Annotated in this window: 54 protein-coding genes and 4 pseudogenes (1 of these 58 only partly in view); 26 read left to right on the top strand and 32 right to left on the bottom strand. The window is 62.6% G+C overall.

The genetic code is table 11. From position 1 onward, the window contains the following. Positions 1-321 precede the first annotated feature (321 nt). From F1640_RS24710 to F1640_RS24700, 3 genes are all read right to left on the bottom strand, one after another. Positions 322-810: a hypothetical protein gene (locus F1640_RS24710; protein ID WP_194922070.1), complete on the bottom strand. Its 489-nt coding sequence runs from the start codon at positions 808-810 to the stop codon at positions 322-324. A gap of 263 nt (positions 811-1,073) precedes the next feature. Next, the gene (locus tag F1640_RS24705; protein ID WP_206694953.1) at positions 1,074-1,319 is read right to left on the bottom strand and encodes an SEC-C metal-binding domain-containing protein; all 246 of its coding nucleotides are present in this window, start codon (positions 1,317-1,319) and stop codon (positions 1,074-1,076) included. Between the two features lie 13 nt (positions 1,320-1,332). Continuing rightward, the gene (locus F1640_RS24700; RefSeq protein WP_309229359.1) at positions 1,333-2,028 is read right to left on the bottom strand and encodes a phytanoyl-CoA dioxygenase family protein; all 696 of its coding nucleotides are present in this window, start codon (positions 2,026-2,028) and stop codon (positions 1,333-1,335) included. A 179-nt stretch (positions 2,029-2,207) separates the two neighbouring features. On the opposite strand from F1640_RS24700, the gene F1640_RS24695 reads away from it, so the two are divergent. From F1640_RS24695 to speD, 13 genes are all read left to right on the top strand, one after another. Next, positions 2,208-2,807: a hypothetical protein gene (locus tag F1640_RS24695; protein ID WP_194922068.1), complete on the top strand. Its 600-nt coding sequence runs from the start codon at positions 2,208-2,210 to the stop codon at positions 2,805-2,807. Then, a complete protein-coding gene (locus tag F1640_RS24690; RefSeq protein WP_194922066.1) occupies positions 2,794-3,153 on the top strand; it encodes a transcriptional regulator in 360 nt (119 codons plus the stop codon). Before F1640_RS24695 ends, F1640_RS24690 begins: the two co-directional genes overlap by 14 nt. Positions 3,154-3,386: 233 nt before the next feature. Next, complete coding sequence (locus F1640_RS24685) at positions 3,387-5,063, top strand: hypothetical protein (protein ID WP_194922064.1); 1,677 nt, start codon at positions 3,387-3,389, stop codon at positions 5,061-5,063. A gap of 8 nt (positions 5,064-5,071) precedes the next feature. Then, on the top strand, positions 5,072-5,608 hold the full coding sequence (locus F1640_RS24680; protein WP_255530716.1) for a diacylglycerol kinase family protein: 537 nt from the start codon (positions 5,072-5,074) through the stop codon (positions 5,606-5,608). A 411-nt stretch (positions 5,609-6,019) separates the two neighbouring features. Further along, on the top strand, positions 6,020-7,087 hold the full coding sequence (locus F1640_RS24675) for a hypothetical protein (RefSeq protein WP_194922062.1): 1,068 nt from the start codon (positions 6,020-6,022) through the stop codon (positions 7,085-7,087). Between the two features lie 440 nt (positions 7,088-7,527). Then, positions 7,528-8,517 (top strand): SPFH domain-containing protein, encoded by a 990-nt coding sequence (locus F1640_RS24670; protein WP_194922060.1) that lies wholly within the window; start codon positions 7,528-7,530, stop codon positions 8,515-8,517. 57 nt (positions 8,518-8,574) lie between these two features. Continuing rightward, positions 8,575-9,204 carry a DUF4178 domain-containing protein gene (locus F1640_RS24665; protein WP_206694952.1) on the top strand — a complete coding sequence of 210 codons (630 nt, stop codon included), beginning with the start codon at positions 8,575-8,577 and terminating at the stop codon, positions 9,202-9,204. Continuing rightward, positions 9,201-10,484: a DUF4178 domain-containing protein gene (locus tag F1640_RS24660; protein WP_194922056.1), complete on the top strand. Its 1,284-nt coding sequence runs from the start codon at positions 9,201-9,203 to the stop codon at positions 10,482-10,484. The genes F1640_RS24665 and F1640_RS24660 overlap by 4 nt, the downstream gene beginning before the upstream one ends. After that, positions 10,481-10,624 carry a hypothetical protein gene (locus F1640_RS24655; protein ID WP_194922054.1) on the top strand — a complete coding sequence of 48 codons (144 nt, stop codon included), beginning with the start codon at positions 10,481-10,483 and terminating at the stop codon, positions 10,622-10,624. The genes F1640_RS24660 and F1640_RS24655 overlap by 4 nt, the downstream gene beginning before the upstream one ends. Before the next feature lie 23 nt (positions 10,625-10,647). Next, positions 10,648-10,857, top strand: coding sequence for a DUF350 domain-containing protein (locus tag F1640_RS24650; RefSeq protein WP_194922052.1), 210 nt, complete (start codon positions 10,648-10,650; stop codon positions 10,855-10,857). Then, positions 10,850-12,394 (top strand): polyamine aminopropyltransferase, encoded by a 1,545-nt coding sequence (locus F1640_RS24645; RefSeq protein WP_194922049.1) that lies wholly within the window; start codon positions 10,850-10,852, stop codon positions 12,392-12,394. The genes F1640_RS24650 and F1640_RS24645 overlap by 8 nt, the downstream gene beginning before the upstream one ends. Before the next feature lie 5 nt (positions 12,395-12,399). Further along, positions 12,400-14,022: an NAD(P)-binding protein gene (locus F1640_RS24640; RefSeq protein ID WP_194922047.1), complete on the top strand. Its 1,623-nt coding sequence runs from the start codon at positions 12,400-12,402 to the stop codon at positions 14,020-14,022. A 1-nt stretch (position 14,023) separates the two neighbouring features. Then, entirely contained in the window at positions 14,024-14,386 is a 363-nt protein-coding gene (gene speD / locus F1640_RS24635) for an adenosylmethionine decarboxylase (protein WP_194922045.1), read from the top strand. On the opposite strand, the gene F1640_RS24630 is transcribed toward speD, so the two are convergent. Together F1640_RS24630 and F1640_RS24625 are read right to left on the bottom strand one after the other, a co-directional pair. Continuing rightward, the gene (locus tag F1640_RS24630; protein WP_194922043.1) at positions 14,378-14,767 is read right to left on the bottom strand and encodes a type II toxin-antitoxin system death-on-curing family toxin; all 390 of its coding nucleotides are present in this window, start codon (positions 14,765-14,767) and stop codon (positions 14,378-14,380) included. The two genes, speD and F1640_RS24630, sit on opposite strands and share 9 nt — an antisense overlap. Position 14,768: 1 nt before the next feature. Next, the gene (locus F1640_RS24625) at positions 14,769-14,996 is read right to left on the bottom strand and encodes an AbrB/MazE/SpoVT family DNA-binding domain-containing protein (RefSeq protein ID WP_110760987.1); all 228 of its coding nucleotides are present in this window, start codon (positions 14,994-14,996) and stop codon (positions 14,769-14,771) included. A 79-nt stretch (positions 14,997-15,075) separates the two neighbouring features. Between F1640_RS24625 and F1640_RS24620 the strand changes: the two genes are divergently transcribed. Next, complete coding sequence (locus F1640_RS24620) at positions 15,076-15,708, top strand: tyrosine-type recombinase/integrase (protein ID WP_194922041.1); 633 nt, start codon at positions 15,076-15,078, stop codon at positions 15,706-15,708. Between the two features lie 169 nt (positions 15,709-15,877). Here the strand turns inward: F1640_RS24620 and F1640_RS24615 are convergent, their stop codons facing one another. After that, positions 15,878-16,657: a hypothetical protein gene (locus F1640_RS24615; RefSeq protein WP_194922039.1), complete on the bottom strand. Its 780-nt coding sequence runs from the start codon at positions 16,655-16,657 to the stop codon at positions 15,878-15,880. Positions 16,658-16,815: 158 nt separating this feature from the next. On the opposite strand from F1640_RS24615, the gene F1640_RS24610 reads away from it, so the two are divergent. Beyond that, a complete protein-coding gene (locus F1640_RS24610) occupies positions 16,816-18,315 on the top strand; it encodes a serine protease (RefSeq protein ID WP_194922038.1) in 1,500 nt (499 codons plus the stop codon). Between the two features lie 33 nt (positions 18,316-18,348). Here F1640_RS24610 and F1640_RS24605 read toward each other — a convergent pair whose 3' ends face one another. Beyond that, on the bottom strand, positions 18,349-18,846 hold the full coding sequence (locus tag F1640_RS24605) for a hypothetical protein (RefSeq protein WP_194922036.1): 498 nt from the start codon (positions 18,844-18,846) through the stop codon (positions 18,349-18,351). A gap of 124 nt (positions 18,847-18,970) precedes the next feature. Here F1640_RS24605 and F1640_RS24600 point away from each other — a divergent pair, with 124 nt between their 5' ends. Continuing rightward, a complete protein-coding gene (locus F1640_RS24600) occupies positions 18,971-20,203 on the top strand; it encodes a hypothetical protein (protein ID WP_194922034.1) in 1,233 nt (410 codons plus the stop codon). 52 nt (positions 20,204-20,255) lie between these two features. Next, positions 20,256-20,678, top strand: a complete 423-nt coding sequence (locus F1640_RS24595; RefSeq protein WP_194922032.1) for a hypothetical protein — start codon at positions 20,256-20,258, stop codon at positions 20,676-20,678. Between the two features lie 9 nt (positions 20,679-20,687). Here F1640_RS24595 and F1640_RS24590 read toward each other — a convergent pair whose 3' ends face one another. The 8 genes and pseudogenes from F1640_RS24590 to F1640_RS24555 form a co-directional block, all read right to left on the bottom strand. Further along, on the bottom strand, positions 20,688-21,047 hold the full coding sequence (locus F1640_RS24590) for a hypothetical protein (RefSeq protein WP_194922031.1): 360 nt from the start codon (positions 21,045-21,047) through the stop codon (positions 20,688-20,690). Positions 21,048-21,214: 167 nt separating this feature from the next. After that, complete coding sequence (locus F1640_RS24585; protein WP_194922029.1) at positions 21,215-22,642, bottom strand: VIT domain-containing protein; 1,428 nt, start codon at positions 22,640-22,642, stop codon at positions 21,215-21,217. Between the two features lie 35 nt (positions 22,643-22,677). After that, positions 22,678-23,049, bottom strand: a complete 372-nt coding sequence (locus tag F1640_RS24580; RefSeq protein ID WP_194922028.1) for a helix-turn-helix domain-containing protein — start codon at positions 23,047-23,049, stop codon at positions 22,678-22,680. A 318-nt stretch (positions 23,050-23,367) separates the two neighbouring features. Further along, a complete protein-coding gene (locus tag F1640_RS24575; protein ID WP_194922026.1) occupies positions 23,368-23,730 on the bottom strand; it encodes a hypothetical protein in 363 nt (120 codons plus the stop codon). 58 nt (positions 23,731-23,788) lie between these two features. Further along, a pseudogene (locus F1640_RS24570) lies at positions 23,789-23,913 on the bottom strand (IS3 family transposase); the annotation flags it as partial. Positions 23,914-24,190: 277 nt separating this feature from the next. Then, on the bottom strand, positions 24,191-24,607 hold the full coding sequence (locus F1640_RS24565) for an SRPBCC family protein (RefSeq protein WP_194922024.1): 417 nt from the start codon (positions 24,605-24,607) through the stop codon (positions 24,191-24,193). Positions 24,608-24,649: 42 nt separating this feature from the next. Continuing rightward, positions 24,650-25,909, bottom strand: coding sequence for an MFS transporter (locus tag F1640_RS24560; protein ID WP_194922023.1), 1,260 nt, complete (start codon positions 25,907-25,909; stop codon positions 24,650-24,652). A 27-nt stretch (positions 25,910-25,936) separates the two neighbouring features. Continuing rightward, the gene (locus F1640_RS24555; protein WP_194922133.1) at positions 25,937-27,034 is read right to left on the bottom strand and encodes an alkene reductase; all 1,098 of its coding nucleotides are present in this window, start codon (positions 27,032-27,034) and stop codon (positions 25,937-25,939) included. Positions 27,035-27,363: 329 nt separating this feature from the next. Between F1640_RS24555 and istA (F1640_RS24550) the strand changes: the two genes are divergently transcribed. From istA (F1640_RS24550) to F1640_RS24540, 3 genes are all read left to right on the top strand, one after another. Beyond that, complete coding sequence (gene istA / locus F1640_RS24550) at positions 27,364-28,890, top strand: IS21 family transposase (RefSeq protein WP_194917528.1); 1,527 nt, start codon at positions 27,364-27,366, stop codon at positions 28,888-28,890. An 11-nt stretch (positions 28,891-28,901) separates the two neighbouring features. Next, positions 28,902-29,642: an IS21-like element helper ATPase IstB gene (gene istB, locus F1640_RS24545; protein ID WP_194921074.1), complete on the top strand. Its 741-nt coding sequence runs from the start codon at positions 28,902-28,904 to the stop codon at positions 29,640-29,642. A gap of 189 nt (positions 29,643-29,831) precedes the next feature. Then, entirely contained in the window at positions 29,832-30,737 is a 906-nt protein-coding gene (locus F1640_RS24540; protein WP_194922021.1) for a LysR family transcriptional regulator, read from the top strand. A gap of 51 nt (positions 30,738-30,788) precedes the next feature. Here the strand turns inward: F1640_RS24540 and F1640_RS24535 are convergent, their stop codons facing one another. The 8 genes from F1640_RS24535 to F1640_RS24500 form a co-directional block, all read right to left on the bottom strand. Next, positions 30,789-31,274: a putative quinol monooxygenase gene (locus F1640_RS24535; RefSeq protein ID WP_309229358.1), complete on the bottom strand. Its 486-nt coding sequence runs from the start codon at positions 31,272-31,274 to the stop codon at positions 30,789-30,791. Next, a complete protein-coding gene (locus F1640_RS24530) occupies positions 31,271-32,125 on the bottom strand; it encodes a VOC family protein (RefSeq protein ID WP_194922019.1) in 855 nt (284 codons plus the stop codon). The genes F1640_RS24535 and F1640_RS24530 overlap by 4 nt, the downstream gene beginning before the upstream one ends. 121 nt (positions 32,126-32,246) lie before the next feature. After that, entirely contained in the window at positions 32,247-33,041 is a 795-nt protein-coding gene (locus F1640_RS24525; RefSeq protein WP_309229365.1) for an aldo/keto reductase, read from the bottom strand. Between the two features lie 171 nt (positions 33,042-33,212). Next, positions 33,213-34,562: an IS1380 family transposase gene (locus F1640_RS24520; protein WP_194917264.1), complete on the bottom strand. Its 1,350-nt coding sequence runs from the start codon at positions 34,560-34,562 to the stop codon at positions 33,213-33,215. A 77-nt stretch (positions 34,563-34,639) separates the two neighbouring features. Next, a complete protein-coding gene (locus tag F1640_RS24515) occupies positions 34,640-34,909 on the bottom strand; it encodes an aldo/keto reductase (RefSeq protein WP_309229357.1) in 270 nt (89 codons plus the stop codon). Positions 34,910-35,545: 636 nt separating this feature from the next. Continuing rightward, complete coding sequence (locus F1640_RS24510) at positions 35,546-36,745, bottom strand: IS91 family transposase (RefSeq protein ID WP_194919169.1); 1,200 nt, start codon at positions 36,743-36,745, stop codon at positions 35,546-35,548. A 4-nt stretch (positions 36,746-36,749) separates the two neighbouring features. Beyond that, a complete protein-coding gene (locus F1640_RS24505) occupies positions 36,750-37,658 on the bottom strand; it encodes a tyrosine-type recombinase/integrase (RefSeq protein ID WP_194919170.1) in 909 nt (302 codons plus the stop codon). A gap of 481 nt (positions 37,659-38,139) precedes the next feature. Then, the gene (locus F1640_RS24500) at positions 38,140-39,165 is read right to left on the bottom strand and encodes an IS110 family transposase (protein ID WP_194922017.1); all 1,026 of its coding nucleotides are present in this window, start codon (positions 39,163-39,165) and stop codon (positions 38,140-38,142) included. Positions 39,166-39,912: 747 nt separating this feature from the next. Between F1640_RS24500 and F1640_RS24495 the strand changes: the two are divergent. After that, positions 39,913-40,452, top strand: a pseudogene (locus F1640_RS24495) (transposase family protein); the annotation flags it as partial. 120 nt (positions 40,453-40,572) lie between these two features. Here the strand turns inward: F1640_RS24495 and istB (F1640_RS24490) are convergent. The 3 genes and pseudogenes from istB (F1640_RS24490) to F1640_RS24480 all read right to left on the bottom strand — a co-directional run bounded on the left by istB (F1640_RS24490) (position 40,573) and on the right by F1640_RS24480 (position 43,488). Further along, positions 40,573-41,413: pseudogene (istB, locus tag F1640_RS24490) on the bottom strand (IS21-like element helper ATPase IstB). Beyond that, a complete protein-coding gene (gene istA / locus F1640_RS24485) occupies positions 41,410-42,921 on the bottom strand; it encodes an IS21 family transposase (RefSeq protein WP_066770782.1) in 1,512 nt (503 codons plus the stop codon). The pseudogene istB (F1640_RS24490) and the gene istA (F1640_RS24485) overlap by 4 nt, the downstream one beginning before the upstream one ends. Before the next feature lie 42 nt (positions 42,922-42,963). Continuing rightward, positions 42,964-43,488, bottom strand: coding sequence for a MucR family transcriptional regulator (locus tag F1640_RS24480; RefSeq protein ID WP_206694950.1), 525 nt, complete (start codon positions 43,486-43,488; stop codon positions 42,964-42,966). A gap of 166 nt (positions 43,489-43,654) precedes the next feature. Here F1640_RS24480 and F1640_RS24475 point away from each other — a divergent pair, with 166 nt between their 5' ends. The 5 genes from F1640_RS24475 (at position 43,655) to F1640_RS25640 (ending at position 47,110) form a co-directional block, all read left to right on the top strand. After that, a complete protein-coding gene (locus tag F1640_RS24475; protein ID WP_194922015.1) occupies positions 43,655-44,359 on the top strand; it encodes a hypothetical protein in 705 nt (234 codons plus the stop codon). Between the two features lie 101 nt (positions 44,360-44,460). Next, entirely contained in the window at positions 44,461-45,657 is a 1,197-nt protein-coding gene (locus tag F1640_RS24470; RefSeq protein ID WP_194922130.1) for a DUF932 domain-containing protein, read from the top strand. A 152-nt stretch (positions 45,658-45,809) separates the two neighbouring features. Continuing rightward, a complete protein-coding gene (locus F1640_RS24465) occupies positions 45,810-46,016 on the top strand; it encodes a hypothetical protein (RefSeq protein WP_194922013.1) in 207 nt (68 codons plus the stop codon). Between the two features lie 173 nt (positions 46,017-46,189). Beyond that, entirely contained in the window at positions 46,190-46,684 is a 495-nt protein-coding gene (locus F1640_RS24460) for a sigma factor-like helix-turn-helix DNA-binding protein (protein WP_194922011.1), read from the top strand. A 291-nt stretch (positions 46,685-46,975) separates the two neighbouring features. After that, a complete protein-coding gene (locus F1640_RS25640; protein ID WP_255530712.1) occupies positions 46,976-47,110 on the top strand; it encodes a hypothetical protein in 135 nt (44 codons plus the stop codon). A 125-nt stretch (positions 47,111-47,235) separates the two neighbouring features. Here the strand turns inward: F1640_RS25640 and F1640_RS24455 are convergent, their stop codons facing one another. From F1640_RS24455 to F1640_RS24430, 6 genes and pseudogenes are all read right to left on the bottom strand, one after another. After that, positions 47,236-49,683: a DEAD/DEAH box helicase family protein gene (locus tag F1640_RS24455; protein WP_194917675.1), complete on the bottom strand. Its 2,448-nt coding sequence runs from the start codon at positions 49,681-49,683 to the stop codon at positions 47,236-47,238. Further along, the gene (locus tag F1640_RS24450) at positions 49,680-51,587 is read right to left on the bottom strand and encodes a TniQ family protein (RefSeq protein ID WP_194917677.1); all 1,908 of its coding nucleotides are present in this window, start codon (positions 51,585-51,587) and stop codon (positions 49,680-49,682) included. The genes F1640_RS24455 and F1640_RS24450 overlap by 4 nt, the downstream gene beginning before the upstream one ends. Beyond that, on the bottom strand, positions 51,584-52,714 hold the full coding sequence (locus tag F1640_RS24445) for a TniB family NTP-binding protein (RefSeq protein WP_194917679.1): 1,131 nt from the start codon (positions 52,712-52,714) through the stop codon (positions 51,584-51,586). Before F1640_RS24445 ends, F1640_RS24450 begins: the two co-directional genes overlap by 4 nt. After that, on the bottom strand, positions 52,711-54,828 hold the full coding sequence (locus F1640_RS24440) for a DDE-type integrase/transposase/recombinase (RefSeq protein WP_194917681.1): 2,118 nt from the start codon (positions 54,826-54,828) through the stop codon (positions 52,711-52,713). The genes F1640_RS24445 and F1640_RS24440 overlap by 4 nt, the downstream gene beginning before the upstream one ends. Beyond that, positions 54,825-55,517 carry a hypothetical protein gene (locus tag F1640_RS24435; RefSeq protein WP_194917748.1) on the bottom strand — a complete coding sequence of 231 codons (693 nt, stop codon included), beginning with the start codon at positions 55,515-55,517 and terminating at the stop codon, positions 54,825-54,827. Before F1640_RS24435 ends, F1640_RS24440 begins: the two co-directional genes overlap by 4 nt. Positions 55,518-56,069: 552 nt before the next feature. After that, positions 56,070-56,517: pseudogene (locus tag F1640_RS24430) on the bottom strand (IS3 family transposase) (its annotated part continues 720 nt past the right edge of the window); the annotation flags it as partial.

The raw sequence follows: 56,517 nt of genomic DNA, 5'->3' as shown, positions 1-56,517 counted from the left end.
TCCTGCACCATCACCGTCGTAGCCTGCCATTCGTCGAGAAATTCGCTGACGTGCTGTGCTGTGGACTTCGTTGACATGTGGCACGGGCTAGCACGCTTCGACATTAGCGGCGGGCAAAATATGCGAGCAACTGTGTCTTCGGTAAATCGCGGCCGAGATCAGTCAATCAGGCGCACCCATTAATCGATGAACGTAAGACAAGTTTTGAAGGCCTCAGTTTCAGCCTTGAACGGCGGCTATGGCGGCGATCGCGGCGCAATGCCCAAATGGGCGGCTCGCGGCCAAATTGTGGACATGGAGCTAACCCGCAAATCGGTCGTCCTAGCGAGCGACCTCAAGGCGTAAAATTTCCCCGTCCCTATGGCAAATGCGGACTGGCAACCCCTCGCGAATCGGGCCGCCATGTGAAGACGTAGTATTGAATCCGGCGGTCACGATGTAGTCAGAATAGCTGAATGCTATGCCTTGCACATCGAAGTGCTCGGTGTCGTGCCCGGCTGCTGGCATCGGGTGGAAATTCTGTACCGGCCCTTCAACTGTCTGACAGTTGCGACTTCGCAATGCAGCTTTCGCGCCGATTGCATCACTCAGAACCGCCCAGCCTGCGGCAACCGTCCAGAAAATTGCGAATAGGAAATAAAACCACGCAAATGGTCGAAACCAGCGCTTTGCCGGTGATGGGCGAAATCGAAGGCGATCTAACCAACTGGGACGAAAAACCAGAACACCACCGACGAGGACCAACGCCAGCCCCGGCAACACAAATGTTAGATTCCGAAAGGGTGAATCCGCCGCATCGAAGACCGTCACATAGTGCATAACGTATGGTGATCGATGCGAGCTTAAAAAGCTAGCGTGCAAGGCGCTGCCGCTAGTGTCCGCTAACCACCAACCCAGGCCACTCATCGGGCCAGCGACATCGATAAACAAACGACCGTTTCCGGCGGACGAGCTCAGGCGCCTGAACGTCAGCAATTGCGGCGGAGCTGGATGTGGGGCTGGCTTTCACCAGCCCCGGCTAGATCAGTCTCGCCAATAATCATGGCGTTCGGCGCCATCGAAAGCAGCCCGTCTCAAGACAGCACCGCTTGAAATCTGAGGCCCGAGCCGCACGGGCAAGGATCGTTGCGTCCGAGCTTCTCGATCAGCTCCTTGTCACCATGCACAATCCGCAAGCCACGCTTCACGCGCGTTTCGGACGGATAGCCCTTGCGGCGCTTAGAAGTGCGCTCGAAAGCAGGGCAGGTCGAATGGGTCGCGATTGTTTGCCATCGTGGCCTCCTGTCATTGTCGGCAGTGGCGGATAGCATGATCGCCATCGCCGATCGAGTGTCATGTAACCCCTAGCCAGGCAAGGCCTTCCGGCAGCTCTTGAGTGCTGAAATCGATCTGCAGCACACGCCGCCGCCTTGGCCTGGCGGCAGCCTCAGAGGCATGGAGGATCGGCGTGGAATAGACCCAGATATCGCCAGCCAAAGCGGTGCAGGCGATCGTGCCACAGCGATGGGCCGCTCTCTCGACTTGATTCGCCGGTACACGTCCGAATTTATGGGAACCGGGAGCGATCAGCAATGGTGCATTCGTTGAAGGCACGTCGTCGAGATGAACGCGCAGCGTGACCATCTCCGCCAAGAGGTCGAATGGCGGTGCCACGTGATGCAGGCCAGCCTTGATCGACCATGGGCCATACCCCTCCACATCCGCCTGGTGCCGAACGCAAATCGTCCGATCTTGATGCCATGCGAGGGACCAATTCGTGCCCTCCGTCTTGTCGAACAGGATAGCACGGACCGCCTTGCCCATGCCGCCTAAAGCTTGCCGTGCCACAAGCCCAATCGGCCCATGTGGCGCAACGTAGGTTTCCAGAGCCGAAAATCCACTGATCCGCACACCTGCCTGCTCTACCGGGAGAGAATCTAGGATGGCCTCCAAGTCATTCAGATGGGGGAGAGCCGCGCCCCTGAACAACTCGGCACCATGTTCGTTGAGGGTGAGACGATCGAGATCGGTATCCATCAGCATGGTCATGGCTAGGCTGGCCGAGGCTGCTTTTGCAATGGGAGAAGCTCCGATTTCGCGAATGAATGAGCGGATGCTTTCGACGAACCGCAGGATGCTCGGAAAGTCCGATATTGCGGCGGGGCCTGGCAGAATCGCCGCACCGCAGATAACTTTACAATACAGAGTAATCTGCTATGCAATTGCGTATGAACGATTTCGATTCTGCTTTGGATGACATCGCCCGCTTGCGCGAACAGCTTGCCGCCAGCAGCCGCTTTCAGGGGCTCGCGCCAGGTGTGGTGGCACTGACCGGCGCTTTGGCAGTTACGCTTGCTGCGTGGCAAGCCGCCACGAACGAGAGCAATTTGTTCATCTGGGTTCTCCTCGCCGCGATTTGCGCCTTCATGATCGGAACGGAAGCCATCATTCGCGCTCGTACCCTGCACAGGTCGATGGCCGACCGGATGCTGAGCACCACGCTCAACCGCTTCATGCCGGTGGCGGTAGCCGGGGCGATCGTGGGGATCGTAGTGCTGCTGCGCGCGCCCGAACATGCCCGCCTCTTGCCGGGCATGTGGCAATTGCTGATGGGCGTGGGCATCTTCGCCGTACTGCCGAACCTGCCACGGCAGATGAGTTGGGCGGCGGCATTCTATTTCGTGGCGGCAGCGGGATCATTGTCCCTGAGCGGTCAAGATGGTCCGCCTACTGCCTGGCTCATGGGCGTACCGTTCGGTGTGGGGCAGTGGCTTGTTGCCGCCATCTTGCATCATGCTTCCAAAGGAACTTCCCATGGCCAAGGGTGACAAAGCGCCTTTCTCCTTCGAAGGGCTGGACCGCGTTCTTCATGAGAAGGCCCGGCTCAGCATCATGACCTCGCTTGCCGACCATCCCAAGGGCCTGAGCTTCACCGAGCTGCGCGAACTGTGTGCGCTGACGGACGGCAATCTCAGCCGCCACGTTCAGATTCTGGAGGAGGCCGGCATGCTATCCATCACCAAGGGCTTCGAAGGCCGGCGGCCGCTCACGACCTGCCAGTTGACCGACGAGGGGCGCACGCGCTTCTCGGACTATCTCGGTGTTCTCGAACAGGTGCTGCGAAGTGCGAGGCGCGGTGTCCGCGCCGGTGATCTGCGGGAGAAAACGGCATGACCGGCACGCCTGCTCGCCGTGCCATCCCGGCGGACGATTCCAGCAAGCGTGACGCAGCCCCCTTTTTGCGCCAATACTCTGCATTGCAAAGTTATTATCAATACAGGATGAAGGCGCGGTATCGACAGCGGCAGGCAAGCGCACTTCTTGTCTACGCCTTTCTCCTGGCCGTCACCGGTGCATTGGCCATGGGCAGCATAATCAGTCCTGCTGTCCGCCCGATGCTGCTCGGAATGACTTTTCCGGGTGCCGGTTTCCTCCACTGGGCGACGGCCAATCAGGTGATGCTGGCTGCCGTCCTGTGCGGTGTCAGCCTGGGCGCCTTTCTTGGGGCTTTGCTGCTTTGGTTCGCAACCGGCAATGTCATTGCGCCCGTGCTTGCCTGGGCAGGCGCGGCGTTCCTTGCAAGCGCTCCAGCAAGGTTCGGCCTTGCCGATACGCCGGGTGACACTGCCTTGCCCTGGCTTATCGGGCCCGCCGTTTTGATGGCATGTCTGCTTGCCTGGCTGATGCCGGGCAAACAGGCCGGATGCGCGAAGCCTTCGACCGCGCGCTGTCCAGCGATCACCCGCGAGCCGATCGCGATTCCTGACGAACTCTCACCGGACATGATGCGGCGGATGCGCCTCCTGCTCGATCGGGCGCTGCAGCCGGCGAGACGGTTCGATGGGTTCGAATGGCGGGACCAGTTCCAGACGGCGGCCGTGCGCTATCAGGTCAATTTCATGGCCTACGCGCTGGCATTGGCGCAGCGCCGCTACGCGCCTGCCGCGTCGTGCCACTTTGCCGAAGCGCAGCAATATCTCCTGACGAAGATCGGCGATCGACGGATGTGGGGCTATTGGAGGCTGGAAAACACCTGGGGCAATCTGCGCTTCGATGGCGATCCGGTGCGGCACCAGAACATCATGTATTCCGGTTTCACCGCGCTGCAGATGGCGGTGGGCGGCGCCAGCAGGCTGGAATTGCATCATCGTGGCAAGGTGCAGTTGTCCTATGGGCTGGACCAGATCATGGCGTTGCTCGATCGGCAGTACCGCGCATCGCCTTATGGGTTGCTGGCGTGTGAGCCCAACTGGATCTATCCGCTATGCAACCTCATCACGATGGCCGGGATCAGGGCCGCCGACGGACGTCTCGGCACCGATCGCTGGCGGCAACGCGCCGAACCGTTTCTCGCCAGCCTGGACCGCGAGGCCACGCGGCGCGATGGGAGTTTCATTGCCTTCCGCTCCGCGCTTACCGGCATCGCGCCCCCGGCACCCGGCGGCATCGTCATGCAGGCCTTCCCCTGCCTGTTCCTGAACGCCCTGTCGCCCGAACGCGCGCAGGAGCACTGGTGGCGCGTCCGCCAGCGTCTCGATCACGGATCATGGCAGCGGTTGTTCTGGCCGGTAGACGTCGGCAACTACGGCTTCAGCCGGGCGTCGAGCTATGCCGCCACCGCGGCGGCCGCAGTGGAAATGGGGGACACGGCAATCGCGGGGGAATGTCTGCGACGTCTCGAAATCGAATGCCCGTCGCGCGAAGTCGATGGCGTAATTCACCGCGAACGGGCCTCGCTCTGGGCGCACGCGTTGGAAACGCTGGCCCGGAGCGGCGCTCCCGACGGGTTTCGCGAGCTTGTCGAAAGGCCGGGCCATGAACATGGGCCACGCCTCATTTCGGCTCCCTATCCCGATGTCCTGGTGGCGCGCGCCATGTGTGAGGGACGCAGCCTGAAACTCGTGCTTCATCCAGGCCGTGGGACTTTGAGACCGCTCCTCGAGTTCGAAGGCCTGATACCGGATCGGCATTACCGTACGGGAATCGATGACCAGCCCTTTCTCAAGGCGGATGCGGGAGGGCGGGCATTGCTACGCCTGCAATTGGCGGGCCGAACGAGTCTGTCGCTGGATCCCGTGGTCTGACCCGCGCCATGATCTGCTGCACGATCTTCGCTGCCCTGTTAGGTCTCTTCATGCGCCCCTTCGTCCGGTTGCGAACGAACCCTTTGGCCTGGCGCCCCGAGCACCAGCCTGTCGTGAGTGATCCGCCTTTGCGCGCCACCGGCCGATTGCAGAGTTTCTCCCATGCCTTCGCCGGCCTGGCGTTCCTGGTGCGCAACGAGCCCAATATGCGCATCCACCTCGCCGCCGCCCTATCCGCCGTGATTGCCGGTTTGAGCTTGCACCTCAGCCTCTCCGAATGGCGATGGTTCATTTTTGCGATTGCGCTGGTGGTCGCAGCGGAGGCGCTCAACACGGCCGTCGAGCAGGCATGCAACGCCGTCACGCGCGGCTACCATCCCGCTATCAAGGCAGCGAAGGACGTGGCTGCGGGCGCGGTGCTGATCTCGGCCATCGCCGCCGCGCTGATCGGTGCGACCATCTTTCTGCCGCACGTAATTCCAGCGCTTGCGAGCGGGAACTTGCCCTCCCGCAATTGGATATGTGGTGATCCAGGTGATGCATAAACGAACCTGAACCAACGGAAGGTTTCAGGCGGCTCTTCGATGCCCGGCTACGACTGCTTTGTTGGCGACAATCCCCCGAGCGTGTCGCCGACTTACTGGCGGCGGCTATCGCCATCGCCTCTCAAAAACTGACTTGTGTTCGCGCCGTTTGTCCTTCCGTAAGCGGTCATTCACAAAGATCGGGCAACCTGTCCTTCCGGCTGACTATATGGTGCGTAGATGCTTTGTTCGATCCGCATAATGTCCGCTCTCCTCGCTGCATGCTTGGCAACAAGTGCTGCAAACGCTTCACCGCCCATAGCACCTTGGTGTGATAGCAGCACGGTTCAAATTGCCCCCATCGGTGAAGGCCCCTTAAAACTCACCAATGTCCGGTGCTTTGAGCTACCATCCAATTTTGCTGGGTACGGAATGCCCTTCCAGCCGTCTCCCGACAGCAACTATTTTTTCCAGTTCGATTTGAGCACAGGACTGACGCTGGGCGGCCTAGAGGCAGGAACACCGCTCCAACATTTCGATGCCGACATTGCACTAGGTAACATCGAGTACTTCGAGAATCCGTTCCAGTGGTTTCACGATGGTCGTTCCGTGCTTGGCGTCACCCAAGACGTTATGAAGCCAGGCGGCGGCTGGATGTTGGGACCGCTACGGCCGTTTCTGGCTTCCGTCGATGGTAAGATCCGGATGCTTCCATCTTTAGTTAACGAGGCTGGACCTCTCGATGAGTTACATTGGGTAGGGAATCGTGGCTTGGCCATTGCTCTGTTCGGAGCGAAGGGGGCATATTATCGGCCTGAGCATATCGATCCGCAACCGACGATCGCGCTGGTCGACGCGCTCTCGGGACGAGTTATTCAGCCCGTTCCACTTGCTGATCTCGTTCCGGATGCTTCGCGAACAAACATCAATCATGTGTCGTCACGGGTCGACGAAAGAGGCCGCATTGAGGCCGTGATAACGCTCGCGCCGGGGCGGTGGATATTCTGGCGGCAGGGATCGGCACCCCGTCAATTGCCGATTAGCGTCAATCCTTGGTCGACGAGGTTCACACTCAGTCCAGATGGTCGGACGGTCCTGACAATGCGGAATTTAACTGCAAGCGGATCGATTTGCGAGCATAATCCAAATTGCCCTATACCGACGCCCAACACAGGGCCGATCGCCGAGTTATACGACCTGAAGAGTGGAAAGATTATCTGGGCGATCACGGGGACAGCGAAAGATTTTTCCAGCTACGGCCCGCCCGTAATCAGCCCGGATGGTCGCTATGCTTTGATCACCATGCCCGACCGTGATCAGAATTCTCGCAATTTCTCTTTGCCCAACACTGTCGCATTGGTCGCCATGGCAACGGGCAAAGTGCTACAACGGTTTCCGAGTTCGTCGCCGTATATCTCGCCCATTGGATTTTCCAACGATAGCAGAGATGTCTGGGTCAGCGTCGGTCGGCGATTGACAACGTATTCGATCGTGGAATGAGTTGATAGGGGCGTGCGCTTTTAGCTTCTAACAGATGCCGTTCCGGAAACCCCGCCATTGCCGCCGATCGGCTATGCATACGGCCGCACTGTCTGCCGCCGTTCGCCGCCTCTCCGTAGAAGATGAACGAAGGAGCGGTTTTGTGGTCGGTCTCCAGGCCCTGCAACGTCTTCTTTCGCGGCGACTATCGCCCTCCCTGTGTTATAATCGGCCTATCCGGTCACGCCAACTTTGCGGACTTAACAGCACAACAACCTGGCGCGCGTTAAGGCAAAGGCGGCGGCGGTCTGCACCTTCACTGAGCCGCAAGAGCCCCAAGACGGGCAGCGCTGCCAACAATTGCAACGGAGGGAGTTTGCCTTGCAGCGGGCGTGGTCGAGCGGCTAACCTTGCCCTGCGGCTCATTTTCAGGTGACGCACCAGCTTTGCGCGAGGGTTGTATGTTCGATTTCCTGAAAAAGCAGTTCATCGATGTTATCGAATGGTTCGAAAGCCCCGGCGAGATCGCTTGGCGCGTGCCTTTCAAGGATCAGGAAATCCAGCACGGAGCGCAACTCACGGTACGCGAAGGGCAGATGGCGGCCTTCATCAACGAAGGGCAGCTTGCCGACTATTTTGGTCCCGGATTGCATACGCTGGAAACCGCGAACCTGCCGATCCTCACGAATCTGATGCATTGGGACAAGGGTTTCAAATCCCCGTTCAAGTCCGACGTGGTGTTCTTCTCACTCAAGGAGCAACAGGGCCTCAAATGGGGAACGGCCCAGCCGGTGACGGTGCGCGATAGCGAGTTTGGCGCGCTGCGCCTGCGTGCTTTCGGATCCTATTCCTTTCGGCTGAGCACGTTGGCCCCGTTCGTTTCACGCGTGCTTGGTACGCTGGGCGCGGTTTCGGTCACTTCGCTCGAACCGCAGCTGCGGGCAGCGATCCAGACGTCGCTCGCTACCGCTCTCGGCGGCAGTGGCATCGCTTTCCTTGATCTTGCCGCAAACCAGCAGGCGTTGTCCGACCGGATCAAATCCGAAGTCGACAAGGCCTTTGCGCAATGGGGCCTCGAATGCCTTTCGTTCTATGTCGAAAGCATTTCGCTGCCCGAAGACGTGCAGGCGCACCTCGACAAGGGCAGCTCGATGCGCGTGCTGGGCGATCTTGATCGCTATACCAAGTTCCAGACGGCCGAAGCGATCGAGAAGGCCGCGGAACAGGATGGAGGCATGGCGGCCCTTGGCGCAGGCTTGGCCACGGCAACCGCGCTGGGAGGAGCGATGGCGCAGTCGGTTTCCCACGCGTCCACACCCACACCGGGCGCTCAGGCGCAAGAGGACCCGTTCGCGCTCATTGAGAAATTGCACAAGCTGGTTACTGTTGGGGCCCTGACACAGGAAGAGTTCGACGCCAAGAAAGCCGAATTGCTCGCGCGGATTCGCTAGGCTGCCGGTAAGGGGTTGGATGTGCTGACCTGTCCTTCCTGCGGTGCCGCGGTGCCCATGCGCAGCGCGGCAATGCCCTATACCACGTGTCCCTATTGCCGATCGCTACTGCTGCGGCAGGGCACCGATGTCCGGCGGACAGGCGAAGTGGCGGAACTGCCCTTCGATGTTTCCCCCGTCCAACTGCGCATGCGCGGACGCGCCGATGGCGTGGCCTTCACGGTGGTGGGGCGTGTCCGCTGGGGATGGCAGGAGGGATCGTGGAACGAATGGCTGCTGTTGCTGGACGATGGCAGCCATCGCTGGCTGGGGGAGGCGATGGGCATGTTCATGCTCACCGCCGAGCATGCCGAATTGCTTGATGATCCCGCCGTCCGTCGTTTCGCCGATCAGGGCACGATCGCGCTCGGCACGACGATCGAGGCTGGTGGCTCCGCTTTCACGGCGATGGATATCAAGGAAGCGCATTGTCTGGGCAGCGAAGGCGACCTGCCGTTCTCGACGCTGCCCGATGTGGTGATGACAAACGTGGATTTCCGCGCCCCGGACGGCAGCGCGCTTTCGCTCCAGCGCGAGGCCGGCGGCGTGACGACAGCCTGGCTGGGCCGCTACGTCTCGCTGGGGCAGCTCGAACCGACGCATCTCAGGCAAATCGAGGGGTGGACGGTTCCCGAGGTTCTTCCATGATCGCCGGACGTACCCTGCAGTGTCCGTCCTGCGGTGGCTCGGTCAGGGTTCATGCCGTGGGCTACACCGTGACGGTGGCATGCCAGTATTGCGGCTCGGAACTCGATGTCGCGCACCCCGATGTCCGCCTGATCACCGAATACCATCGCGACGCGACCCGCCTGTCGCTGCCCCTCGGCAGCCGGGGCATGGTGTTCGGAACCGAATACGAGGCCATCGGCGCGCTCGAGCGGACCGACGGCGATGCGGCGTGGACCGAATATCTGCTGTTCAATCCCTATGCGGGATACCGCTGGCTTGTCGACTATGACGGGGAGTGGACCTTCGGGGTAATGCTGGTGGACCGCCCGGATGGCGATGCCGAGACCGTCACCTGGCGCGGAGCCCGCTTCACCCGAGACGGAGCCGCGCAGACGATCGAGACTACCCGCGTGCATGGCGAATTCTACTGGCGCGCCTGGGCGGGGGACAGAGTGGAAGCCGTAGCCTTTGAGCGTGGCGATGAAACGCTTTCAGGCGAACGCACCGGCGACGAACTGACATGGACGCATCTGGTGCCCGTGCCGCGTCGCGATATCGGGCAGGCTTTTGGCCGGGATGATGCAACTCCGCCCCGGGTTTCGCCATCCGGCGGGGGAGTGGCATCCCGCGCTGTCGCGAATTTCGCCCGGATGCCGGCCAGCGATGAACGTGATCTGGCGGCCATGCTGGGGCTGGCCTTTACCACAGTGGCGATGATCCTGATGGTCATGGCATTCCTGTCCGGCCCGGTCACCAGAGCGTACACCCGGGTGCAGGTGCCCATCGGCGCCACTCGCGAAGGGTTGAAGATCGGCACGATCACCGTATCCCGATCATGGCAGTTCGTTACCATTACCGCCGACTCCGAAAACTTCACCAACCGCTGGGTCGATCTCGATTACAGTCTGGTCAATCGCGCAACGCAGCAGTCGATCGATGCCTATGGGCTGGTCGAATTCTATGCCGGCCGGGATTCGGATGGTTCGTGGACCGAGGGAAGCCATCATGCGCGCACGCTGGTGTCCCACGTGCCGCGCGGCACCTACGATGTCTATGTCGATGCCAGCGCCCATGACTGGCCAAACGATCCCGCGCCGGATGCGTCCAATCCCTGGGGCATGTCGGAAACGACGAGCGTGTGGATAGAAGCAAGGACAGGTGGCGTACCCTGGGGCAATTTCTGGACGATGGTGGTCTTGCTGGCCGCGGCACCGTGCATGATGCTCTGGTGGCGGCTGCGGAACGGGGATAGCGAATGACCAGGCGCCTGTTCCTGTTCACCGCGTGGTGCCTCGTCATGCTGGGAGGCGCCGTTGCCTCCACTCTCACCGCCTGGTCGCCCTTTGCCGATGACGAGCGCGAACAACATTCCGGGCCATCCGGCCCTTCGCATAAGTAGCCGCAACCAAAGGAGCCCGCCCAGTGCTTAAGCTCGACATTCTTCTGGCCACAGTCCTCTATGCCGGGCTGGGCATCGTGATCTTCATTGTCAGCTTCGTGCTGGTGGACAAGCTGACGCCTGGCGAACTCTGGCGCGAGATCATCGAACGGAAGAATACCGCCGTGGCTCTGCTGGCCGGCGCGGTGGCGATCGGAATCTCGAATATCATCGCTGCAGCCGTGCATGGATGATGTGCCGCCGGCCACGGGGGAGGATGCCAAGGCACCCGCCTCGCTGGCCGTAATCCTGCTCGTTTCGGTGCTGGTCGTCGCGACGTGCGGCCTGATCTACGAATTGCTGGCGGGCACGCTTGCCAGCTATCTGCTGGGCGATAGCGTAACCCAGTTTTCCACGGTGATCGGAACTTATCTGTTCGCCATGGGGGTGGGCAGCTGGCTTTCCCGCCACGTCCGCCGTGATGAGCTGGGCGTATTCGTCCGGGTGGAGATTCTGATAGCCGCGCTGGGAGGCTGGTCGGCCGCCGGGCTGTTTCTGCTGTTTCCGATCGTCGAGGATTTCCGCATCGCGCTCTATGCGCTGGTGCTCGCGATCGGGGTGATGGTGGGGCTGGAGATTCCGCTGCTGATCCGCATCCTGCGCCACCGTTTCGCCTTTCGCGAACTGGTCTCCAACGTGCTGACCTACGACTATGTCGGCGCGTTGATCGCCTCGCTGCTGTTTCCGCTGGTGCTGGTCCCCCGTTTGGGCATGATCCGCACCGGGTTCGTGTTCGGGCTGGCCAATGTCGGCGTGGCGCTGGCGCTGCTGTTTGCGTTGCGGGGAACGAGACGGATTGGCGGCGATCTGGCCGCCGCCCTGGCCGTGGTCGCCAGCCTGATCGCGGGTCTTGTCCTGGCCGACCGCATCCAGCGCTGGTCTGAAGTCGCCTTCTACAACGAACCGGTGATCTATGCGCGCTCAACGCCCTACCAGCGCATCGTGCTGACGAGGCGTGGCGACGACATGCGGCTCTATCTCAACGGCAACCTGCAATTCTCGACGCGCGACGAGTACCGCTATCACGAGGCGCTGGTCTGGCCCGTCCTGGGGCGCGTGGCGGATCCGCAATCAGTGCTGATCCTGGGCGGGGGCGATGGACTCGCAGCCCGCGAAGTGCTCAGCGATGCGCGGGTCAGGCACGTGACGCTAGTCGACCTCGATCCCGAGATGACGCGTCTGTTCCGCGATACGCCGCAGCTTGTCGCGCTCAACCGGGCGTCGCTGTCATCCCCGCGGATAACGGTGGTCAATGCGGACGCCTTCCGCTGGGTACGGCAGGCCAGGGACCGCTACGATGCGGTAATCGTCGATTTTCCCGATCCCACCGAATTCTCGCTCGGCAAGCTCTATACGGAAAGCTTCTATCGCGAGGTTGCCCGGCTGCTCGCCCCGGCCGGCGTCATGACCGTGCAGAGCACATCGCCACTGGTCGCGCCGCGATCCTACTGGACGGTGGCCAGCACGCTGGAGGCCGCGGGCCTCTTCGCGCGCGGATATCATGCCTACGTTCCCAGCTTCGGCGAGTGGGGATTTACGCTGGCCGCGCACCATCCGCCGGGGGATGCGGTGACGCTGCCGGCGCGGATGCGCTTTCTGACGCCGGCCAGCGAACGCGCGATGTTCGATTTTCCGCCCGATATGGCGCGACGGCCGACCCCGGTGAACCGGCTCGACAACCAGGCGCTTGTGCGTAGTTTCGCGCTCGAATGGGGGCGGTACGATGGCTGAGGCCGATGGTTAAGGCATCGCGACGTACGATCATGGCCGGAGCAGCGGCGGCAGCGGCAGCAGGGGCGCTGACGCTGGAAGGCTGCGCAAGGGAACCGGCGCTTGCGGGCGAGCTGGGCGGTGCGGACTGGCGGCGCGGCCATGCGCTGCGCGATCGGCGTTTCCCCCAACCGCAAGGACCGGAAGAGCATGTGGGCGTGCTGATCGCGGGCGGAGGCGTGGCCGGCCTTGCCGCCGGCTGGCGACTGGCCGAGGCCGGCATGACCGATTTCGCACTGCTGGAACTGGAGGATTCCACGGGCGGCAACGCCCGGTCCGGTCACAATGCCATCAGCGCCTATCCCCTGGGCGCGCATTATCTGCCTGTTCCGAACCGGGAGGCCAAGGCCCTGCGCCACATGCTGCGCCAGTTTGGGATCATGACCGGCGAAGCGCCGGACGGTGCGCCGATCTATGACCCCTATCAGCTCTGCGCGGATCTGGAGGAGCGCCTGCTCTGGCACGGCGGTTGGCAGGAAGGGCTGTTCCCGCAGACGGGTCTCTCCGCCGCCGATCGCGCGCAGCGTAGTGCATTCGACCGCGCGATGGACGAATTCCGATCGGCGGCGGGTGCGGACGGCCGCCCCGCTTTCGCCATACCCATGGCTTTTTCCAGCACCGATCCGCGCTTCACCGCGCTCGATACGATCAGTTTTGCACACTGGCTCGATCAAAAGGGATGGTCCTCCACGCCGCTGCGGGCCTATCTACGCTATTGCTGCCGCGATGATTATGGAACGGAGCCCGAGCAGGTTTCGGCATGGGCGGGCGTCCACTATTTCGCCGCACGGCGCGGGTGGGCGGCGAATGGCGACGGGGATCGCGAACTGACCTGGCCCGAAGGCAACGCGCGGTTGGCGGGATTGATGGCCGGCCGCATACGATCCGCGATCCGCACCGGGCATTCCGTCTTCCGCGTGGAGCGCGACGGCGATGCGGTGCTGGTCGACAGCTTCGACCATGCCCGACAGCGCAGCACGCGGATTAGGGCCCGCTGCGCGATCCTGGCCATGCCCCATTTCGTTTCTGCCCGCCTGATGCCGAGCCAGACGCCGGCGGGCAGCTTCAGCTATGCCCCGTGGATTGTCGCCAACGTCAGCGTCAGCCGCCAGCCTCGTGGCAAGGGCGTGCCGCTGGCCTGGGACAACGTGTCCGCGGGCAGCGATTCGCTTGGCTACGTCGTCGCCACGCACCAGTCGTCGGGGGCCGGCGACGGGCCGACGGTGCTGACCTGGTACATGCCGTTATCGCGCCAGTCTCCCCAAGAGGCGCGCAGGATCATGCTGTCCCGCCCACTTCAGGCGTGGCAGGCTGTGGTGCGCGACGATGTGCTGACCATGAACCCCGATCTTGCCGACGCCATTGAACGGATCGACATCTGGCAATGGGGCCATGCCATGATTCGTCCCGTCCCCGGCTTTCTCAGCGATCCGGTCCGCAGGACCGCTGCCTCTTCACCACCCCCGATACTTTACGCGCATTCCGATCTCAGCGGCCTGTCGTTGTTCGAGGAAGCCCATCACCGGGGCATCGTGGCTGCCGAAGCCGCGATGGCGCATGTGGCCCATCCGTTCGAAAGCCTGATCTGATATGCAGTACGAGTCCGTTCGAGGCCTGCACTTGGTAGCCGATATCGCGGGCGCTTCCGGCCTGGGAGACCTGCCGCTGATCGAGGCCGTGCTGCGCGAAGCGGCGCAGGCGGCGCGCGCCACGGTGCTGGACGTGCGTCTCCACCATTTCGGCCCGGGCAAGGGTGTGACCGGGGTGGCGCTGCTGGCCGAATCCCACATTTCGATCCACACGTGGCCGGAGCATGGCCTTGCGGCCGTGGACATCTTCGTCTGCGGTGCGGCGTCCGACGCCCATGCCGGTCTGGCGGTGCTCGAAAACCGATTGGGTGGGGCCGTCGTCCTTGAAAGGGAAATCGTGAGATTGCAGACGAAATCAGGATAGCCTTTCCCTGAACCACACCGCCACTTCGGCCTCGGTCAGCGAACCGCTTGCCAGCGCCAATACCATGTTGATGGCCTGCTCGGGGGCAAAGCCGATCTGCACATCGTTCAGCGCGAGGAACAGGCGCGCCAGCACCCAGGCAGTCCGCTTGTTGCCATCTGTGAAGGGATGATTGCGCGCCACGCCATAGGCATAGGCCGCAGCAAGTTGGCAAAGATCGGTTTCGCCATAGGCCCATTGATTGCGCGGGCGTCCCAATGCCGATTCCAGCGTTGAAGCATCGCGCACGCCGATCGGCCCGCCATGCTCGGCCAGTTGGCGGTCATGTATCGCTAGCGCAAGTTCGGTCTCGATCCAGACCGGCTCGGCGATCTGCGCCATGTTACTTGGCCAGCACGCGCAGGATATCCCTGTCCTCGCGCATGATCTGTTCCGCCAGCGCCATCTTGGCCTCGAAGGAAGGATCCGACGCCGTGATCCGGATCCCATCGGGCGTTTCCGACACATACAGCGTGTCGCCCACGCCAGCACGCAGCTTGGCAAGCAATTCCTTGGGCAGGACGACACCGGCAGAATTGCCGATCTTGGTGATCTTGAGACTGGCGTTCATACTATTGTTATAACATCGAGCGCGAATTGCTCAAGAGGCGTATCCTGAGCCCGGCCACGTTGGCCATCAGGAGAAGCAAATGGGACATTCCGATCTAGACCCCGCCGTGCATGAACGGCGCCCTTGGAACGCCGGGCAGAATGTGGGACCCAAGCGACCACTGCGGCCGCGCGACATTTGGGCCATCCGGTTCTACCTCGATGAGCACAAGCGGCTGCGCGACCGAGCCCTGTTCGACCTGGCCATCGACAGCAAGTTGCGCGGGTGCGATCTGGTGAAGCTGCGCATTGGCGATCTCGTCAGCGGCGGGGCCATTCGCAACCGGGCAACTGTCATTCAGCAAAAGACCGGTCGTCCGGTTCAATTCGAGATCATGGCTGAAGCGCGCAAGAGCCTGCTGGCTTGGCTGGAGCGGCGGAAAGGCTCTCCGAACGACTTCGTTTTCCCAAGTCGAGTGGATTACATGGGCCATATCAGCACCCGCCAATATGCCCGCCTGCTCGATGAATGGGTTTCGACTGTAGGCCTCAACAAGCAGGAATATGGCACGCATTCCATGCGCCGAACCAAGGCTGCGATAATCTACAAGGCAACGGGCAATCTTCGGGCTATCCAGATACTGCTCGGGCACACCAACATCGAGCACACGGTCCGCTATCTCGGTGTCGACGTAGATGACGCCTTGACGCTGTCTGAGAGAACGGAGCTTTGACCGAGGTACCGGCCCATCGGGCGATCGGTGGGCCGGTATACATGGTATGAACGAACGGGCGGTTTCGACGCACCAACCGTGGACCGCCAACGTCCGATATCGCGGCGGCAGATGGCAATAGGATGGCGCTGGGTCCCGAAAGCCTGTGATTGAGCAATTTGGCCGACACTCACCGCTTTGCGTACATGATCCGCAGCGTGGCGAACAAGCGGCGGACAGCTTCAGGATTGACGGCCGGCTCGTTGTCGTTGAGGCGAGCATAGGTCGTCATGAGCAGTCGCTTCGTGCCGTTCGCGGTCATCGCACAGACGCCGTCCCGCGAGACGCTGACCGGCAACGCCGTGCACCAAAAGGCGGGGCCTTCCCCCTTGCTGCCGGTTCGTGCCGCGACGCCGATCGGAGTATCGACGAGCTTGCTGGCTTTCACCTCCAGCATTGTTGCGGCATCGTCAGGGGCGGTATTGGCGGCGACGACCGGCGTGTCGTACAGATAGACGTCTATGGCCGGCGCGCCGGCGTAAACGATCCGCGAACGGGCGATCCAGTCGGCGCTGCTGGGAGGATCGAGCTCCACTTCCTGCCGGGTGACGCGTTCGGCCCCATTGCCGCTGCCCACCGGCGGAAGCGTGCTGGCGAGAGCCCGTGCGGTGAAGGCACGCTTCCCGCTCGACGCCCCGACGGTTGTCTGGCGCACGCCGGCAGAGGAACCGCCAAGAGTGCCGAGCGCTTCCTGGGCAAGGTCCACCGTGCGATTGTAGCTATCCTTGTCTTTGCCCAGGTCCAGCTGGCCTAACGACATTGTCGCGCCGGGATCAGGCGCCGGAACACCATGCCCCCCTGTTTCGGCGGGATGGCTCTCGTTCGCGGCAACCGTCGTGTTCCCGGCATTGGACGAGGGGTGGCAACCCGCCAGCAAGGCGATTGCGACGATGCTCGGATGCACTCTCATTTCGATCGCCTTATTTTCTTTGTACAACTATATTGTTATAAGAATGCATGGTGCTCCGCAAGAGGGAACAGGGCGCTTCACGCAATTACAGCTTGCGCGCCGGCTGATCCGTTGAAACAAGGAAAGCCGACAAAGGCCGCGCGCTTTCGGGGGTGAAAATGCGGTGGTTCAAGCAGATACTCGCGTTCCTGTCGCTTTCGGTGATCGCGATCCCCGCGCTTGCCGAAACCGATCATCTGAAGCGCAGCGTCGTGCGGGTGGTCACGCTCGCGCAGACAGCGGACGGTGTCGTCGTTGTCGGCCACGGCACGGGCTTCGCGGTCAGCCCGAGCGACATTGTAACCAACGCCCATGTCGTTGAAGACTATCTTCAGCTCAAGGCACAAGGCACCCCGGCTGCGCTGTGGGTCATACCGGCGCGCGGCGGAAAGCCGCTCGACGCCTCAGTCAAGGCTTTCGACCGCGACGGGAATGATCTGGCGGTGGTGAATATTGGCGAGGCCACGATTCCCCGCGCCACGCTCTATGGCGGTTCGATCAGCGGCGATCTCGAGGCTGCCGCCCTTGGCTATCCCGGAAATGTCGATCGCGCGCGCAGCGTTGGCGCGGACGGCACCGTGAGCCCGAGCGCGCCCGAAGTGCGACGCGCGCAGATCACCTCGGTTCGCGACAGTGGCGCGCCCTGGAACGTGGACAAGGGCGTCCTGGTCCACGATCTCGCCACGGCGCCCGGGGACTCCGGCGGGCCGATCTCCGATCTCTGCGGCCGCGTGTTGGGCGTCAACGAGTCCGGTACGAAGACGGGGGAATCCGGAGCGAATTTCGGCTTCGCAATTACCGGCGCGGATCTGCGCGCGTTCCTGGGCGCCAACGGTATCCAGTATGCCAGCACCATGCAGCCGTGCCTGAGCGACCGGCAGGCCACGGAACGCCAGGTCGATGCGATGTTCGCCGCCACCAATGCCGCCATGGCCAAGCTTCGCGACGCCGAGGCGGCCGACAAGGCGGCCGAGAGCATCAGGCGCGGCAAGACGATCCTCTGTGCATTGGCGCTTCTCGTCGTGGCCGCGCTCGCGGCCTGGCGCTGGCGCAAGGACGATCGGCGTGGAGCCGCCATCTTCGGCGCGTTTGCGGTGGCGGCTCTGGCCGGCATCGTCATCGTTCAGCGTTCCCAGACCTCTGCCGCCGCACCCAACGTCCTGGCGGACACCGGCGACGCGACCTGCGCACTGGACGATCAGGCAAGCCGCATCGTCTTCGACACCGATGACAACAATCGGAAGACTGCCATCTCCCTGCTTGCCGGCCAGTGTTACGGGTCGGGGCGCAAGCTGTTCGCGCGCAACGGCGCCGTCCTGACAAACGTCAATATCGATACCGCGGACGAGAGCGTGTCGGTGTCATCGATCGACAAGGCGTCAGGGCGCTTCGAGTATCGCAATTATCTGCTCGAAAGCGAGCCTTTCGCGGCCGCGAAGGCGGCGCTCGAGAAGACGCCCGCGCAGGTCTGCGATGCGAGCGGCAAAGGCGGCGATCCCGCGCTGGCAGCCCGGCGCGTGAGCGAGGTTACCGCGCTGCTGCCCAAAACCCCCACCGAGACGATCATCTGGAATTGCAAGCCCGATTCCAAAAATCCGCCGGCGAAATCTGGCGCATGAGCGCCAACTTCGCCGGCATCGGACAGATACGACTCATCCGAGCGGCAGTCCGCGCCGCCGCATTTCCGCTTGGATCGCGAGGCCGGTGGGGCACAACGCCCCATCGTCCCCGGACGGGCTCCTGAATCCCTCGTATTCGGACCATTGCGTATGCAAGTCCGCGTCGCTCCAGTCGGCTATCATCGCGTCGATGTCGAGCGGCCGATACAGCGGTTCGAACTCCAGGGGCGTTCCCCACTCCCGGCCGTCATCGTCGAACAACGCCTGCGCCAACCCTTCGGTCAGCGTGCAGCGATGTGCATAGCCTTCCGCAGCGGCTTGATCCCGGAACCGCGGTGCATCGGGAAACAGCACGCCGGCTGCCACCTCGAGCCGCGCTGCCTCGCAAAGCCGGACGTCGATGGAGCAGGGAAGGAGGAGTTCCAGTCCGCCCCAGCTCGAAACGAAGAGGCCGACCGCCGCGCGGGTTTCGATGATCCTGACGAAATAGAGATGGGCACGCTCGCTTGCCAGATCGTGAACGCTTTCCATCCCGTCCTCCATGCCTCGTGATCGCGCCTTTATGACATATATATTGTAAAAAGAAACAGTGCCTGTTAAAGCGCTCGTGAAGGGATCGGGCATGATGCGATTCGGATGGAGATCACTGGCGGCAATGCCCCTCGTGCTCATTGTCGGCGCGTGCGGTTCCGCGAACAAGGCGGACCCGGCGACGAACGCCCCGAATGCGATCGAACACGCCTCCTCGTCGCAAGACGTGTCCGATCCGGTGGACGATTGCGTCGCCACGCCTGCGACGCAGGAGGCGCTGGCGGCAGACGACACGCGGTGGCGACAGTTCGATTTCTGGATCGACCGCATGCGCCGGGGTCTCGCGCGCCCGGCCGATAAGGGTGACCTCTCCGGTATCCGGCATTTCTGCGGCGCTTGGTCGGTGGTCGTTCGCCAACCCGGCGCGGACACGCCGTCCGGGATCATTGGCCTGCGGATCGCGGGGGATGGCAGCTACATCGCCATTGTCCGCGATGGCCTTGCCGACGACAATTACGCGTTTCATGTCGATCGCGGACAAATCGCGGTCAGCGACAAGGGGTTGCGTTTCGTCTCGGCGCAGAACTGGAACGACGAGGGCCAATGGTTGCCGGTGACCGGCGGCGGCATGGTCGCGATGATGCAGCAGAAAATCCTCTGGTTCCGTCCGATCGGTCCCAATGCCCGCCGGCAGGTCGACACGGTTTTCCGGGCGGTTGCCTCCACCGACAAAGGCATGACGTCCGACGTCGCGCTGGCGATGGCCGTGGCCAAGGCCTGGGCGTCGGACGCGGAACTGCGCGCGCTGGAGGTGCGGCCGCATGACGGCGACTTCGCCAGTCCCGTCATCGTGCCCAGCTTCTATTCGCCAAGCAAGAATGCGACGATGGTAATGCTGTTCGATCCGGCGAAGGGCGAGTTGCCGGCGGGCAATACCTACGCGGGTGACGCGACCGGGACGACGCGGGCAATCCCCGTCGACGCCATGTCATTGCCTTCGCTTGGCGGAGGTGGCCGGGATGATGGTCCGGCGGTGCTGCGCTGGTGGGGTGAGGGCGCATCGGCCCGACTGTGGTGGGTGTTTACGCGTCCGATGGTCGCCAGCGGCCGGGGCAACGTCTGCTACGATGTGACGCAAGGCGGGCAACGCGATTGCCGGGCGCTGTTTGGCGATGACGTTGCCGATTACGAGCGGCGCGTGGCGCAGGTGAACGCGGCCCGGCGCCGCGCGCAGTCCCGCGCTCCGGCGAGCAGAGGCGATCGCGCTCCGTTCGTGCTGCGGCCTCCGTGCAGCGCATCGTTTTTGCAACCGGGTGACGTCTGCAACGACTTCGGCACCGACAAGACAGTTCAGTGACGCATGAGATGCGGAACAGTGGTCGCCCGAAATTCCCTTGAGAGGAGGTCTCATGACCGGATTGTCCAGGATCGCCAGTCGTCTGTTTCCGCTGTTGTTGGCGCTTCTGGGCGTCGTGTGGTTCCTCGGGGCCGAGCGACAGGCGGTCGAGAGACATTGTTATGCCGTCGATGCCAGCAAGCGGGAATCGTTTGGGCCGATCGACTACATTGTCACGGGGTGGGACTGGCCCATCCACTGGATGAACGGCACCCGCGCGCAAGCTATTCCCTGCAAACCCGGCGTAGCAGGCCTTGGTGAAAGCGCGATCAGGGTGCCGAAGGGTTCGATGGTCGGGAATGTGCTCGAGGGAATAGACGGAGAAGTCGCTCCTGGCGAGTTGTCCGGACCCTTGCCCGTTGGCGATCCCTCGTCATCGACGCTCGGCGCTGAAGCGCCTGCACTCCTCGAAAAGCGCCTGAAAGACGAGCAGTAACTCCAGCCGTCACCAGGCCCCGCGCATGGGATGGCGCGCCGCATAGCGTGCGAGTAGCATGGCCGCTTCCGCCGCCGTGTCACGCTCTAGCGGGGTCATGGCGGTTGCGACCGCTGCGCTGCCAGGACGACTGGCCATGCAGAGTCGGAGCGGCCGCCCACTGCCTTGGGCATCGACAATCGCGCACAGGCCGCGCGCGGTTTCGCTGTAGGTCACCACGCGGATGGCGCGATAGTCCGATCGCCAAGCCACGGGCAGCGCGCCCTGCAAGAATGCCGCGTCGTCATCGGCTCCGGGACCGTCACCCAGTCCGCGGGAGAACAGCGCGACCCGCCTTGCGTCGTCTGCCGACCGGTAAATGGTGAGCATCGTGCGCCCGGCCTTATCCTCCGCCGTCCACCGTCGCGCCCAGGGCCCGCGTGTTACGTCGAGCCTCAATTCGGCGCCGCTCTGATCCCCCCATGGCGCAAGCAACGGACCCTCCGTACGGGATGGCGCCGACCCCAGCAGAAGCGCGCTCAGGAGGATGGGCCAGTTCACGCCCTAACCTCCATGTCGCTCGCCAGCCGCTCGAACGGCGGTGGCGCCCGATCGGGGAAAAGCTGATCGAGCAGGTCGGGCGAGGCCGCTTGCGTCAGAATGGCAGCCCGCGTCAGCAATGCGATCGCCAGCTGATCCGCGCTCAGGGCCAGCACGGCGGCGGTTTGGCGAACAGCGTCCACAGCAGCAACCTCCCGGACCACCGCGGCCACCTGATGGGGCAGATGGTTTACATCGCCCGACCGAAGCGCCAGCACGCCGTCCTGCCGCCAAAGCACCAGCGAAGCGGCTTCGCGCAGACGCGCGCCGAGCTGGAGCAGATCCGCGCTTGGCGCGCGGCGCATCTCCCGGAGCACTTTGCGACTGTGCCACCAATTGGCCAATCGGATATGCAGCGGTGCGGGCGCGTTGATGCCCGGCCAACGAAGCCCGAGACCGCGTGACCGGCCGGGAGTGGGAGAATCCTGTTCCGGAGCTTCTGGAATCGCTTCCGGTTCGACTGCCGAGGGCTTAGGTGGAACCGCCTGAACATCCGGAGTGGCATCGACAAGCGCGAGTTTGCGCATCGCCGGAAGCACGCCGGTGGCTTCGCCTTCCGCGCCGATGAAGACGAGACTGGTCTCGCTGGTCAGCAGATTGCCCTTCAGCGCAAGGTCGCGGATTTGCTGGCGATCGACAGGGCCGCCCGAACCGACGAGCGCGCCAATCTCCCTTGCCATCCGCAGGCCCATTTCGGCCCGCACGTCATCGGCGGACCAGTCGGTTACTCTCCCCTGAAATCCGACCGGGATGACGATATCGAGCGTGAGCGGCGCGGTTCCGATCCGCTGCATTGGCGGCAGGTCTCGTCCGTCGGACCGCACCACGATTTCGTTAGCCCCCTCGATCTTCAAGGTTATCGGATGCGCCATGCCGGTCTGGCGCGGGGACAGATGATCGGGCAGGGCAGGGACGGCAAGATCGGGGTCGACCCCGGGACACAGGCGAACACTTGCTCCCCCTTCTCCAAGACCTATCACACTCTCGACGGTCAGGGATATGACCTCGCCCAGCTGCACCCCCGCCACCGATAGCGCGCGCCAGCCCTGTTTCAGTTCCTCCAACAGGATGGCTCGATTGCCGTCGACGGCGGCCCCGTCATAGTTCGTTTCGGCCCGGCGCCTTGCTCTGGCCTGGGCGACCCATCGTTGCTCGCCGATTCGGACCATCACGCCATGGACGACCTCGTCGGTCAGCGCGGGCGGCATGGTGAGGACGGCCTCGATCGGCGCGCCTTCGCGATTGGTGAAGGTGCGGGTGACGATCAGCCGGGCGATCGGTGGAACGAGACGCAGGCATATTTCGGTCCTGTCGAGCAGCATGGGAGGCCGCGGCGCCGCCGCCGGCCTAAAGAGTGGCATCAGCGGATCGATCAGCTTGTCCATCGTCGTGCCTCCTTGCGCGTTGACGGCCCCGTTGTTCAGCCGGCTGCCCGCTTGCGCGTTTTCGGCGCGCGCCCTGTGAACGCTTCGCGCAGCCTCGCTTCGGTCCGCGTGATGATTTCGTCGATGTTCGCCTCCTGACCGATCAGATCAGGTGCAATGACGAGGGTCAGGCCATCCATCACCGGCACCGGCACGCCCTCGCGCGCGTCCAGCAACAGACGGATCGCGGCATTGGGGAAACCAAGGCCCTTCAGCCGCTGGAAGCGCCGGATCGCCTGGACGTGTGGGTCCCCATATGTAGCGTAAGTGCGTCCCCCCTCGGGTGAGGGAACGAACCCTTCGGAAATCAGGAAACGGATCTGCCGGATGGTGGCGCCGGTGATGGTCGAGAGTTCATCGAGCTTCATACATCTCTTTTAACATCATATTTGTCAAAAACAAGAATTGATGGATCGATTTGACCGATGCGGACGAACAGACCACGGCTCCCAATAAACGGGTGGTCTTGCTCAACAACTCTTCGATGACGATGGCAGGGTGTTTGGATTGCCCCTGACGTTCGAGCCGCTCTGTCGGGCGTTCGGCCTAGGGGAGGATACTGCGACATAGGATGACAACCGGCTTCGCGCCGAGCGGTACGCCCTTCGGGTCGGCGCGGCGCGGGCGAATCGGCGCTGGCTGCCACGGTTGGCGGCGCTCGGTTCAGAACGCCCGTAGCGCGTTGCTCAGGAGCCGGGGTCAAGGATAATGACGCTGACAGAGACCAGCAGGAAGACCGGGATAATATTAGCGACGCCAATCGCCCATGCGCATAGTCTCGCGCCATGCGCCCGAACGATGCCGACAGCAGCAATGAAGCAAAGAAGGGCTATGGCCGCATACTGGCCGATCATCATCCGTTCCCGGATGTGCGTGCCGACCGCATGGTGGTCTATCACGAAAGGACCCGAGAGAATCGCAAGACCCCACGGTATGATCATGAAAGATAGGGTCTGCAGACGACGCCGTACCTTGGTTGCCCTCGGAAAGGAGCGGACGACGATCACAACGGATCCGATCCACGCGAGAAGCAGGACCCAAATGAGCATCGGGAGTTGTCTCCTTCCTGTCCTTGATCTGCCCCCAGCGAGTGGACCGATTGGTTTGTTAGTGGATTAAGCCCATCGCCGCCATATCCGGATGGAGGTGGAGCGAAGCGGAACGGAGGCCGGATATGGCGGTGTCGCCGTTTCTGGGGCCGGCGGTCGATAGCCTAGGCTGCTATGCGGGCGCTTATATCACAGCGCACCGGCTCGATGCGCTCTAGTGCGACCTTCCGACGATGGTTCGATCGGCAGATTGTGTACCAGCCCTGGTCATTCAAGCGCACCGTAGTGACGGTGAACGAACGACGGGTTCTGACGCCCCAAGCTGGGTCCCTGAAGGTCCGGAATAGAGGCGGCATTTTCCATCACAGCGGACCGGTGGCAGTCGACCACACTGAGCCATTCCAATAGTTGACCACGAGCGGCGGATTCTAACGAAACCCGCCGCTCGCCATCGCCTAGCTCACTTTCCCAACTTGCTCGCCAGCGCTGCCAGGCCATCTTCGTAAATGCCTTGGAACAGGCTTACGATCTCGTCTTCCGTCACGCCGACGGGGTCAAACTGACCGAACCATTCGACACGTGCGACGCGGCCACCATCGATATCAGAGACTCGCAAAGTTGCCAGATAGTTCGCTTGTGGAAATGGCGCCTTCAGAATGTGGTAGCTGTAACTGCGCGCGGCCTCGTCGAAGGCCATGAGGCGTTCCACGATTTCCTCGCCATCCAGATTGCGGATCCGGCGAACGCGGCCGCCCTCTTCAAGCTGTGACGACGGAATGTAGGGCAGCCAATCGGGGAGCGTGTTGAAACCGCCGATGAGTTCCCAGACTTCGGCCGCGCTGCGGGCGATATCGATGCTTGAATATGCCTTTGCCATGATAAGTTTCCTTTCAACGTTGGTTGTGAAGTGGATTTGAGGTCAACTGACCCCGGGGGTGCGGCGATGGCTCAAGAGGGTCAGACCGAACAGGGTGAGGCCAGCGAACGTCAGGCAGAAGCCAGCCCACACTGCCGACAGAAGGCCGAAGCCGGCGCTGATGCTCAGGCCCCCGCTCCAGGCGCCCAGAGCGTTGGCAGCGTTGAGAGCCGCGAGGTTCATGGCGCCCGCAAGGCTGGGAGCTTCGGGTGCGAACCGCGTCAGGCGTACCTGGATTGTCGGGATCGCCAGCATCATTGCCGCGCCGACACCAAACAGGGCCGGGAATAGCAGGCGAGGATCGGTGCCATGGGTGGCAAGAACGGCCATCACGGCCAGCGCGCCGCCGTATCCCAAGGTGATGCCACGCGCTGGATAGCGGTCTGCAATCCGACCGCCAAGCAGGTTGCCGGTGGTCATGCCGATTCCAAAGACTCCCAGCGCCAGAGGAATGACGGTGGCTGGCAAGCTCGCAGCGTCGGTGACGATCGGACCGATAAAGGTATAAACCGCGAATATGCTGCCGACGCCAACCGCAGCGACCAGCATCACGCCCCAGACCGCAGGCCTGCGCAGCGCCGACAGTTCCTGATAAACCGGCACCCCATCAAGGGCTTCGGTGTTCGGCACCCAGTGCCAGATCGCGGCAATGGAAAGGCCGGCCAGGAGGGCGACAGCCCCATAGGTCTCACGCCAGCCCAGCGTTTGGCCCATGAACGTGGCGAGCGGTGAGCCGACAATCGTCGCGACCGTAAGGCCGGTCATGACTATGGCAAAAGCGCGACCTGCGCGGCCCGGCCCTGTGACGTGGGCAGCAACCACTGCCCCGGCTCCAAAGTAGGCGCCCTGTGGCAAGCCGCCAATGAATCTCGCCGCTATCAGGGCGCCAAGGCTATCCACGAGGGCGGAGGCCAGATTGCCGACCAGGAATAGCGCCATCAGCCACAGCAACAGCTTGCGCCGATTGAGCCGCGCCGCCGCAAGCGTGACCAGCGGTGCGCCGATCACTACGCCGAAAGCGTAAGCGGTAATGGCACTGGTAGCTTGGGGAATGCTCAGGCCCAGATCACCGGCAAAGAGCTGGATAATTCCCATGCTCGCGAATTCAGACGTGCCGATCACGAAGCTGCCCAGCGCCAGCGCCATAAGCGTCATGGTTCCGCCGCGTCCGGCGCTTTGGCCACGGTTTTCGAGGGGGCGGCCGACCGGATGCGCGCCTTGGGGGCATAGCTTTCCCGTCGCCAGCAATGCTGACGTGTTCATGATGATCTCCTGCGCGTTGAGCTGGCCTCAGTCGGCCAATGTCGGGAAGTCGGTGTAACCTTCCGCTCCGCCGCCATAGTAGGCAGTCAGCGGAGCCTCGAAGAGCGGCGCGTTCCGGCGCAGACGCTCGACCAGATCGGGATTGCCGATAAACGCCCGGCCAAAGGAAATCATGTCCGCATGGCCCGATGCGATAGCGTCCATAGCCAGTTGCCGGTCATAGCCGTTGTTGGCGATGTATGCGCCGCCAAAGGCTGCATGCAATGCCTTGAAATCGAGCGCGGACGCGGCGTTGGCTTCGCGCAATTGTCCTTCCACGGCATGAAGATAGGCAAGGCCCAAGCCGCCAAGTTGCTGCACAAAGTAGCCATAAGTGGCTTGCGGATCGCTATCGAGCGGCGTTTCGCCAATGGCGGTCGATAGCGGCGAAATGCGAACTCCCACCCGATCAGCGCCCCAGATCTCGGCAACAGCCTTGACCACCTCGATGGGAAAGCGCGCGCGGTTTCCGACCGAGCCGCCGTAAAGGTCGGTGCGGCGGTTCGTGCTGTCGCGCAGGAACTGGTCGAGGAGGTAGCCATTAGCGGCGTGGACCTCGACCCCGTCGAACCCTGCCTTCTTGGCCAGATGGGCAGCGTTGCGATAGTCCTCGACCAGCCCGGGAATTTCATCCGCCTCCAGAGCGCGCGGCATGGAGGGTACATCATCGCCGGCCAGCGTATAGACCCGCCCCCCGGCGCGGATGGCCGATGGTGCGACCGGCGGCGCCCCACCTTCCTGAAGGCTGAAGTGTGAGACGCGGCCAACATGCCAGAGCTGGAGGACGATCTTACCCCCGGATTCGTGAACAGCATCTGTCACTTCTCGCCATGCCTCAGCATGGGCATCGGTGTAGATGCCTGGGGTGTAGGCATAGCCGCGGCCCTGCTGGGAGATATTGGTCGCTTCGGTGACGATCAGACCGGCGGACGCACGCTGACGATAATAGTCAACGGCCAGCGGGCCATGGACACCATCCATTCCCGCGCGTGAACGGGTCAACGGTGCCATCACAATGCGGTTGGTAACATCGATCGCGCCGATCGAAGTCGGCGCGAAGAGATCGGCAGCAAGCGTGTCAGACATATCACATTCCTTCTCGTCTTTGGCCCTGGTGCCGGTCAGCTCGAAGAGCCCGGCAACTCGTCGCAGATGGAAATCGCACAATGTCGCTTGCCTGATTAGACGGCGGGTTTTCACTGCATTTGATAGCCAGGTTCACAGATGGAGCTGCGGATTCCGAGGTCATGCCGGCCACCATTCCGATTTGATCCCGGCCGGCATTCCGACCTGATCCCGGCCGGCATTCCGATTAATTCCCGGCCACCTGCCGGGGGATGAGAAGCCTGATCGTTGGGCCATCCTTGCGGCTGCGTGTGAGCCGGGAGGACTGGATGCCGACGAGGAGGCCGAAGATGCGCGATGTGCGCGAAGTATTGAGATTGCACCGGGAAGGCTGTGTCCCGATGCGCGAGGTGGCCCGTATGATGGGCATTGCACGCTCGACGGTGCGAGACATGGTGGTCCGCTTCGAGCGCTCGGGGCTTTCCTGGCCGGTTCCGGCCGAGATCAGCGACGCGGAACTGGAAGCCCGGCTTTATGGGCCTGCCGGGGTAAAGCCGGGCAGACGCAAGCAATCCGAGCCCGACTGGTCGGTGGTGGCACGCGAGCTGAAGCGCAAGCACGTGACGCTGCAGGTCCTGTGGGAAGAATACATCGCCGCTCATCCCGACGGTTATCGGTACAGTCGCTGGTGCGAGCTGTTCCGCAACTGGGAAGGCCGGTTGTCGCTGGTGATGCGCCAGAGCCATGCCGGCGGCGAGAAGCTGTTCGTCGACTACGCGGGCGACACTGTCCCGGTCGTGATCAACCGCCGGACCGGCGAGATCCGCGCCGCGCATCTGTTCGTGGCGGTGCTGGGCGGCTCGAGCCTGTCGTTCGCGTGCGCGACCTGGACGGAGCAGTTTGCTGACTGGGCCGAGGCCCACAACGCCGCGTTCGCGTTCTTCGGCGGCGTGCCGCGGTTGCTGGTGCCCGACAATGCCAAGGTCGCGGTGATCAAGGCCTGCAACTTCGATCCAATGGTCAACCGCAGCTACACCGACCTCGCCCGCCATTACGGTACGGCGGTGCTCCCGACACGAAGCCGGAAGCCGAGAGACAAGGCGAAAGTGGAGGCTTGCGTCGGCATCGTCGAAAGATGGGTGCTGGGCCGGCTGCGCAACCGGATCTTCTACAGTCTGGCCGAGGTCAATGCGGGCATTGCCGAGTGCCTTGCCGATCTCAACGACCGGCGCGTGCTACGCCAGTTCCAGAAGACCCGGCGCGAACTGTTCGATGAGGTTGACGCGCCCAACCTCAAACCGCTGCCTGCCGAGCCCTGGGTCCATGCCCAGTGGAAGCGCTGCCGGGTCGGGCTCGACTACCATATCGCGCTCGAGCAGCATCACTACTCGGTGCCGCATCGCTTCGCCCGCCGTGAGGTAGAAGCCCGCTTTACCGCACGCACTGTCGAGATCTTCCTGGGCGGCGAGCGCATTGCCGTTCACATGCGTGGCAGCGGAAATGGCCGGCACACGACTGTGCCCGAGCATATGCCCTCGAGCCACCGGCGCTATCTGGAATGGACGCCCGCGAAGATCCGCGACGAGGCGGCCCGGATCGGGCCGATGCTGTCGCTGTTGGTCGAGCGCATCATCAACGATCGGCCGCATCCCGAACAGGGATACCGCTCGTGCCTTGGCATCATCGGCTTGGCCAAGCGCTTCGGCGCCGATCGGCTTGAAGCCGCCGCGGTCCGCGCTCTGGAGATCCAGGCGCGCAATTATCCTTCCGTCAAATCGATCCTCGAAAAGGGGCTCGACAAGGTGCCCGTGTCCAAAGCCCCGGAGCGCGAGCCGATCCTGCACGACAACATCCGGGGCTCCCAATACTACCATTGAGAGGAACAATGATGCTCAGACACCCAACCCTTGATCAATTGAACCAGCTCGGCCTGACCGGCATGGCGCACGCCTTCGCCGACCTCGACAACAACGGCGATGCCGCCAGCCTGAACCACGCCGAATGGCTGGCGTTGCTGCTCGATCACGAGGCTACCTGGCGTAACGACCGGCGCCTCGCGCTGCGCCTGCGACACGCCAAGCTACGGCACCACGCTGTTCCCGAGGACGTCGATTACCGCGCTGCGCGCGGGCTCGACCGCCGGTTGTTCGAAATGCTGCTCAAGGGCAACTGGATCGCCGCCCACGAGAACTGCGCGATTATCGGGCCAGCAGGCGTCGGCAAAAGTTGGCTTGCCTGTGCAATCGGCCACCAGGCTTGCCGGGACAATCGCTCGGTGCTCTACACCCGCCTACCGCGCCTGATCGATGACTTGTCGCTGGCCAAGGGTGACGGCCGCATCGCGGCCCGAATGAAGAGCCTGGCGCGCGTCGACCTGCTCATCCTTGACGACTGGGGGCTTGAGCCGCTCGACGGCAATGCCCGTCATCACCTGCTCGAAATCCTCGAAGACCGTTACGGCCGTCGATCAACGTTGGTGACCAGCCAGCTCCCAGTAGCCAGCTGGTTCAATCTGATCGGCGACCCGACCTACGCCGATGCCATCCTCGATCGCCTCGTTCACAACGCCCATCGCCTAGAACTCTCCGGCGAATCCATGCGCCGAAATCTCCACGCTCAAGCCGCTTGACCCACTCAAAACCTGCATGCCAATAATTACCCACGATCTGGCTTCACCCGGCCGGCATCATATCGGAACAGTGACCGGGATCAGATCGGAATGGGCGGCCGGGATCGTCGGAATCAGCAATGGAGCGACGTGGGCCGAAAAACGAGTTAGACTGCACTCAGTTCTAGGAATGAAGATCACAGGTGTCTCATGGATAATCGCGCAGGCGAGATGATGGTGTTCGTCCGTGTGGTGGAAGCAGGCAGCTTCTCCGAGGCGGCTCGCCTGATGCTGATGACGCCCTCCACAGTATCCAAGCTTATCGCCCGGCTGGAAGCGAGGCTCGGCGTGCGGCTGATCGAACGCTCCACTCGGCGCCTCGCGCTGACAGGCGAAGGGCAGTTTTATTATGAGCGCAGCCAGGCTTTGCTTGGGCAGCTCGACGAGACCGAACAACAGATCGCTCAAGGCGGCGCGGAAGCAGATGGGATTGTACGGGTTACTTCATCGGTGACATTCGGCACGGCAGCGCTCGAACCGATCCTTCCGAACTTCTTCGAAGCATATCCAAGGGTTGTCGTCGATCTATCCCTGTCGGACGATGTGGCGGATCTCTATATGGAGCGCACCGACATAGCTATCCGCGTCGGCAAACTCGCGGATTCCAACCTGATGGCGCGCAAGATCGGCGAAACGCGCCGCCGGATCGTCGCATCGCCTGCCTATCTTGCCCGCCACGGCACACCGCGCAGTCCTGAGGATCTGGTCCATCACAACTGTCTGGGCTTCAATTTCCGCCGCGCGATGCCGGTCTGGCCGATGCGCGAGGGCGGACGCATTGTCGAGCGGATGCTCAGCGGTTCACTGTTGGCCAACAATGGCGAAACACTTCGCCGCATGGCGCTCGCTGGTGTCGGCATCATCCGCGTGGCTGATTATCACCTGCGCAACCAGATTGCGCGGGGAGAATTGGTCGAGTTGCTGGTGGATTGCGATCTGGGCGAGACGGATGACATCCACGCCCTGTTCAAAGGATCGCAGTTTTTGCCTGCACGGGTCCGGGCCTTCCTGGATTTCACCGTGCCGCGAATGCAAGCGTTTCTTGAGCAGAAATAGGGTATGGCCGATCCGCCGCAATGGTGGACCGGCCATGTCTGTTCAGGGCTGTCAGTGTCCCAGCACTTCCATTCGCATGACCTGTACGCCGCCTTGCGCGAGGTCGGGCAGTCTTGCGAACCACGCCTGCACGTAAGGCATGGCGTTGTGCGCCTCGAAATCCTCGCGCGAGGCGAAGACTTCGTAGAAGATGAAGTGCCCCGGCTGGGCGCGATCTTCCTGTAGGAAATAGACAAGGTTCTTGGGGTCGCTGCGGACCAGAGCCACCAGCGGCAGCGTCGCTTCGCGAAGTTCAGCTTCCTTGCCCGGTTTTGCATGCACTTCGGCGACAATGGACCAGGCGCCCGTAAGGATCTGCGCATAGCGGATGCCCTCCTTGGGTGCCGCATTGTCCTGCGCGACGGCGGTTGCGGGCGCGGTCGCCAGCATCAGGGCAGATAAGCCGATCATTTTGAATGGAATAGCCACGGTGATTTCCTTTCGATGGTACTGCAGGTGGCCGGAACGGAGGCTTGGCTCCGTCCCGGCGGCGATCACAGTCCTGCCTGCTTGCGCTGACGTCCGGCCAGGGCATTGGCGAAGCGCTGCTTCACCGGGCCGAGCGCTTTCACGAACTCCAGTTGCTCGCCTTCTGGGCCCTTGCAGTAGATCAGCTCCCAGCCATCGGACGGCGCGACGGTCACCTTGTTGGTGTTCGTGCTTTGGGGCGCGGCGCGGCGTTCGGCTTCACTGCGCAGGCGGATGGTGCGGTTGGCACGCACCTGCGTCATGCCGCGCCGGGCTGACTCGGCTTCGAGGTCGGTGATGAACTTGTTGAAGTCCACATCATCGCGCACGTAAAAGCAGATGTGCATCATGCGCGGGAAGGCCGGGCTCATGTTCTCCAGCGGTGGGGCAAAGCTGTTGGGACCGCCCAGTGGTTCGTCGGCATTGCGATATTGCAGCAGTTCGATCACCACGTTGTCGAACTGGATAAAGCGCACGTCGAGCCGCTGATCGCCGTCACGCAGGTTCGGGACGCCGATGGCGGCCGGGCTGACGTGAAGATCGTTGGCGCGAATTTCCTGATCCGCCAGCAGGGTGTTCTGCACTGTATCGCCCTGAAAATCGCCGTGGCGGAACACCTCAGTGCCGCCAAGAACCTCGGTGTAGAACTCGAAAGCGCGCTCCATGTTCTGCACGGTGAGCCCAAAATGCTGCACCCCCTGCAGCCGCGCACCGAGCGGGGCCGCATTGCGCGCCGCAGGTGACATGCGCTCGGAACCTTGTGCGACTGCAGGCGCGGCAAGAGCCGCTCCAGCAGTTCCAGCCACCAGCACAGCGCCCGAGGCGCGGAGCATGTTGCGGCGGTCAAGGCCGGTCTGGGTAATTGTCGTAGCATCAGACATGATGATTTCCTCCATTTTTGATCGGCGCATGTTCCATCAGCGCGCAGGGGACCCTCCGACCGAGGCGCAACCTCGGCCGGGGTGTGCTTGAATTTTGCGAGTTTGCAGCGGCGGGGCTGCGTCAGTCGGCGATGGGAAGCGGGGCTGCCGGGTTGACGAGGCCCTCGCTGCGCAGTGCGCGCCAGAAGTCGACGGGTACGATCTCGGCCAGCGCGGCACTGTCCTCAGCGATGCGGCCGGGGCGGCTTGCACCCGGGATCACAGCGGCGACGGCAGGATTGGCCAGCGCAAACTGCAAGCCCGCAGCCTTCATGCTGATCCCGTGGCTGTCAGCAATTGCCTTGATGCGCGCCACCTTGCTCAGGATCTCAGGCGTGGCAGGAGCATATTCAAAGTTCGGCCCGCCAACGAGCGCCCCGGAGCTGTAGGGACCGCCCACGACGATGCCCAACCCCCGCTCGGCCACCTTCGGCATCACACGCTGCAGCGAACGATCATGGTCGAGCAGGGTGTAACGGCCGGCCAGGAGGAAGCCGTCAGGGCGCGGCCCGTCGAGGTCGAGCAGCAGTTCGATCGGTTCGACGCGGTTGACGCCAAGCCCCCAGGCCTTGATCACGCCTTCGTCGCGCATCCGATCGAGCGCCTTGAATGCGCCGCGCCGCGCCTGCTCGAACATGCTGAGCCATTCATCGCCATAGAAATCCTGCGCGATGTCGTGGACCCACGCGATGTCGATGTGGTCGGTCTTGAGGCGGTTGAGGCTGTCCTCGATCGAGCGGTAGGTCGCCTCTTCCGAATAGTCGTTCATGATCTTGTTCGGGCGGCCATATTTGAAGACATCGCCCTTCTCGCCCAGATCGCGGGCGCTGACGTCCTCGACTTCATCGAGAATGAGGCGGCCGACCTTGGTGCTGATTACCCCGGCCTATTCATGAGACTGAGGTTCCGGGCTTGTTGGGTGGCGATGCGTTTTCGGTGATGTGATCCGGACGAGCGCCTCTGGCGGTGTTTTTCACCGCGGTGGGATCGATGGGCTTTTCGGGGTTAATGGAGGGGGGCTTGCGGTTCGGCGGCACGGCCGCGCGGGCTATGTAGGAGCAGGCCGAAGGTTGGTGGCGACGGCCTTGAACGTGGCGGCATCGGGGCATGCTGACGCGAAGGCGATGCGGATGCGCGTTGCGGATTCAATGACGCGGGCGGCGACCTTGAGCAACCGGAGGCGGATCGTTGCGAACTCGGCGACGGCAAGCGCGGCAGATTTTGGGATTTCTTGCTGGATCCGCCACAGGAGCCAGTAGGCGGCGGTGTGCAGAATGAGGCGCATCTGGTTGGCATTGGCCGAGCGGCACGAGGTGCGATCGCTGGCGAGCTGGGTCTTGTGCCGCTTGATCAGGTTTTCGGCCTGGCCGCGGGCACAGTAGAGCGTGTCGTAGATGTGCTCGGCCGAGCCTTGGGTCAGCGAAGTGACGACATAGCGGATGTCCATGCCCAGCGTGCTGGCCTCGATCCGGGCGACGACGCGGCGCTGGCCCTTCCAGCTTTTGGCGCCGTAGCGGGTCTCGGCATAGTTTCGCAGGATCACACGCTGCTCCTCGGCCCGCTTGACCGCGCAGGTATCGGCGACGGCGACGATGGCGGGATCGGCCCGCAGCGCAGCGTTGGTTGGCAGGCCGAACACGTAATCGATGCCGTACGCCTCGCAGAACGCCATGACCTCGGGGCGGCCATAGTGCCCGTCACCGCGGATGGTGAGGTGGGTATCGGGCCAGTGCCGGCGGATGTGACGCACCAGACGCCGGATGTGGCCAGCAGCTTCGGCGCCAGATGGCGTCTTGCCGGTGCGAAGCAGCATCGCCACCGGCCGGCCACTGGCGGTGTCGTAGACGTGGATCGGCAGGAAGCAGCGCTCGCCATGGTGCCCGTTCCAGAACGAGAGCTGCTGATAGCCGTGGACGACATCGCAGGTGTCATCGATATCCAACGTCACCGCCGCCGGCGAAGTGGGATAGCTGGCGCAGTAGATATCGATCATGGCGGCCATCAACTTCGCCAGTTCGCGCGTGGTCGGCGCGTTCTCCCAGCGGCTCATCGTGGGTTGGCTCGCAAGCCCGGCACCGGAGCCCGGCAGCTTGCCCAGCGCCAGGCGGAAGCCGGGATCGTCGCGAAGGGCGTCGAGATCGTCGGCATCCTCGTATCCGCAAGCGATCGCGAACACCCGGGCGCGCAGGATGTCGGGCAGCGCATGGATCACCCGGCCAGGGTCACGCGGGTCGGCTATGCAAGCGGCAAGCCGACGGCAGATGCCCATCGCGCGCTCAGCCTGTGCCAGTAGCAGGACGCCGCCGTCCGAGGTCAGCCGACCACCATCAAAGGCGGCTGTGACTTTCCGGCTGCGCACTGCTGGGAATCGGAATGGGTTTGCAGTATCGTCGGTCATGGCGGGGTGGCCTGTGGCATCTTCTGCCCTGCGGCAGGTTCGGCTTAGACACCCAGTTCCTAATTCAGATCAGAGGCTTATGCCACTCCCGCCAACCCTCTCGGCCCAACGCGGTGAATAAGCCGGGTTACGAACTCATCACGCGGCTTGTCGGCAAGGGCCGCGCCCATGCGGATCTCGGCCAGTCCAGCACCATAAAACGGCGCGTTATCATAGTAGCGGATGCCGTCAGACCAAGCCGCCTCGACAGTCGCCAGCGCCTCTTCTTCGGGAATATCGCGAAACATGTTGCCGAGCGGTGCTGCGCCAAAGCCGATCTGGCTGGGAAGAATGTCCTTGAGTGCCATCGTCGTTACCTTTCAGTTCTGTTCCGAACCCCGTGTTCGGTGTCGAAGAAAGGAATATGTTCTTGCCGGGACGACGAGTAGCCGGGCAGAAATCCCAGCACTTTGGAAGCGCGTTCACAGATCACTGCGTGAATGAGCAGGCTGCCTTTAGGACATGCGTTACTGGGCTCGCGCCTCTTAACCGGGCAGGAACAGTTAGCCTGATACAACTGGCTGTCGTGAGGTAACAAAATGGCGGGTTTGAATGAACCTGGTGATATCTCTCGCTGTTGATCTGACGACATCCGCTTTAGGCATAACCTGACGTTCCCAGCCCCGGAGCCAACCGGCAGGAATGTCGAAGGGTTTCGGGCGCCGGCAGGCGTACGAAAGTCTTACAAGTACGACCCGCGGTGAGGCTCGCACAGGTCTATGGGTAAAAGGGCTTTGGCGTGGATTGGGGCGACTGAAGCAAGCCTATCAGCCAGTCCGTGATGGACGGAACAGCATGGAAGTCAGATGGCCATTGTGCTCGAAGCGCCACTGATCGTGTTGGCAATGAGCTCGATTCTGGCTGGGCTGGCGGCATCGACACACGTATCCCCATGGGCCGAGGCGTAACGTTCACGGCCATCATGCAGGATGGGCCATGCCGGATCATGGCGTGTTCTTTCGGATCGGTGGTGCCGATTGCGGCGGAGCGCGGGGCTGGCACCAGCGGGCGAACGTTTCGATGATGGTCATGTGCCCGCCGCAACATGGGCATGGCGGGCGATGATCGGTCGGTTCGTCGGGTTCGGTGTCGGTCTCTTCAATCTGCGCGGCGACGCCAAGCAGCCTGCGGGCCAGCGCCATGGCCTCCTTGTGGGTTGAACTGGCAAGTAGGCCGTAATGCCGGATGCGGTGGAAGCCGCGCGGCAGGACGTGGATCAGAAAGCGGCGGATGAACTCGTCGGTGGCCAGCGTCATGACCTGCTGGCGTTCGGCGCCATCGCGGCGGTAATCCTTGTAGCGGAACGTCACGCCGGTCTCGTCGAAGCCGATGAGCCGCCGGTTCGAGATGGCAACGCGGTGCGTGTAGCGCGAGAGATAGGCCAGCACCGCCTGCGGCCCGGCAAAGGGCGGCTTGGCATAGACCACCCAGCGCTTCTTCCGGATCGGGGACAGATGCCGCAGGAAGGCCTTGCGTATCGCTAGGCCCGCCAAGGTGCTGAAGAAGACGAGCTTGCCGGCATCGAACAATGCCAACAGGCGAGTGAGGAACAGGCGGCGGAATAACGCGCCCAGCACGCGCACCGGTAACAGGAAGGCGGGGCGTGACGAGATCCACCGCGTGCCGTCGAGCGCGATGCCGCCGCCAGGTACGATCATGTGCACATGCGGGTGGTGGGTCAGCGCCGATCCCCACGTGTGCAAGACAGCAGTGATCCCAACCCGCGTGCCGAGGTGCTTGGGATCGGCCGCGATGGTCAGCATCGTGTCCGCAGCGGCGCGGAACAGCAGGTCATAGACCACCGCCTTGTTCTGCCAGGCGATGTCGGCGATCTCGGCAGGCACCGTGAAGACGACGTGGAAGTAGCCGACCGGCAACAGATCGGCCTCACGCGCGGCCAGCCAGGTGCGCGCAGCAGCGCCTTGGCACTTGGGACAGTGCCGGTTGCGGCAGGAGTTGTAGGCGATCCGCCAGTGCCCGCAGTCGTCGCAGGCCTCGACGTGACCGCCTAGTGCAGCGGTGCGGCAATTCTCGATCGCCGTCATGACCTTGAGCTGGCCGAGGCTCAGATGCCCGGCATGGGCTGCACGATAGGCGGGCCCGGCGCTACGGAAGATATCGGCGACCTCGATCGAGGCGCGCACCGGCTCAGCCGGGAGGAGTCACCTGCGCCTCGAGTAGCGTCGTCAATTTGTCCAGCGGACTGATGACCGCGCGCACGGTTCGAGTTGCGACCGTGGTGTAGAAAGCGGTTGTCTCGAGGTTTGCATGCCCGAGCAGTGCCTGGATGATCCGGATATCGACGCCGTCTTCAAGCAGATGCGTGGCGAAGCTGTGCCGCAGAGTGTGTGGGCCGACCCGTTTTTTGATACCCGCAGCCTCGGCAGCATCGACAACGATCCGATGGAGCTGCCTGGTACTAAGCGGCTTGAGATAGTGCATGCCCGGGAACAGCCAGCCATCAGCGTGCATGACGCCCTGCTTGCGGCCAACCGTCCACCACTCACGCAAAAGGGCAAGAAGGTCAGCGGGCAGGAGCGCATTGCGATATCGCCCGCCTTTACCGCGCTCCACTCGCAGGAGCATGCGCTTGCTGTCGACATCACGGACCTTCAGCATCGTCACTTCGGCGGCGCGCAAGCCAGCGCCATACGCAACGGACAGTGCGGCCTTGTGCTTCAGGCAGTTGGTCGCGCCAAGCAGAAGCACGACTTCGTCGCGGCTGAGGACAACGGGCAAGGAGCGCGGATTCTTGACCGTATAGAGCTTGCGGGAGAGATCCGGGCGATCAATGGTGTGCGTGAAAAAGAACCGCAGCGCAGAAACGATGCTGTTCATGGTCGGGATGCCAATGCCCGCCTCGCGCTGTTCAACCTGGAATTGCCGGAGCTCTTCTACGGTCGCAGTATCGGGAGGGCGCCCAAGATATGTGGCGAACCGCGCGACGTGGCGCACATAGTCGAACTGGGTCTTCCGCGTGAACCTGCGCATGTTCATGTCTTCGATCATGCGCTGACGCAGCGAAGTGGCGGGGGCATCGGACAGAACGGTGGTCATAGTACGACTCCTTGGTTGAAAGGAGCCGCGATCGTCTGCCTACTTCGCCCAGACCTCAACTTACGCTCAGGCCACCGATCACTGGCCACACCTCAAAACAAGCGCCACTCCCGCGCCAGCGGGTTCGTACTAGTCCCAGCCCTCGTCTTTCAGCAGTGAAGCCGCCAGTGTGAATGTATGGCCGGTTCCGACGCCGCAGCCTGGGCCTTTGAACGACCGTGTGTGGACGCCCCATCGGATACAAGGGGGTATTCGAAAGATTTGATCGCACAGGTTCAGGTGCTTCCGTGTGTCCGGCCTGTTGATGCAGCCATCATCACGGCTGCTGGCCTGTATGGAGATCGCGGATCGGGTCCATACCGGAATTGCGCGCTCGAGGCGCTTGGACGTTTCCCTGGTTTTCCCGACCCCGTCTTCTGACCGTTGCGCCATACCTCTCTACTGACCTTCCTTGCGTCCCTGACGCCTCAAGCCTTAGCGGCTACGCCGCTGCGGCCGGAGCTCTATACGATCCGCCGTGCGCCATCAGCGCCCAAACGGTCCTAGCCATTTTGTTCGCGAGCGCGACGGTGATCAGCATGCGTGGCTTGCGAGCCAGCATGCCGGCCAGCCATGCGCCGGCTTTGTCAGGATTGCGCGCCGCAACCTTCGTCACCGAGCTCGCGCCGATGATCAGAAGCCTGCGCAAGCTACGCTCGCCCATCTTCGTTGTCCGCCCGAGGCGCTCCTTGCCGCCGCTGGAGTGCTGTCGGGGTACGAGGCCGAGCCAAGCCGCAAAGTCGCGCCCGCGACGGAAGGTGCTGGCAGCTGGCGCCAGCGCCACCAGCGCCGTCGCGATCACCGGGCCGATGCCGGGGATCGTCATCAGCCGCTTCGCCACCGGATCAGCTTTCGCACGGCTCGCGATCTCGCGGTCGAGCAGGGCGATCTGCGTCTGCAGCGTCTCCAGCCCTTGCGCGATCACGGCCAGCACGGGTCGCGCCTGAGGCGGGATGTCGGAGGTGGGATTGCCGACCATCTCGATCAGCCTGCCGACGTGCCCGACACCCTGACGCACGATGTAGCCGAACTCGGTGAGATGGCCGCGCAGAGCGTTGATTAACTGGGTACGTTGACGCACGAGCAGGTCGCGGGTCCGGAACACCACCGCTGATGCCTGCGCCTCAGCGCTCTTACCCTGGACGAACCGCATCGTCGGGCGCTGTGCTGCCTCGCAGATCGCCTCGGCATCAGCCATGTCGTTCTTCTGCCGTTTGACGAACGGCTTTACGTACGCCGGCGGGATCAGCTTCGTGTCGTGCCCCAATGCGGCGATCTCGCGTGCCCAATAATGAGCGCTCGCGCATGCCTCCATCGCCACCACGCATCGCGGCAACGTCGAGAAGAACGCCAGGACCTCGTCACGTCGCAGCTTTTTGCGGATCACAACTGCTCCGCTCGCATCCGCGCCGTGAACCTGGAAAACCGACTTGGCCAGATCAATGCCGACTGTGCTAATCTCACCCATGGTCGCCTCCTGCTGTGGTGCTTCAACACCTCCACTCTGGCACGTCGATGCCGTCAGGGGGCGTCCACACCAACGGAATTGTGGCGTAATGCGCCGGCCCGAGGCCGGCGTGCCGACGGCGACTCTCGCCCTCCCTGCGTCATAATCGGCCTTTCCGGACACGACGCGGATTCCTGCCTCTTTTCAAGACACTTGCATCATCAGGCAACAGCCGTAAGCTCTGTAATCGACTCGAGTGCCGGATCAGGGACATTGATGACGCTTCTCTGGTTACTAATCGCGTTACCCGCAATTGTAGCGCTTTGCTGGTGGGATCAGCTTCTCACGATGGCGCTGACAAGGCGCTTTCTTCGTCGTGATGATGATAAGGCTGCCCGACAACGGGGCGCGAACGACTGATAACCCAGCTCTTGCTGCCTTCTATCGGTCGAGGATGCCCCACGACAGCCGCCATTGGTTAAGATGTGTCGCGGCAGGCGGCTACGCGCATTTCCTGACTGAAAGATGCCCTTCCGGACACGCCGACATTGCGGACGTGGATTGCTCAGTGCGCAGGGGCTCGCTTGTAATCCTCCGACACGAAACTTCGCTGAAGTGAACTGCGATCGAACATGTCGCGAGCAGGTAGTTGTTGATTTCTGCTGAGAGTTGACCCGGGAGGGGCGTAAATTTCCACTGAGAAGTGGCTCTGACTCACTTTTGCTGCTGGTATGATAGGCTTTGGCTGTTCCATTGAGAGGATCTGCCATGCCCGGTCGATTTCAGCGCGCGAACTTGGTCCCCGAAGGTTTCGTGGTCGTTTCGGTTGATAGCGTCGGTGAGAATTTCCATATTCTGTTACGGTCGCGTTGCTCTGTAGGGACATGTCCCGACTGTGGCCGACGAAGTCGGCGCGTACAAAGTCGATATGTGCGCAGACCATCGGACCTTCCGCTTAGCGGTCGGCGGGTTATTCTCTTGATCGAGGCACGTCGTTTCTGGTGTGACGTGGTAGTTTGTGGCCGACGCATCTTTTGCGAGCAATTCAATAAAAGCGTTCTTACCCGGTACGCTCGGCGAACTCAGCGGCTCGAAACGATCGTTCATCAGCTTGGACTGGCGCTTGGTGGCAGGCCTGGAGCAGCTTTTGCCCAACGGCTGATGATGCCTGTGAGCAAAGACACTCTGTTGCGGGTCGTACGGCGACGTGTCGGTGCACGGTGCGATGAGCTCAATGTCATTGGCATTGACGACTTCGCCTTTCGGCGTGGTCAAACTTACGGCACGATTGTTTGCGATTTGGAACGGTGTCAACGGCGGAGCAAAAACCGGCCACTGTGGCGGAGTAAAAGTAGGCCACTGATGTTGCGGCAGGTGCAAAGCAAAGGGCCCCGATCGGGGCCCTTTGCTTTTGGCCGTTTTGATGGGTCAGTTTTCGTCGACGGTGGCCTGGTTTTGCTCCGCCCCGCTGGCAGTGGCGCGACGGCGACTGGCTGACTGCTTTAGGCGGGTAACTGTCACCATTCATGGTCAGGATGCTGACGTGGTGGGTCAAACGATCCAGCAATGCGCCGGTCAGGCGCTCGGACCCAAGCACCTGCGTCCAGTCCTCAAACGGCAGGTTGGAGGTAACGATGGTGGAGCCGCGTTCGTAGCGCTGGGAGAAGGTCTCGAACAACAGCTCCGCGCCGGTGGGCGAGAGCGGGACGTAACCCAGTTCGTCGATGATCAGCAGCTTCACTGCAGCCAACTCGCGCTGCATCTTGAGCAGCCGCTTCTCGTCGCGGGCTTCCAGTAACTGGTTCACCAGCGCCGCGGCGGTGGTGAAGGTCACGGTGAAGCCCTTCTGGCAGGCGGCCAGCCCCAGGGCGAGCGCCACATGGGTTTTGCCCGTCCCGCTATTGCCCAGCGCAATGATATTCTCGCGCCGCAGGATATATTCGCAGCGCGCCAGATCCAGCGTCAGCATCTTGTTGAGGCTGGGGATGGCGGTGAAGTCGAAGGTATCGAAGCTTTTGACGGCCGGGAACCGGGCAGCACGGATCCGGCGTTCGACAGTGCGCCGCTCACGGTCGATCAGTTCCAGTTCGATCAGGCGCAGTAGATAGCGGGGATGATCGACACCATCACGCGCGCACTCCCGGGCTACTTTCTCATATTCGCGCAAAACGGTCGGCAGTTTGAGTTGCTTGAGGTGGTGGGCCAGCAGCACCTGTGGCGCACCAGCGGTGGTGCCGGTGGGCAGGTTGTCATCGGGCGCCCGGCTCATGCTGCCATCTCCTTCGAGACCTGGGGCATCAGAGCCGCATAATCAGCCGCCTGCGTGACCTTCACATCCAGCCTTGGCAGGTGGGGATAGGTCGTCAGGTCAAGCCTGGCGGGCCGCCGTTCCATCCTGGCCAGTGCGATCTGCTTCACCGCATCAAAGCTGATCGCGCCCATGTGGATCGCCTGAGTGACAGCATGGGTCACCACGGCCATGGGCATCGCTTCCAGCAAGCGCAAGACCTGGATATACTCGCGCTTGCCCTTGCGGCCCATGCGTCCCTCCAGCAATTGCCGCAGGTGGGCAAAGACATCGGGCAAGGCCCAATTCTGCAGTGCAGCCGCCTGATCGAGAGCATTCGGCTTTGTCTCGATCAGCGCCAGATAATGCAGCGGATCGGCCACAAAATCGCCGCTGCCATAACTGCGCACATGGCGGGCGATCTCCTCGGCGCCGGACAGGATCACCACCTCGTCCACGAAGCCCTTCACCACCACATCCTGGAACCCAAACCTTGTGGGCACCGAGTAATCATTGCCGCGATACCGCACCAGCGCCGTCGATGACACACGGGCGCTGCGCCTCTCGCATGGCTCCAATGGCACCGGCGGTAGTGGGCGTAGCGCCGCAACGTCAGCAACCATGCGCTCACCGATGGTCTGGGCATGGCGGCCAGCACGTTCGCCTTGCCGCGCATGACAGCGCTCCAAAAGAGCCGCGTTCAGTGCGTCATAGCTCGCCGCCTGCGGCTTGGGCGTCATGAAGTTGCGGCGCGCGTATTTGACCAGCCCTTCGACCTTGCCCTTGTCATTCCCCTTGCCGGGTCGGCCGAAGCGGTCAGAAAACAGGTAGTGGCTGACCAGCTCGCTGAAGGCACGTGTGCGCTCACGCTTGCCGTCCCCCAGAATCTTGGCCACCGCAATCGTCGTGTTGTCGTAGAGGATCGACTGGGGAATGCCGCCAAAGAAGTCGAAGGCCGATACATGCCCATCCAGAAATGCCTCGGTCGTCTCGCGCGGGAAAGCCTTCACGAAACAGGCATCGGACTGCGGCAAATCCATGCACAGGAAGTGGATCTTCTGCTCCACACCGCCAATCACGCCCACCGCTTCGCCAAAATCCACCTGCGCATGCCCCGGTGGGTGCGCCAGCGGCACAAATGTCTCGCGGCCACGCACCCGGCTCAGCCGGACATAGTCCTTCACCACCGTGTAGCCGCCGCCATAGCCATATTCATCGCGCAGCCGCTCGAAGATCCGCTTCGCCGTGTGTCGCTGCTTGACCGGCGCCGTCCGGTCACCTTCCAAAATCGCGTCAACCACCGGCAGCAAAGGCCCCAGCTTAGGCTTCTCCACCGGCTTCGTGCGCGTATAGCCAGGTGGCAGTGAAAATCGGCAGATCTTGCCAATCGTCTCCCGGCTTAATCCAAATACCCGCGCGGCCTCTCGCTGGCTGCGCCCCTGCACAAACACAAACTGCCGAACACTCGCGTAAACTTCCACGGCATACATCCCGGCCGCCCTCAAAAGGGCAGCCTTACCACTGGCCGGTTTTTACTCCGCCACGCTCAGCACTTCGCTGGCGTTCCAGTGGCTGGTTTTGTCACCGCCCTGCACAAGGCCGAACTTCTGCGCAACCTCGCGGCGTGCCGCTGAATAGCTTGGCGCCACCAGAGGATAATCGGCCGGCAGACCGTATCGGGCGCGATAATCGGCGGGCGTCAGCCCGTGCGTCGAGAGATGTCGCTTGAGGGCCTTGTAGGGCTTGCCATCGATCAGGCTCAGTATCTGATCGGGCGAAGCCAGACTTTCCTCAATCGAAACCGCCGGCTTATATTCCGGTGCCGCTGCCGGCGCTTCAGGAGCGACGGGCTGGACGTCTTGTGACGGCGTAGTCGAAGAAGGTTCTGCGGCGGAAGCTCCTGCCGCCGGCGGCGTCGACGCATCGCCGAGCAGAGCCCGCCGTGTTCCCTCGACGAGGGCCGGCAACTCGCTGCTCGGCACGGTATTGTTCGCGAAATAGGCACTGAGCAACGTCACGGTCAAAGACATGACGCCCGCATCTTCGGACTCGGCCATGCAATATCCTTCTTCTGGCTGGAACTTCCGATCTTGGAGCAGGCTCACTTGCGCAAGCGTAAATGAACTGGTGCCTTCATTTCAGGCCCGAGTCAAAGTGGAGGGGAGGAGGGCTTCCGTGGATGCCGCGGCAATCGTGCCGTGAGCTATTCCCTGGAGAAAATCCATGACCGATATTCCCGCACTGGACGCGTCTGCGCGCTTGTACAGCCAGACCAACCATGACGAACGCGGCAACTTTCACTACCAAGGTGATCTCTACCGTGCCGGCGATAACCTCGCGACGCTGGCGGCCCGCATCGAAGGGCATTTGAAGGCCAAATTCCCCGATACGCGCTTTGCGATCAGGACTGATAAGTTTGCCGGCGGCCGTAAGATTATCGCCGAAATCCTGGATACGCCAGCCGATCTCACTCCACGCGACGCGCAAAATAGCTTCTTCGTGGAAGTGCGCGACCAGATGGAGCGTTTCGGCTTCACCCGGTCCAATCTGCTGCAGGACTTCCACACCTGTTCGTTCTACTGCGAAGCCCGCATCGGCCAGGCCTATTGGGCGGCGCTGGCCGCCAGACGCGGCGCGAAGAACCCGGTCCAGGCGAAACTGACGCTCGCGGCCTTCAAGAAGCAGATCCGGGCTGGTGACAGTCTGAAATTGATCGACGCGCCCGCAGGACATCGTGCGCTCGGGACGACGCGGGCGATCACCCAGGTTCGTTCTGGCGACATGATCCTTGAGGGGCGCTCCTACCTGTCCTTCCCGCGCGCATCCGCCTTCGCCTGCGATGGCAAACTCGTGCGCATATCCATCGGCTCGGAATATGATCCCGACGCCCATCTGCTCTACGAATGGCAACGCCGGGACGCCGCGTGAAAGTCCATTCTCTGTGGCGGCGGACAATGTGGAGGGAAGGGGGTGGGGATGGGGTGGCCGGTCCGAAGCGGATCGGTCCTTTCCATCAAGGAGATTCTCCCATGGCAACGCTTGCCCCGCAGATTGACGCGCCTCGAGTTTCCGGCGCCTACAAGGTCGATATCTCCCGCGGTCGCAACATCGGACGGGTTTCGTCCGAATGGTTTTCTCGTCCCGATGACGAGAAGTTCCTGTCCCTCGAAGAGCTTTACGACAGCGTCCGCCGCCGCGCAGATCGCGCTCGCACCCGCGTGGTCGAAAGCCGCGACGTGCGTGTCGAGGCGACCATGGACAATGCCGAGCGCCTGAGCCTGATCGTTCCCGGAGAGGCGGAGCCGATCGCGCCGACCAACTGGTCCTTCGGTCAGCTCTCCAGCCTTGTCGGCGCGCCCGCCTCCTATCTTCGTAATCTTCCCGCCGCTCTTGCCGGGATCAATCTTCAGCATGGCCTGCTCAGCCACCGCGGCGAACAGGTGAAGCTGCTCAAGACCCATGAGGGCCGCGCCGAACTGCGCGCCGTAACTGGCCCCGACTATGGCCGCATCTGGGACCATGAACTGGTCGCAGCCGTCATGAAGATCGCCGGCAACGGCGTTTCGGATACGCGCTGGAAGGTGCCTGGTGTGCTCGATTGGAGCTCCATGCGGTACAACCCCTATGTCGACGTCACACGGGAAACGACCACGCTCTACGCGTCGGATCGCGATGTCTTCCTGTTCCTGGTTGACGATACGCATCCGATCGAAGCCGGCAAACTGCCCAATGGCGAGCCTGATCTCTTCTTCAGAGGCTTCTATTGTTGGAACTCAGAAGTCGGCTCCAAGACATTGGGAATTGCAACATTTTATCTCCGTGCCGTGTGTATGAATCGCAACCTGTGGGGCGTTGAAAATTTCGAGGAGATCTCGATCCGGCATTCCAAGTTCGCGGCCAACCGCTTCGCTCATGAAGCAGCACCGGCCCTCGAGAGCTTTGCCGACAGCTCGGCTTTGAGCTTCATCGAGGGCGTCAAGACAGCGCGCGGTCGCATCGTCGCGCGCACCGATGAAGATCGCGAGACCTTCCTGCGCAAGAACGGCTTTTCCAAGACCGACACTGCCAAGATCATCCAGTCGGTGATCGCCGAGGAAGGGCATCCGCCCGCGAGCCTGTTCGACTTCGTGCAGGGTATCACCGCGCACGCCCGCGCGAAGTCCAATCAGGACACCCGGCTCGAGATCGAAGGCAAGGCGCGCAAGCTGTTCGCCAAAGCCAACTAAGGCCCACCTCTCGAAGGACACGCCGTTCCGCTCCTCCGCGTCGCGCGTGTTCGCCGTCACGTCGGCCGTCGTCCGGCTCCTCAATCCCAACACCAGCGCGGCGGCTTCGACCCAGGTCGGAGCCGCCCTTTTCATTCCGAAAGGATCAGATCATGCACGCTTCCGCCCAAACCGAACTGCATAGCTTCACCGTCGACGTCGAATTCTCGAGCGGAGGCGAGGCTTATGCGACCGAGACCTACAAGGTCGAAGCCACTGACTGGTATCGCGCCCAACGCGACGCGCTCGAGATGTCGGTCTCCAGTCCCTACGACAACGTCCGCATCCCCGATCTTACCCGTCGCGTGGTCGCCCGTTAACTGACCAGCTTCTCCCGCTGGCTTCCTGGCCACGGGAGAAGCCCGCTCTCGAGCAGCGTATCCCGACGTCATCACAGCGCAACAGCGCCCTGGGCCGCCTGAGGCGCAAAACCGGCGAGGGGAGGGCGCGACGAGAGTGCCGGTTCCGAACCGGCGCAACGGAGATTATCGTCATGTCCGACCACGATGCCCGCGCGCTCCTTAGAGAGGCGCTCGACTTCTTCAACGATCACCCACGTTTCAGCCTGCGGCGAGATCGCAGCCGCAACAGCTACGAACTGGCGTCACGGATCGACGCCCTTCTTGCACGCGACAAGCCTGCCTTGGCCGTCGTTGCCGCTGCCCGCGAGCGCTGGGAAACGGCCAATCTTTTGCGCGTGGACGCGAACGCGCTGGCTGTCGAACATGATGAGGACGGCTATTGGGTGCGTGCCTGGGTGCGCGTGAGCTCTGCCAGCATCGGCGATACTCCCGCGTTACAAGCCGAACGATACGCCAGGGCGATCGCGGCGTTGCCCGAGACGACCCGCGACGTACTGTTGGGCCACCAGCGCGACCGGCAGGATCTAAGCGCGATCGCTTCACGCTTGGGCATCAACACCCGCGACGTCGAGCAGCATCTCGCCGATGCGATTCTGGCGATTGGTCGCGCGCTCGATGGGGCGTGACCTCGCCTTAGCCTTTCCCGACACCAACATTCCCGAGGAGCATCAGTCATGATGAGCGTCCTTCCACCGCCCGGGTCGTCCAAACGCGCGAGGCTGGCCTCTTACGATCACGCTTATGCGGTGGCCGTACAAAGGAAGCGTGAGACCGGACGGCCGCAATTCGTGCTGCGTACCGGCGACTCGTTTCAGCCTTTCCAAGTCTCCACCAGCGGCCCGCAGCGCCACCAATCCGTGATGACCCTCATCCTCTAAGGGGGCGCGTCGACGGGCGGGCCCATTGGGAGAACTGAGATGTACACGCCGATGCATCCTGCGCTTGCCGCAGTAAACGACGATCAGCGGTACGCGGCCCTTTACGGTGTCCCGGTGGTGGCCGCCTGGGGCATGGGCGTCGACAGCACGGCGATGTCTGTGGAGAATCGATAAGCGCATATGACATTGGCGGTTGCAGGCAGTATCTGGCGGCCTTCGAGAACCATAAATCTCATTCGCAGAATCGGTTCTCGATTCGCCGGTGGCCCCCGAGAATCGATAAGTGATTCTGCCCCGGATTACTCGATGGTGTAGCCGAGCGCGCGATATCCGGCCTGACGCTTGGCGGCCATGCGTGAGAGCATCGGGACCGCATCGTCGACATAGTCATAGACGAGCACGTCAGTTTTCCCGGCGTGCCGCCGATGCAGGCGCCCGACATACTGCGCGAGCGTCCCTTTCCAGGAGATCGGCATGGTCAGGAACAGCGTGTCGAGACGGTCGTCATCGAACCCTTCGCCGATATAGCGGCCCGTTGCGAGGATGAGCCGCTCCTCGCTGTCAGGCACACGCAGTGCCGAGTCTGCCACCTTGCGTTCCGCTGCGCTCATCCCACCCCGCAGCACCACGAGATTACGCACGAACCGGGATAACCGGCCCTGCAGATATTCGAGATGGTCCTTGCGCTCTGTCAGGATTACTGGCGAGCGCTTCGCCTCCAGGGCACGGAGCACGTCATCGAAGATAAGATCGTTTCGGGCCTCGTCCTGCGCCAGCGCGGCATAAACCGCCGGCATCGGCGGTCTGTCCATGATCGCGAGCGGCTGCGGCAGCCGGAATGCTGTGCGTCGTTGCCGTGTGCGATGGGCGATCCCCCGGCGAGCGGCCTGGGTTCGCGCATCTACCCGATAGCGGATCGGGCCGCATTGCATGAAGATGATCGGCTGATGCCCATCCTTGCGCGCAACCGTGGCGGACAGGCCGAGCACGAACCTGGCCTTGGCGCGCCGGGCTACAAGTTCGAAGCTCGCCGCGGACAGGTGATGGCATTCGTCGACGATGAGGTGACCATAGTCGCCAACCAGATCCGAGACCTCGCCGTGCCTTACGAGGCTCTGTATCAGCGCCACGTCGATCACGCCCGTAGGCTTTCGCTTGCCACCGCCGATCGTCCCGATCAGCTTCGGATCGATATCGAGGAACGTTCGCAGCCGTTCGACCCATTGGCTGACCAGCTCCTTACGATGGACGAGCACGAGTGCATTGACCCGCCGCTTTGCGATAAGGTGTGCGGCCACCACCGTCTTGCCGAACGCCGTCGTCGCGGCCAGCACCCCGTCATCATGTGGATCGAGCGCCTCGACCGCCCTTTGCTGGGGTTCTTCGAGATCACCCTGGAAGGACAGGCCGTCCGGGAGCGGAGTCCCTGCCATTCGCTGGTCGTCGATCCTGACAGTGCTTCCATGAGCAGCTATAAGCGCAACCAGTTCGTCGAGGCATCCTCGCGGCAGCCCGATATGTTTCTGGTGAAGCTCCGCGCAGGAGATGATCCTCGGTTTGCCGAACGTCGGCAGGCGCATCGCCTGCGCCCGATAGAACTCGGGATTCTGGAACGCCGCGAGCCTGACGATCTGCGCGGTTAGCGCCGCCGGCAACCCAGTCCGGTCGATGTAGACCTGATCGCCCAGCACGATCCCAAGTGTCTCGGGCAGCGGTTCGGCCACAGGCAACAAGGGCGGCCGCCGGGACGGTGTCATCCGCCAGGGCTCGGCGGCATGCTCGTCCTCCACCGGCATCCGCACACCCAGCACCCGCCCGCGCATTTCCGCGTCGGCCACCATGCGCGCGGCGTCGTGCGCATCCAGCTGCGACAGCGAAGACAGGAACGCCCATTGATCGGGATAGGGGCGCAACTGCTCATCCACGAACAGGCTGTTTCCACGCCGGCGGGCATGCCCCTGCAGCGGCAGCGCGATCAGATTGCCGAACCCGCCGAGCGGCATGGTGTCCTGGCTCGGGAAGAAGCGATCATAGGAGCCGAACCCGATCTCCGGACGCCGCTCCATCGTGTCGGTCAATAGCGATGCGCCCAGCGCGCGGGCGGTTCGTGCCGGCACGGCGTCGGCGAAGAATATCCAGACATGGCCGCCATTGCCGGATCGGGATCGCTCGAGCGCGGCGGACACCCCTCGCAGGCGGCAGGTTTCCATCATGGCGAGCGCGTCCTCGGCCCAGCTCGCCTTGTCGAAGTCGGCCGCGAGGAACCGGCAGCTCTCGTCCGCAAGCAGCGGGTAAACGCCCGCCACAAAGTCGCCCGCGTCGGATCGCGATACCGCCCGCCCACGCAGATGTTTGTCGATCACCTCGTCCGTCACGGGCAGGAACGCCTGGTGCGCGCACTCGCCGCATTTGACCTGCGGCTTGTCACAGAGTCCGCGTTTCCACTCATTGCCGCAGGCGGGCGCATAGCCGCCGCGCCCGGTCTTGCGATTCTCCCAGCGCAGTGGGAAGACATCTTCACGACCGGCGAACAGCCTGCGGAACAACGCGACCTTCTTGCCTGTCGGCGATGTCGCAGTTACCGGAGGATCGGAGAACAGGGAGATCGCATCAGCTTTTCGGTGCTCGGTCGATTGTTGCGTCGCGACGGCATCCAGCGCTGCGATCACCGCCGCCCGCTCGTCATCCAGGGCCTTGAGCCGGGCCCGCAGCCGCGCCGCTTCATCTGTGCCGGCAGATCCGTTCACATCGCTGCAGTCGTTTCGGGCAACCGATCACGATAGACTCCACGGATCACTTTTTCGGCGCTCTCGCGGTGATAGAAGGGCTGCAGCTTTCGGCTTCCAACGATCGCCGGCACCAGACCGGCGCTTCGCAGATGTTGATGAACCCTGACGGCATGGGTAGCTTTGCTGGGGATACGCGCCAACTCGGCAGCACTGACGAAGCGCGCACCGAACGCTTCGACCTCCGCTCGCCGTAAGGCGGGCACGATCCTGAGCCGTGTCTGTTTCCTGTCGATTGTCAGCCATCCCATTTGTTTGAGCTTTGCAACCGTCGGGATGGTCACGCCGAGGTGGCGCGCGGCTTGCGCCATGAGCATGAACACCGGATCATCCTTATATTCGAGGCCGGCGATCACCGCGTCGGTATCGACCAGTATCTGCGCAATGCCTCGTTCGCTGCGTAAGCGGCCCGTTGCCCTGATCTGGCCGCGCAGCAGCCCGCCGATAATCGCCTCCGAGGACCGATAACAGATGCGCACGGCGCGCAGGATCGTCTCGCTGCCCGGTGGCGGCGCTGTGACGAAGGGCGCATCGCCGTGCAATGCAATGAGGAAGCGGTCGAGATCGGCCAGACGATACTGTGCCGGGATCGACGCTCCACCAAGCGGGAAGGCGCGGGGAAGATAGCGTCGCGTTATGAGCGCCTTGAACAGCCCGAGACCGACGCCGAGATAACGCCGTGCCTCCTCGGGAGAACAGGACTCGCGGAAGAAGGCCGTCAACGGCTCCTCGAGGGATTTCGGCACGACCATACCCCGGGCGTTGCTGGACAGCGAGTCGATCAACCTCAATGCCGCAGCTACGGTCGCGACCCGTTCAGCGGATACGCCGCAGAGCTTCGCCAGACCGCCTAGCGTGGTGAGATCGCCTTCTGTTGCGGGTTGGCGGAACAACATCGTGCCTGCTGTTATCGGCACATTCTTCACCACATGATTCTTGACGGTCTCCCGGATTGGCTCGAGAGCCGGATTGGTGGACAGGCCGAGCCAGTATTGCAGACGCCCATAGACACCCACGGGCGTCAGGCGCTTGAGCGGACATGCTGCCAGCATCCCGTCCAGCATCTTTTCGAACTGGTTGGGGAAGTCCTCGCAGACCGCAAAGCCCGCCGCCATGGTGCGGGCACGCTCCGCAGGCTCCTGCCGGCGCCAGCTGACGATTAATCTGCCCCAGCGTGCGACCGAGCCCACCCATTGCATGATCTCGGCGGCGTCCGCGAACGCCAGGCTGTCGAGGAACGCGTGGGAGATGCAGGGGCCATCGCCAAGCCTGCCGACAAGATAGGCATCGCCGATCTTGCCGTCCGACGTGATCGCTTCAGTACATTCCTGCGTCAGATCGTGCCCACATGTGCAACGCGCTGGTGACAGGTCCGAACGGCGGAACGCGTGCCGACAGGCAGGACATGTCGCCAGCAGCGCCCGACCATGATGAGGACAACTCGATACCTTCGCCAGATCCCACCAGGAGCGCCGCCACGGTCGACAGGCGACCGGCCCGTGACCCTGCTCGATATCCGATCGCATGCAGTCCGGGCAGATACGGGCGAAGTGACAACTATAGCTGATATTGCCGCTGCGGCTCACCAGCTCACCTGCAAGGACGCTCCCACCCTCGGTCTGCATTATCGAGTTACGAAGCAATGTTTCGAGCGGCACGCCGCTGAGCCGCGCGATATCGTGAAAGCGTCGCCCACGCTCCATATCCCGAACGAAGTCGGTCCGGTCGACCAGCGGCACCTGACGCGCAAATTCCAGCTGGGTTTCACAGCCATGCCGCAGGGCAAGCCGGTTGAACAGTGCCCAGCCTGGCTCGAACGCTGCCGGCCGCACCCGCAACGCAAGTCGAGTTGCCGATGCTGTCATAATCCCTCGCGCACGAAGGGCCGCAGGGGTTGCGCGCCGCTTCCGCGCAGCTTTGTGACGCGGCTCATATTCCTGGGCGACGGAGGTACGGTGTCGCGCAGCCAGATCTCGCGTAGGCGTTCGGCCGAACACAGGAAGGGGTTGTCGTGGCGGGCCGGGCCGCCGCTCGGAACTGACGGTTCATCCTCAAGGATCGCATCGAAGTCCAGCATATCCCTGACGTCGGGCTCATAAATCGGATGCCAACCCGCATGAACTTCTCCCAACAGGTTCAGATCGATCGACCGTCGGCCGATCGCCAGTGCCACGCTCAGCGCCTGGCTCAGATATTTGGAGACGATCCCGATCTCGCCGCCCGTCGCGACGTAGATGCGTTTCGCCATCTCATGCTTCGCGAGGCCGGACGCATCCGGCAACCCCATCATCTTCTCCATGACGCCAAGCACGCCAGAGAACATCGTGCGGCCGCTCCGGGTCGCCCAGTCATAGGGCTTGAGGATGATCGTCGGTTGCAACCGACGGCGCAGTTGCATCGTCTTCTCGCCCGGCACGGAGATGTCGAGCAGCCGGGGAAGACCCGCGATCACGATCTGGACTTTCACACGGTTGAGCAATGACTTGATGAACTCGGTCACTTCCGCCGTCATGTCGGGATTATTCTCGTTCACCATGTGATGCCCTTCATCGATGAAGATCATCTCGGTGCCCGTCTCCTCGGCATAGAAGGCGATCTTCTCGATCACCTCGCTGGTGTTCCAATGGTCCCGCGCACGATAGCCGTAGGCGCCGAGGATCGCCCCTACCAGCGCCCGTCGCGTCGTCCGTTCCGGTGCTTCAACATAAACAATGCGGCGGATATCGGCGTCCTCTGTGGCGCTGTCGGGATAGTCGGCCATATAGTCCTCGAGCGCCGTCGTCTTGCCGGACCCAGCAGAGCCGATGATGAGCAGGGCCCGGGCCTTGAAGCGTCGGCTGTCCTCGCGCGGGCGGTATCGGCCATGTAACTCGCGGATCGCCGCCTTCGCTTCCATGTGCCGCGTATGCGGGATCACCGTGGTCTCGAACGCAAGCACGGCGTCGGGCACCGCTGGCCGTGCCGATAACTTCGCGGCGCGATGATGTGTCATCGCCTCGGGTCCGACCATTGTGCAACCAGAGCCTCGATGTCCGCGTCGAGATCTATCACGGGAGGCGACGGCACCGGTGGCTGTTTCGTCGCACGTGGTGCGGTTTCTACCGCCGGTGCCTGCGTTCCTATTTCAGGCGGTCCCTTTTGGCCTTCGATCGGCGTGAAGTAGCGACCGTCGGTCTCGTACCGCGCTGCCCGCGTCTTGCTGCGGACTTTACTCGCCTCACTTTGCAGCTCTCCCGCCGTCTGTTCGGCAAAACCGCGCGCTGCTTCGAGATCGGCGACCGTCACCGGCGCATTCTTCGGCAGGCTTCGCTTTGCGATCGAGCGATGGATCTTGTGCTGATATTTGGAGACGCCCCGCGATATGCTCTGGTCGACACACGGGATCATCAGCCATTCGCCGCGCTCGTCGTCGAGCAGCCAGACCTCACCCAGATCATAGGGATCATAGCGTAACTCCCAGTCTTTTTCCAACCCGCCGCGGCGCGCCAGCAGCGGTTCGAGCTTCTCCCGATCAGCATAGAGCAGCCCCTCATATTGGATGCCGATGTTGGAGATGCGCCGGAAGAAGGTCTCTCCGGTCAGCCGTACAATATGGTCGAAGTCGGGAACTGGGCGCACCGGGTAAAGCGCGCTGAGTTCTCGCCAGCGCTCATAGGGCGTGCATTTCAACGTATCGTGGACGCTGTGATGATAGTCGTCGACGATCCACTTGAGGATACGACTACGCACATCCTCGAGCGACAGCCTTGCCCGCGCCACCGGATCATAGAGATCCATGGTCCGCGACAATGTCGTGCCTTCCTCATGGCTGAACACCTGCACGCCGATGGTCTGGAACACGCGCTCGACCGCGCCCTTCAACCATGGCATTTTCACCGGCAGATTGACGATGCCGATGTCGAGCATCCTGGCGGCCGACTGCAGCGATTGCGACCGGAACTCCTTGCCGTTGTCGCAGATCAGCCATTCGGGCACGCCGTGGCACGGCCAGTCATGCTCAATATCGGCGAGCCCGGAGAGATCCTTCTTCCACAGGGAATGGGCAAGCGCTCTCTGAAGTGAGGCATAGGACGGCGCCTCGAAGCTCAGATGCACCCCTATAATCATGCGGGTGGCGCGATCGAGAAGCGCGGTGAGCCAGGGCCGCCCCAAGGCGCGGCCGCTGTCCGGATGCACCACCACCAGATCGATCAGGCAATGATCCACCTCCACTTCTTCGAGCGGCCGTTCGGGCGGGCTCCGCCGCTCGAAGATGCCGAACTTCAGCCAGGCGGCGCGCCGGCCGAAGCGACGCTCATATTCCTGCCGCTCGGTATAATTGTCGCGGATAAACACGCGGAAGGTCCGGTCGCTGACCGCAGGAACATTCTGTTCGCGGCACAAATCGACATAGCGGCGATAGGCATAGTTCTTCCGCCGCCGCGGCATGCCCAAATACCAGACTTCGACGGCCTGCCGCATGAGCTTGTAGGTATCGGGATGATCGCCGTCCTCGCGCGCATAGCGGGGTTGGCGTGCCCCGCGCCGATGATAATGCGGGATCAGGAGCCGGACATCCCGGCCGTGCCGGCTCCATACGCTATACCACGCCCGCACTGTATAGGGATTGGGCCGGGCCGCTTCCTTGGTGCGGCGCGGCTCGCCGTTCCCTTTTCGCCGCTCCGCGGCCATCCGGGCCGCAAGCGCGGCATCCTCGCGTTCCCATTGTTCATGATGCGCGGCGAAGACAGCCTCAGCGGCAGCGGCATAGGCGCCCATGAGTGTCGGGTGCTCGCCGCGAATCGCGTCGACCATGCGTACATAGGTGTCCCTGCGCTCGGCCTCGCGGCGGATTTCTTCGGGCCAGAACTCCCAGGTTTTCTCCAGCGTCTCGGCGATCACCTTGGGCAGGCCGTCCGCATTGCAAGGATGATGCGCCAGCCGCCGGGCGCCATAGACGATGTCGATTTCATCGTCGCTCCATGTTCGCGCATCGCTGCCGCTCTGCGGTCGCAGAAGATAGCCACGGCGCTTGCGCTCGATCACCAACCAGAGCGCCACCTGACCTTGATCGTCCCGGATCGAGAGCGTGTCGCCTTGCTGGAAGCACATCGGCGTTGCGTTCATTTCGCATTCCTTCCCCGCATGAGGACCGTGTCGTCATCGAGCGGTCGATCGAGATCCACCACAAGCTCGCCGACTGCCACGAGGCCGAGCACAATGTTGACATGCACGGGTCGGCCGCCGAGTGCCTCGGCGGCTGCGCCCAGGTTCGACGGAAAGGGGAGGCGGGTGATTATGGTGTGTATCGCGAGGAGGTTTTCTGCCGCCAGCACCGCCACCGTTGCGCGCAGCCGTCGCGCATTCGATAAGCGTGGCTGTCGCCGGATATCGGTGTCGAGCCACATCTCGTGCCGGGCCCCACGTGCGACGCACTCAGCTTCGATTGCTGGCAACCGTCCGCCCAAGGTCGGATCAGCCGCCAATCGTGTGGCCAGTTTTACCTGCCGGTAGATGACTTCGCCGCTCACCGTCTCCAATCGGATATCGGGGGTGTAACGCCGCTGTCGGCCTGCTTCCGTCCAAACGAACGTTGCCGGTTGCACCCCGAACTGCGCAACATCGGGATCGAAGTCGAGAAGCAGCAGCGCATCGCGCTCGAGCAGGCTCTCATAAGGTAGCGCATCGCCAGCCTTGATCGACTGATACCAGCCCGTGCACGATCTTTGCCCCGGCCGTCCTGCCGGATTTCGGGCGAACCGCACCGTTGCGCCAGAACGCAAACGGGCAGATTTGTCGGTCACGCCGGCATCCACTATTCTCCTTGCGGGAACGACTCGAATTGCCGGTTCAGTATAACTGCTTCCGCAAAGGGCGTTAATCGGTTCCGCTCAGACGATGATCGTCGAATGGGTTACGCGTGGCCTGCCACTGTCAGTCGTTCTGACCGCCGACACGGGCGTCGAGCGGGAAGAGACCTACGCCTACCTCCCGATCTTCCAGACGCGGCTTAGTACCGCCCCAATACAATCTGCACCTGAAACGGTGCCGAAGACTGCACGGCGAGACCGGTTCTCCGATCCTCTGGTCGCCAGAGCTCAGTCCATCTTCAAGGCCAGGTTGAAGCGCGACGTTTCCGCAGCGGAGGCGCGGCTCATGCTTGGGGACCTCACCGACTTCTACGAACTCGCAATAGATGGCTTATCGCGGATGAGCACGAAGCTTTCCGAGGCCAAGCCGACTGACAAGGCCATTTCGAACACCAAGTTCAAGTGATTTGTGACTTGACGAACGCTAGTCTCGAATAGAATAAATCGTGAACAAATGCTCCCATCATGATGGCGCGTCAAGCCCGGATGATGATCCGGCGCCATGGCCGTTTGCAGGTGGAGCGCAGCGGAACCGGAGGACGGCCATGGCGGTGACGCCATTTCCGGGGCCGGTGGCCGATAGCCGAGCGAGCTGTGGGGCCTGATGGTGTTGTAGTGCCGCCGCCAGGCCTCGATCAGGATTTTCGCCTCAGCGAGGGTATAGAAGATCTCTCCGTTGAGAAGTTCGTCTCGCATCGAGCCGTTGAAGGACTCGCAGTAGCCATTCTCCCAGGGGCTGCCAGGCGTGATGTAGAGGGTCTTCACGCCGATCCTGGCCAGCCATTCCTGCACCGCGTTGGCGATGAACTCGGGACCATTATCTGACCGTATATGTGCCGGTGGACCGCGGGTAACGAACAGTTCGGCTAACGTGGCCAGCACATCCTCGCTTCTGAGCCGTCGCGCCACCGGCAAGGCCAGGCATTCTCTGCTGGCCTCGTCGATG

Source organism: Novosphingobium sp. NBM11 (assembly GCF_015390225.1).
Classification (GTDB): Bacteria; Pseudomonadota; Alphaproteobacteria; order Sphingomonadales; family Sphingomonadaceae; genus Novosphingobium.
Note: the sequence above shows the minus strand (reverse complement) of the source record. Positions and strands in the feature narration are given on the sequence as shown.

Bases quoted from the DNA above. Each gene is read 5' to 3' on its own strand.
- F1640_RS24705 (WP_206694953.1), bottom strand. From the start codon at position 1,319: ATGGCGATCATGCTATCCGCCACTGCCGACAATGACAGGAGGCCACGA.
- F1640_RS24700 (WP_309229359.1), bottom strand. From the start codon at position 2,028: ATGACCATGCTGATGGATACCGATCTCGATCGTCTCACCCTCAACGAA.
- F1640_RS24695 (WP_194922068.1), top strand. From the start codon at position 2,208: ATGAACGATTTCGATTCTGCTTTGGATGACATCGCCCGCTTGCGCGAA.
- F1640_RS24690 (WP_194922066.1), top strand. From the start codon at position 2,794: ATGGCCAAGGGTGACAAAGCGCCTTTCTCCTTCGAAGGGCTGGACCGC.
- F1640_RS24685 (WP_194922064.1), top strand. From the start codon at position 3,387: ATGACTTTTCCGGGTGCCGGTTTCCTCCACTGGGCGACGGCCAATCAG.
- F1640_RS24680 (WP_255530716.1), top strand. From the start codon at position 5,072: ATGATCTGCTGCACGATCTTCGCTGCCCTGTTAGGTCTCTTCATGCGC.
- F1640_RS24675 (WP_194922062.1), top strand. From the start codon at position 6,020: ATGCCCTTCCAGCCGTCTCCCGACAGCAACTATTTTTTCCAGTTCGAT.
- F1640_RS24670 (WP_194922060.1), top strand. From the start codon at position 7,528: ATGTTCGATTTCCTGAAAAAGCAGTTCATCGATGTTATCGAATGGTTC.
- F1640_RS24665 (WP_206694952.1), top strand. From the start codon at position 8,575: ATGCGCAGCGCGGCAATGCCCTATACCACGTGTCCCTATTGCCGATCG.
- F1640_RS24660 (WP_194922056.1), top strand. From the start codon at position 9,201: ATGATCGCCGGACGTACCCTGCAGTGTCCGTCCTGCGGTGGCTCGGTC.
- F1640_RS24655 (WP_194922054.1), top strand. From the start codon at position 10,481: ATGACCAGGCGCCTGTTCCTGTTCACCGCGTGGTGCCTCGTCATGCTG.
- F1640_RS24645 (WP_194922049.1), top strand. From the start codon at position 10,850: ATGGATGATGTGCCGCCGGCCACGGGGGAGGATGCCAAGGCACCCGCC.
- F1640_RS24640 (WP_194922047.1), top strand. From the start codon at position 12,400: ATGGTTAAGGCATCGCGACGTACGATCATGGCCGGAGCAGCGGCGGCA.
- speD (WP_194922045.1), top strand. From the start codon at position 14,024: ATGCAGTACGAGTCCGTTCGAGGCCTGCACTTGGTAGCCGATATCGCG.
- F1640_RS24630 (WP_194922043.1), bottom strand. From the start codon at position 14,767: ATGGCGCAGATCGCCGAGCCGGTCTGGATCGAGACCGAACTTGCGCTA.
- F1640_RS24625 (WP_110760987.1), bottom strand. From the start codon at position 14,996: ATGAACGCCAGTCTCAAGATCACCAAGATCGGCAATTCTGCCGGTGTC.
- F1640_RS24620 (WP_194922041.1), top strand. From the start codon at position 15,076: ATGGGACATTCCGATCTAGACCCCGCCGTGCATGAACGGCGCCCTTGG.
- F1640_RS24615 (WP_194922039.1), bottom strand. From the start codon at position 16,657: ATGAGAGTGCATCCGAGCATCGTCGCAATCGCCTTGCTGGCGGGTTGC.
- F1640_RS24610 (WP_194922038.1), top strand. From the start codon at position 16,816: ATGCGGTGGTTCAAGCAGATACTCGCGTTCCTGTCGCTTTCGGTGATC.
- F1640_RS24605 (WP_194922036.1), bottom strand. From the start codon at position 18,846: ATGGAAAGCGTTCACGATCTGGCAAGCGAGCGTGCCCATCTCTATTTC.
- F1640_RS24600 (WP_194922034.1), top strand. From the start codon at position 18,971: ATGCCCCTCGTGCTCATTGTCGGCGCGTGCGGTTCCGCGAACAAGGCG.
- F1640_RS24595 (WP_194922032.1), top strand. From the start codon at position 20,256: ATGACCGGATTGTCCAGGATCGCCAGTCGTCTGTTTCCGCTGTTGTTG.
- F1640_RS24590 (WP_194922031.1), bottom strand. From the start codon at position 21,047: ATGCTCACCATTTACCGGTCGGCAGACGACGCAAGGCGGGTCGCGCTG.
- F1640_RS24585 (WP_194922029.1), bottom strand. From the start codon at position 22,642: ATGGACAAGCTGATCGATCCGCTGATGCCACTCTTTAGGCCGGCGGCG.
- F1640_RS24580 (WP_194922028.1), bottom strand. From the start codon at position 23,049: ATGAAGCTCGATGAACTCTCGACCATCACCGGCGCCACCATCCGGCAG.
- F1640_RS24575 (WP_194922026.1), bottom strand. From the start codon at position 23,730: ATGCTCATTTGGGTCCTGCTTCTCGCGTGGATCGGATCCGTTGTGATC.
- F1640_RS24565 (WP_194922024.1), bottom strand. From the start codon at position 24,607: ATGGCAAAGGCATATTCAAGCATCGATATCGCCCGCAGCGCGGCCGAA.
- F1640_RS24560 (WP_194922023.1), bottom strand. From the start codon at position 25,909: ATGAACACGTCAGCATTGCTGGCGACGGGAAAGCTATGCCCCCAAGGC.
- F1640_RS24555 (WP_194922133.1), bottom strand. From the start codon at position 27,034: ATGTCTGACACGCTTGCTGCCGATCTCTTCGCGCCGACTTCGATCGGC.
- istA (WP_194917528.1), top strand. From the start codon at position 27,364: ATGCGCGATGTGCGCGAAGTATTGAGATTGCACCGGGAAGGCTGTGTC.
- istB (WP_194921074.1), top strand. From the start codon at position 28,902: ATGCTCAGACACCCAACCCTTGATCAATTGAACCAGCTCGGCCTGACC.
- F1640_RS24540 (WP_194922021.1), top strand. From the start codon at position 29,832: ATGGATAATCGCGCAGGCGAGATGATGGTGTTCGTCCGTGTGGTGGAA.
- F1640_RS24530 (WP_194922019.1), bottom strand. From the start codon at position 32,125: ATGTCTGATGCTACGACAATTACCCAGACCGGCCTTGACCGCCGCAAC.
- F1640_RS24520 (WP_194917264.1), bottom strand. From the start codon at position 34,562: ATGACCGACGATACTGCAAACCCATTCCGATTCCCAGCAGTGCGCAGC.
- F1640_RS24515 (WP_309229357.1), bottom strand. From the start codon at position 34,909: ATGGCACTCAAGGACATTCTTCCCAGCCAGATCGGCTTTGGCGCAGCA.
- F1640_RS24505 (WP_194919170.1), bottom strand. From the start codon at position 37,658: ATGACCACCGTTCTGTCCGATGCCCCCGCCACTTCGCTGCGTCAGCGC.
- F1640_RS24500 (WP_194922017.1), bottom strand. From the start codon at position 39,165: ATGGGTGAGATTAGCACAGTCGGCATTGATCTGGCCAAGTCGGTTTTC.
- istA (WP_066770782.1), bottom strand. From the start codon at position 42,921: ATGTATGCCGTGGAAGTTTACGCGAGTGTTCGGCAGTTTGTGTTTGTG.
- F1640_RS24480 (WP_206694950.1), bottom strand. From the start codon at position 43,488: ATGGCCGAGTCCGAAGATGCGGGCGTCATGTCTTTGACCGTGACGTTG.
- F1640_RS24475 (WP_194922015.1), top strand. From the start codon at position 43,655: ATGACCGATATTCCCGCACTGGACGCGTCTGCGCGCTTGTACAGCCAG.
- F1640_RS24470 (WP_194922130.1), top strand. From the start codon at position 44,461: ATGGCAACGCTTGCCCCGCAGATTGACGCGCCTCGAGTTTCCGGCGCC.
- F1640_RS24465 (WP_194922013.1), top strand. From the start codon at position 45,810: ATGCACGCTTCCGCCCAAACCGAACTGCATAGCTTCACCGTCGACGTC.
- F1640_RS24460 (WP_194922011.1), top strand. From the start codon at position 46,190: ATGTCCGACCACGATGCCCGCGCGCTCCTTAGAGAGGCGCTCGACTTC.
- F1640_RS25640 (WP_255530712.1), top strand. From the start codon at position 46,976: ATGTACACGCCGATGCATCCTGCGCTTGCCGCAGTAAACGACGATCAG.
- F1640_RS24450 (WP_194917677.1), bottom strand. From the start codon at position 51,587: ATGACAGCATCGGCAACTCGACTTGCGTTGCGGGTGCGGCCGGCAGCG.
- F1640_RS24445 (WP_194917679.1), bottom strand. From the start codon at position 52,714: ATGACACATCATCGCGCCGCGAAGTTATCGGCACGGCCAGCGGTGCCC.
- F1640_RS24440 (WP_194917681.1), bottom strand. From the start codon at position 54,828: ATGAACGCAACGCCGATGTGCTTCCAGCAAGGCGACACGCTCTCGATC.